The following is a 55,261-nucleotide window of genomic DNA, read 5'->3' on the forward strand; positions in this document are numbered from 1 at the left end:
GGCACACCCTCTGCCGTCACGCCGAGCGGCCCGGCCAGTACGTCAACGTGGCCGAGTGGAAGGACGTCGCCTCCTTCCGGGCGGCCGTCTCGCACCCCGACTTCACCCCGCACGCCGGCGCCCTGCGCGCCCTGAGCGAGAGCCGTCCGGAGCTGTACCTGGCCCGTCTGCGGCGCGACGGCGGGGCGACGGCCCGGGGCGAGGTGGGGATATGACGGGCCGCCGCCGGGTGGTCGTCACCGGGCTCGGCGTGGTCGCCCCGGGCGGCATCGGGACCAAGGCGTTCTGGGAGCGCATCGTCTCCGGCGTGTCCGCGACCCGGACCATCACGGCCTTCGACCCGACGCCGTTCCGCTCGCGGATGGCCGCCGAGTGCGACTTCGACGGGCTCCGCTCGGGACTGTCGGCGCGCGACACCGCACGCCTGGACCGCGCCTCCCAGTTCGCGCTGGTCGCCGCCCGCGAGGCGCTCTCGGACAGCGGCGTCGAGATCGACGAGGGCAACGCGCACCGTACCGGTGTCAGCCTCGGCTCCGCGGTGGGCTGCACCCAGAAACTGGAGGAGGAGTACGTCGCGCGCAGCGACGGCGGGCGGCAGTGGCTCGTCGACCACGCGGCGGGCACCCCGTACCTCTACGACTACTTCGTGCCCAGCTCCATGGCGGCGGAAGTGGCCTGGGAGGCCGGCGCCGAGGGGCCGGTGGCGCTCGTCTCCGCGGGCTGCACCTCCGGCCTCGACTCCCTCGGGCACGCCGTCGAGCTCATCAGGGAGGGCAGCGCCGACATCATGATCGCCGGGGGCAGCGACGCCCCCGTCGCGCCGATCACGGTGGCCTGCTTCGACGCCATCAAGGCGACCTCGCCGCGCAACGACACCCCCACCCACGCCTCCCGGCCCTTCGACCGGACCCGCAGCGGTTTCGTGCTCGGCGAGGGCGCGGCCGTCCTCGTCCTGGAGGAGCGGGAGTCGGCCCTGCGGCGCGGGGCGCAGGTCTACGCCGAGATCGCCGGCTTCGCCGCCCGCGCCAACGCCCACCACATGACCGGCCTGCGCCCCGACGGCATGGAGATGGCCGCCGCGATCACCGGCGCGCTCGACGACGCCCGGCTCGCGGCGGAGGCCGTCGGCTACGTCAACGCGCACGGCACGGCCACCCGGCAGAACGACATCCACGAGACGGCCGCGATCAAGCGCAGCCTGGGCGAGCACGCCCACCGGGTCCCGGTCAGCTCCATCAAGGCGGTCATCGGGCACTCGCTCGGCGCCGTCGGCTCCATCGAGGCCGCCGCCTCCGCCCTGGTGATCCGGCACGGTGTGGTGCCGCCCACGGCCGGCCTGCACGAACCCGACCCTCAACTCGACCTGGACTACGTGCCGTTGACCGCGCGCGACCAGCGCACCGACACGGTCCTCACGGTGGGCAGCGGCTTCGGCGGCTTCCAGAGCGCGATGGTCCTCACCGCGACGGAAGGGAGGCGGCCATGACCGCCCCGGCCCCCACCCCGACGGCCGTCGTCACCGGAGTCGGGGTGCTCGCGCCCAACGGCGTCGGGGCGCGCAACTACTGGTCGGCGACGCTCCGCGGCGAGAGCGGCATCGGCCGCATCACCCGCTTCGATCCCTCCTCCTACCCCTCCCGGCTGGCCGGCGAGGTCACCGACTTCTCCGTGCGCGACCACGTCCCCAGCAGGCTCGTCCCGCAGACCGACCGCACCACGCAGTTCGCCCTGGCGGGCTCCGACTGGGCGCTCGCGGACTCCGGACTGGACGCCGGCAGCCTGCCGGCACAGGAGCGCGGGGTGGTCACCGCCAGTGCCTCCGGCGGATTCGAGTTCGGCCAGCGCGAGCTGGGCCACCTGTGGGGCAAGGACCCCAAGCACGTCAGCGCGTACATGTCCTTCGCCTGGTTCTACGCGGTCAACACCGGCCAGGTCTCCATCCGGCACGACCTGCGCGGTCCGACCGGAGTCCTCGTCACCGACCAGGCGGGCGGCCTCGACGCGGTCGCACAGGCCCGGCGCCGCATCCGCGGGGGCACCCCGGTCATGCTGACCGGCGGCATGGACGCCTCGCTGTGCCCGTACGGCCTCGCGGCGCAGATCTCCGCCGGGATGCTCAGCGGGAGCGACGATCCGGCCCGCGCCTACCGGCCGTTCGCCGCCGCCGCCGACGGCCACGTGCCGGGCGAGGGCGGCGCGATCCTGACCCTGGAGGAGGGGCGGCGGGCCCGGGAACGCGGGGCGCGCGTCTACGGCGAGATCGGCGGCTACGCCGCCACCTTCGACCCGAGGCCCGGCTCGGGCCGGCCCTCCAACCTGGAACGGGCGGTGCGGGACGCGCTGACCGACGCCGGACTGCGCCCCGAGGACATCACCTTCGTCCTCGCGGACGGCGCCGGCGAACCGGAGGCGGACCGCGTCGAGGCGCGGGCCCTGAGCGCGGTCTTCGGGCCCGGCGGGGTGCCGGTCACGGTCCCCAAGACCATGACCGGCCGCCTCTACTCGGGCGCCGCGCCGCTCGACCTCGTCACCGCCCTGCTCGCCCTGCGCGACGGCCTCGTCCCGCCGACCGTCCACGTCGACGCCCCCGCCGCCGACTACGACCTCGACCTCGTGACCGGCCGGCCCCGGCCCGTCGACGGGGACGCCGCCCTCGTCCTGGCCCGGGGCCGCGGAGGCTTCAACAGCGCCATGGTCGTACGGCGCCCGACGGGGGCGTAGGCCGACACCGCGGCGCGGGCCGGCCGTCCCCGCCCCCCACGCGCCGTCACCGAACGACACCTCACACCCATTGGAGACGTCATGTCCGCTTTCACCCTTGAGGACCTGTTCACGATCATGCGGGAGTGCGCGGGCGAGGAGGAGTCCGTCGACCTGGCCGACACCGCCGCGCTTCAGGAGTTCGCCGAGCTGGGCTACGACTCGCTGGCCCTGATGGAGGCGCTCAGCAGGGTGGAGCGCGCCTACGACGTCGAGCTGCCCGAGGAGACGCTGGGCGAGGCGCTGACCCCCGCCGCGTTCGTCGACGCCGTCAACGCCGCACTCGCCGCCCGCACTCCCGCCGTGGAGGCCGCCGGATGACCGAGGCGGTCTGGGCGCCGGACATCCTGATCGCGGGGTGCGCGGCCTGGCTGCCGCCCCGCACCCCGGCCGCGGACGCCGTCGCGGCCGGGAGTTGCGACGAGGCGCTGGTCACGACCACCGGCATGGTGTCCGTGGCCGTCGCGGAGGACGAACCGGCGCCGGAGATGGCGGCCCGCGCCGCCCGCACCGCCCTCCAACGCGCGGGCCTGGACGACGTGTCGCTGATCCTGCACGCCAGCTTCTTCTACCAGGGGCACGACCTCTGGGCGCCCGCCTCGTACGTCCAGCGGGCCGCCGTCGGCAACCAGTGCCCCGCGATCGAGGTCGGCCAGGTGTCCAACGGCGGCATGGCCGCGCTCGGTCTCGCGGTGGACCACCTGCGGGGCGGCCCGGCGGCCGGGGAGGAGGACCGGCGCGTCCTGGTGACGACCGGCGACGCCTTCCGTCCGCCGGGCTTCGACCGCTGGCGCAGCGACTCGGGCACCTTCTACGGGGACGGGGGCACCGCCCTCGTGCTCTCCTCGCGCGAGGGCTTCGCCCGGATCCGCGCCGTCGCCACCGTCTCCGCTCCGGAGCTGGAGGGGATGCACCGCGGCGACGACCCCTTCGGGAGGGCCCCGTTCAGTCACCGGCCCGTGGTCGACCTGGACGCCTGCAAGAAGGACTTCCTGGCCACCCGCCGGGTGACCGGGGTGATCGCGGCGAGCGGGGCCGCGCAGGACGCCGCCGTCGCGAGGGCCCTGGCCGAGGCCGGGGTCACGCTCGCCGACGTCGACCGCTTCGTCCTTCCCCACCTGGGCCGCAAACGGCTGCGGGCCGGGTTCCTGGCCCGCTTCGGCATCGCCGAGGAGCGCACCACCTGGGAGTGGAGCCGCACCGTCGGGCACCTCGGCGCCGGCGACCAGATCGCCGGTTTCGACCACCTGGTCTCCGCCACCGGACTGAACGCCGGAGACCTGGTGGTCTGGATGAGCGTGGGCGCCGGATTCACCTACTCCTGCGCGGTCGTCGAGATCCTGGAGCGGCCCGCCTGGGTGAGCCCCGAGGCCGTGGGGGCCGTCGCATGACCCCCGCCGGGACCCGGACGGGGCAGCCGTTGCCCGTCGCGCTGCTGCTGCCCGGCCAGGGAGCCCAGCACGTGCGGATGGCCGCGGGGCTCTACGGGCACGAGCCGGCCTTCAGCGCGGCGATGGACGAGTTCTTCGACGCGGCGGGCGCCGAAGGCGACGCGCTGCGCCGGGACTGGCTGGCCGAACGCCCCCGCACCGACATGGACCACGTCACCCGGTCCCAGCCGCTGCTCTTCGCCGTCGGCCACGCACTGGGCCGGACGGCACTGGACCGGGGACTGCGTCCGACGGCGCTGCTGGGGCACAGCATCGGGGAGATGGCCGCGGCCACCCTGGCCGGGGTGTTCCGGCTCCCGGACGCGACCGGCCTGGTCCTCGACCGGGTGCGCCGGCTGGCCGGGGCCCCGCCGGGCGGCATGCTGGCGGTGGCCGCCTCCACGGCGGAGGTGGCTCCGTACCTGCGGGGGCAGGTCGTCGTCGGCGCGGTCAACACCCCGCGCCAGACGGTGCTCGCGGGACCCGACGAGCCGCTGGAGGCGGCCGGACGCGCGCTGCGGGAGGCGGGCTTCGTCTGCCGCCGGGTGCCGTCGCTCAGCCCCTTCCACAGCCCCGTGCTCGAACCCGCCTGCCGGGGCGCGGCCGAACGCTTCGCCGCGGTGGAACGGCACCTGCCGTCCGTGCCGGTCCACTCCGCCTACACCGCGGCCCCGCTCACCCGGTCCGACATCGACGATCCCGGCTTCTGGGCGGGGCAGCCCGTGGCCCCGGTGCTCTTCTGGCCCGCGCTGGAGGCGCTGCTGGCGGGCGGCGACCACCTGCTGGTGGACGTCGGGCCGGGGCAGGGACTGTCCGCGGTGGCCCGCCGGCACCCGGCCGTCCGGCGGGGCACCAGTGCCGTGGTCTCGCTGCTGCCGCCCCGGCCGGGGGCGCCGGAGGCGGACCGCGCCGGCCTGGACGCCGCGCTGCGCCGCCTGGAGGCGGCCGGACACCCGGTGGTCCGTGGCCCCGGGCGCACCGGCGCCCCGGAGCACTCCGTCGCCTGACCCGCACGGCGTACGGCTCCGCCCCCCCCCCCGGGCGGGGGCGCGGCCCGCGCCCCGCGCTCGGCCGGCGCCCCCCGCCCCGGCCCGGCGCACGCCGGGGGGTGCCCCCCCCCCGCCAGCAGCGCCTCCAGCGCGGGCCAGAAGAGCACCGGGGCCACGGGCTGCCCCGCCCAGAAGCCGGGATCGTCGAGCGGGCGAGATCGGCCGGGTCGGCGAGCCAGCTGTTGAAACGCTGCTGGAGCGCTTCGGGCCGCCACGCCGGGGGCAGGTCGAGCAGCAGTTCACGGGGGATCAGCTCGGTGAAGACCGGCGGCAGGAAGGGAAAGGTGTCGTCGCTGAAGACCGGGCTGGTGAAGGCGAGGCGGCCGCCGGGCGAGAGCAGCGGGGCGTAACGGGCCAGGGCCGCGGGGGCGTCGGGCAGGAAGATCACGCTGTAGCTGCCCAGCACCACGTCGAAGGAGCCCGGCGCGAAGTCCGGGTGCTCCCCGTCCATCACCCGCAGCTCCACCGTGTCCGCGCGCCGCAGCGCCGCCTCCTTCGCGGCCTCCTCGATCATCGCCTCGGCGACGTCGATGCCCACCACCAGGCCCTTCGGCCCGACGCGTTCGGCGGCCGGGAAGACGCAGGCCCCGCGGCCGCAGCCGACGTCGAGGACCCGCTCGCCCTCACGGGGGGCCGCGTGTTCCACCAGGCGCCGGCCCATCGGGGTGAAGAACTCGACGCCGAGCCGGTCGTAGGACGCCGCGGCGCTGTTGAAGGCAGCCGTCACTTCGGATTTGTACGTGGACGTGTCCACTGGCCCTCCCGCTCTGTCGGTGGATCCCCCACCTTCCACGTCCCGTCTCGGGCTCGGATCGAGGACTCTTGGAGCCCCGCTGGAATGTGGCTGGACAAAACGCAAAGAAATATGCGGACGGCCGGTCGGGTCTTGTGCCCCACGGGGTTCTTTCCTAAGACTTGCTTTCGGCACCGACGCATCAATTCGGAGGGAGAAAAAGGTGAGCGACCAGATAGCCGCCGTCCGGCGCATGGTGGAGGCGTACAACACCGGGAAAACGGACGACGTGGCCGAGTACATCCATCCGGAATACATGAATCCGGGCACCCTTGAATTCACCTCGCTGCTGGGGCCCGAACTTTTCGCGGTCAATGTCGCGTGGGTCAAGAGGACCTTCTCCGAGGACGCGCGCCTGGAGGAGGTGGCCATCGAGGAGAACGGCGACTGGGTGCGGGCCCGGCTGGTGCTCTACGGGCGGCACGTCGGTGAGATGGTCGGCATGCAGCCCACCGGGCGTCTGTTCTCCGGCGAGCAGATCCACCTCCTCCACTTCGTCGACGGCAAGATCCACCACCACCGCGACTGGCCCGACTACCAGGGCACCTACCGGCAGCTCGGCGAGCCGTGGCCGGTGGCGGAGCACCGCCGTCCGTGATCGAGGGTTCCTCGATGCCGCACAAGCCTGGGGGAGGCGCGATGGAGTTCGGTGTACTGGGCTCGCTGTACGTGCGGGTGAACGGGGAGACGAGCGCCCCGAGCGCCCCGAAACTGCGCAACGTGCTGGCGATGCTCCTCGTCCACGCGGGGCAGGTGGTGCCCGTGTCCTCGCTGGTGCGGGACCTGTGGGACGACGACCCGCCGGTCAGCGGGCTGACCACGTTGCAGACCTACATTCTGAACCTGCGCAAGATGTTCTCCGCGGTCACCGGCAGGCCCACCGGCGAGGTGGCCCGCGACGTCCTGGTGACCAGGGCGGGCGGGTACTCGCTGGCGGCCGAGGCGGGCGTGCTCGACCTGCACCGCTACCGGCGCCTGGTGACCTCCGGGCGCGAGGCCCTGGCGCGCGGCGACGACGCGGCCGGGATGCGGGACCTCAACGAGGCACTCCTGCTCTGGCGGGGGCCGGCCCTGGTCGACGTCCCGGCCGGCCGGGTGCTGGAGAGCAGGCGCAGGCAGCTCGAGGAGTCCCGGCTGGCCGCCTTCGAGTACCTGGTCGACGTGGAGCTCAGGCTCGGCATGTACCGGGAGGTGCTCGCCGAGCTGGCCGCCCTCACGGTGGAGAACCCGCTGCACGAGGGCCTGCACGGCCAGTACATGTGGGCCCTGCACCTCAGCGGGCGCAGGGCCCAGGCGCTTCAGGTCTTCCACCGGCTGCGCGGTGCGCTGGTCGCCGGGCTCGGCCTGGAGCCGGGTCCCCAGGTGCAGCGGCTGCACCAGGCGGTGCTCAACGCGGACACCGAGTTCGAGCCGCGCTTCACCGCGGTCCGGGCTCCGGCCGCGGTGCCCGCCACGGCCTTCGGCGGCGGGCGTCCCTACTGACGCGTCGACAATCAAGTTTGATTGCACCCCCGGCCGCCCTGTGACTAGGGTGAGGCTGCTAGACAAATTTGATTAGACCGGGAGGGTCTCATGCCGGACGAGGCTGGACAGCGGGAGCCGGAGCAGCAGGGCGGGCCGGACTGGCGGGAGCAGTCGCCCGTCGACAGCCCGGAGGGCTGGGTCGCGGCGCACATACGCCGGTACGACCGCAGCGGCGGCAAGGAGGGGCAGAAGTGGTACGGGCTCGACACCCTGCTCCTCACCACCCGCGGCCGCACCTCGGGAAAGGCGCGCCGCACCGCTGTGATCTACGGCCGGCACGGTGATCGTGTCATCGTCGTCGGTTCGAACGGGGGAAAACCCGAGCACCCCCTCTGGTATCTCAATCTGGTCGCCTGGCCCGAGGCCCATGTCCAGATCGGTGAGGAGCACCTCGATGTGCGCGCCCGCACGGCGACCCCCGAGGAGAAGCCGGAACTCTGGGAGCTGATGACGGGAATCTTCCCGCAGTACAAGAGTTACCAGAAGAAGACCACCAGGGAAATTCCCGTGGTGATCCTCGAGCCCGTCACGGCTTGAGGAACGACAGGAATTCACGGCAGGGAAAGGGAAGGTGTCTGATTTGAACGAGTACACGCGCCGCAGATTCCTCGGCAGCGCGGCGGCGGTCGGCTCGGTCACCGCGGTGGCCACGGTCGTACCGGACGCCCCGGCCGCCGAGGCGGCCGTTCCGCGGGCGGCGGGAGGCGGCGCGTGCGGCCCCGCGACCGGACTCGTCCAGGTGGACCGGACGGACCGGCGCTACCCGGATCTGGTCGGCCGGGGCTTCAACGGGCGCTTCCGCGGCAAGCCCGACACGGTCTACGTCGTGCACACCGCGGACCAGGTCGTCGACGCCGTCGACCGGGCCCTGAAGGCCGGGCGGCGGATCGCGGTGCGCAGCGGCGGGCACTGCTTCGAGGGCTTCGTCGACGACCCCGCCGTGCAGGCCGTCATCGACATGTCCGAGATGCGCGAGGTCTGCTACGACCCGGCCAAGCGCGCGTTCGCGGTGGAGCCGGGGGCCACCCTCGGGGAGGCCTACCGCACCCTGTACCTCGACTGGGGCGTGACCATCCCGGCCGGCGTCTGCCCCCAGGTCGGCGTCGGAGGCCATGTCCTCGGCGGCGGCTACGGCCCGCTCTCCCGGCGCGACGGAGTGGTCGCCGACCACCTGTACGCGGTCGAGGTCGTCGTCGTGGACGCCTCGCGCCGGGCCCGCAAGGTCGTGGCCACCCGGAACGAGGGCGACCCCAACCGCGAGCTGTGGTGGGCCCACACCGGTGGCGGCGGGGGCAACTTCGGCATCGTCACGCGGTACTGGTTCCGCAGCCCCGGGGCCGGCGGCACGGACCCGTCCGCGCTGCTGCCCAAGGCCCCCGAATCCACCGTGCGGCACATCGTGACCTGGGACTGGTCCGCCCTCACCGAGGAGGCCTTCACCCGGATCATCGACAACCACGGGGCCTGGCACGAGCGCAACAGCGAGGCGGACACGCCCTACGCCAGCCTGCACAGCGTCTTCTACCTCAACAGCCGGGCGGCCGGGAACATCCTCCTGGACACACAGATCGACGGCGGACTCGACGGCGCCGAGGACCTGTTGAACGACTTCGTCGCAGCGATCAACGAGGGCACGGGCGTGGAGCCCGCCGTCCAGCGGAGCACGGAGCCGTGGCTGAAGGGCACGCTGGCCAACAAGTTCGACACGGGGGGCTTCGACCGGACCAAGTCGAAGGGCGCCTACCTGCGCAAGCGGTGGACGGCGGACCAAACGGCCACCCTCTACCGCTATCTGAGCGCCGACTCCCAGGTGTGGGGCGAGGTCTCGCTCTACTCCTACGGCGCCAAGGTCAACTCCGTGCCGGAGACGGCCACCGCCACCGCCCAGCGCGACTCCGTCATCAAGGTGTGGATGTCCGCGACGTGGATGGACCCCGCGCAGGACGACGCCAACGTCGCCTGGATCCGCGAGATCTACCGTGACGTCTTCGCCGGCACCGGAGGCGTCCCCGTGCCCGGCGACCATACCGAGGGCACCTTCATCAACTACCCCGACGTCGACCTGGCCGACCCGGAGTGGAACACCTCCGGCGTGCCCTGGCACACCCTCTACTACAAGGGGAACTACCCCCGCCTGCAGAGGGTCAAGGCCCGCTGGGACCCCCACAACGTCTTCCGGCACGCACTCTCCGTGCGACTGCCCGACTGACGGCAGCGGACCGGGGGCGGTGGCGGCGTCGTGCGGCCACCGCCCCCTTCCCGTGCCCGCGCGGCCCGCCCGCCCTGCCGCACCCGGCCTACCGCGGCCCGCCCGCCCGGCCGCACCCGGCCTACCGGGGCCGGTCCGCGAGGAACAGCCCCCGGCCCGACTGGATCTCCCCGACGTAGGTGACCCGCAGACCGGCGCGTGCGAAGGCCTCCTCGTACTCGGCCCGCGTGAAGAGGGTCAACGCGTGCCGCTCCGCGAAGTGCTCCACCCCGAGGCCCGGTTCGGCGACCACGTAGTGCACGACCATGTGCGAGGTGTTCCCCTCGCGCTCCGTGCAGGAGACCCGGGTCATCGTGCGCCGGCCCACGGTCACCGTGTCCCCGCTCACGTGGTGGTCCAGCGATGTCTCCAGGAACCACCAGGGATCGACCGCCACGACACCGCCCGGTGTCAGGTGGTCCGCGAACGAGCGCAGCGTGGAGGTGAGTTCGGCGACGTCCTTCAGATAGGCGATCGAGCCGAACATGCAGGTGATCACGTCGTAGGAGCGGTTCAGGGCGAGGTCGCGCATGTCCCCGCCGTGCAGGACGGCGGCCGGCACCGCGGTGCGGGCCATGGCCAGCATGGCCTCGGACAGCTCCAGTCCCTCGACCTTGTCGAAGAGGTCGGCGAAGTGACGCAGATGCGCGCCGGTGCCGCAGGCGACGTCCAGCAGGGAGGCCGCCTGCCCGTTGCGTGCCCGCACCAGCCCCGCGACGGTGGCGGCCTCCGTCCGGTAGTCCTTGCCGCGGGCCGCGTGGAGCAACTCGTAGATCTCTGCCATCCCGGGTCCGTACATGACGTGGTCCCTCCCTCAGACGGTGCTGCTGAAAAGGCCGGCGTGCTCCGCGGCCCAGCTCGCGAAGGTCCGCGCCTCACGGCCCGTCACCCGGCGCACCGCGTCGCTCACCGGGCCCGGGGTGACGGCCGACTCGGCGAGGTAGTCGAGCAGCATCTCCACGACCTCGGGCGGCATCGCGGCGCTCATCGCGGCCCGCCCGGCCTCGCGGTCGAGCTCCTCGAAACGGATCTCCCGGCCGATCGCCCGGGACACCGCGCGTACCTGCTCCACCTGCGTCAGCGCCTGCGGCCCCGTCACCAGGTAGCTCTCACCCGCGTGCGCGTCCTCCAGCAGCGCGGCCACCACCACGGCGGCGATGTCGGCCTCGTGGACGACCGCGCGGGCGGCCTGCCCGTAGGGAGCGCGGACCACGCCCTGAGTACGGATGGAGTCCCCCCACTTCCACACCGCGTTGCCGGCGAACTCGTCGGGGCGGACGAAGGTCCACTCCGCGCCGCTGTCCTCGACGGCCCGCTCGACCGCCCGGTGGTGCCGGTGGCTGGGATTGCCCTCGTCCTCCAGCACCGAGCTGGACGACAGGACGACGATCCGCCCGACCCCCGCCTTCCGGGCCAGCGCGGCCACCTCCTGGGCGGTCTCGGGCACCGGGAAGAGGTACATCCGGTCGATGCCCTCCAACGCCGCCTGCACGGTCCCCGGATCCTCCAGGTCACCGCGGACGACCTCGACGCCGGCCGGCAGCGCGGCGTCGCGAGGGGAGCGGGTCAGCGCCCGCACCTGATGGCCCGAGGCCACCAGGCCCTGAGTGACATGACGGCCCACCTTGCCCGTGGCACCGGTCAGCAGGATGTTCAAGGCCCCTCCTCGGAGAACGAAGCGGCGCTCCCCGGCCGACTGCCGGAGGCGATCGCGGAACGCGCCCAGCCTGTCCCGCCGGGCTAGAGGACGCGGTGAGCCCCGCTGGAACCGGAGCCGCTCCAGGCGGAGTCGAGCGATCCTGCACCCGTTCTCCTGCCGGCCGGGGGCAGTCTGGCGGGACATCGTCCGCGAGACTGCGAGGGGTTCGCCATGTCAATGGCCGAGCGCAAGGCGCTGTGTCTGGAAATGGTCGCCGCCTGGAACCGGTGGGACCTGAACGGCATCATCAAACACTGGTCGCCGGACATCGTGCACTACTCCGAGGACAACGAGGTCAGTTCGGCCGACATGATCAAGCTCATGGAGGGCGGGATCAAGGCGTTCCCCGACCTCCAGCTCGAAGTCAAGAGCATCATGGCCGAGGAGGACCGGGTGATCCTGCGGATCACCGTGACCGCCACCCACCAGGCCGAGTTCATGGGGGTGCAGCCCACCGGGAAGCCCGTCAGCTGGCACCTGGTGGAGGAGCTGCGCTTCGCCGACGGCAAGGTCGTCGAGCACTGGGACGTCATCAACATGCGTCCGCTGCTCGTGCAGCTGGGCAAGCTGCCGGACAGGCCCAAGGTGGACCTGGAGGGCGCGAGCGCCTGAGTGCCGCCGGCGCGTCCCGCGTCGGCCGCGCCGGTCCGTCGTCGAAGGCCCGGGGTCCGGGAGCGCCCGGCACCCCGGGCCGGCCTCGCGTGCCCGGTCGTTCGCCGCCGGGCGGGCGGCGGCTCACTATGCTGACGCCCGGGCGAGCGGCGGGCAGGCGCACCGCCGCACGAGACGAACGAGGTGACGATGTCGGCGACGCAGTTGCTGGTCCTCGGAGTGGTACGCGGCTTCGGCAGGACGCACGGATACCGGGTGCGGGCCGAGCTGCTGTCCTGGGGGATCGACGACTGGGCCAACGTCAAGCCCGGGTCCATCTACCACGCGCTGCGGCAGCTGGCGAAGGCCGGGCTGCTGACCGCCAGTGAGATCGGGGACTGGCCGGGGCGGGTGGACTACAGCGTGACCCCCGCGGGGGACGCGGAGTTCTTCCGGCTGCTCGTCGACGCCCTCCAACGCCCCGAGCACCGTGCCGACATGCTCAGCGCCGGCCTCGCTCTGATGCCCGCCCTCTCCCGCGGCCGTGCGGTGGAGGTCCTCTCCGCCCGCCTGGAGGCACTTCAGGCCCAGCGCGCGGCGCTGCGGAAGAACGCGGCCGCCTCGCACGCGGCCGGCCTGCCCCCGCACCTCGGCGAACTGCGGGCGATGCGCACGCGGTACGCGGACCTCGGCGTGGACTGGACCCGTGACCTGCTGGAACGGGTGCGGGCGGGGGAGTACGAGATGGCGGACGAGGGCGCGGAGGGCTTCGGAACGCCGGGTTCCTGGCGCGCGCCGGCCGCTCCGCCCGTGTCCTGACGATCCCCCGGTCCGCCGGCCGGGTGGGAGAACGGCCCATCAGAACGACCTATCAGAACGACCAATCAGAACGACCTACTAATCAAACTTGCATAGTGGGTCGTCCGTGCTCTAGCTTGGTGGAGTGGTCAAGTTTGAATAGTGGCCCGATGCCGTTCTCTCCAGGCCCTCGCACCCTCGGGCCCCTCCCGCGTACCGCTCACGGCGCACCGCTTTCGTGACGCGTCAGGACCAAGGAGTCACAGATTGAGTTCACCATCCACCCCTGCCGTCGAGACGGCCGGTCTTGCCAAGGTCTTCGGTGAGACCCGCGCCGTCGACGGCGTCGACCTGGTCATCCCCCAGGGAGTCGTCTACGGCGTGCTGGGCCCCAACGGCGCGGGCAAGACGACGACGATCCGGATGCTGTCCACCCTGCTCACCCCCGACGGCGGAACGGCCCGGGTACTCGGCCACGACGTGGTCAAGGAGGCCGAGGCGGTGCGCAGCCGGGTGAGCCTCACCGGCCAGTTCGCCTCGGTCGACGAGGACCTCACCGCCGCCGAGAACCTGGAACTGCTCGCGCGGCTCCTGGGCTTCTCCCGCACCCAGGCCGCCGACCGGGCCGAGGAACTCCTCGCCGCCTTCGACCTCGAAAAGGCGGCCGGCCGGCAGTCCAAGACCTTCTCCGGGGGCATGCGCCGTCGGCTCGACATCGCCGCGAGCCTCGTCATCACCCCCGACCTGCTCTTCCTGGACGAGCCCACCACGGGACTCGACCCCCGCAGCCGCAACCAGGTGTGGGACAGCGTGCGGGCCATGGTCGCCCTGGGCACCACCATCCTGCTCACCACGCAGTACCTGGACGAGGCCGACCAACTGGCCGACCGGATCGCCGTCATCGACCACGGCAAGGTCATCGCGGAAGGCACCACGGGCGAGCTGAAGTCGTCGGTCGGCACCGGGGCGCTGCACGTGCGGCTCGTCAAGGCCGAGACCCGCCCCGAGGCCTCCCGGATGCTCACCCGCCTGCTGTCCGCACCGGTCTTCCAGGAGTCCGACCCCTTCGCGCTCTCGGTACGCACCGACGACAGCGAGCGGATCGCGGGGGCACTGGGCGAACTCGCCCGCGCCGGGATCGCCGTGTCCGACTTCGCCTTCGGCCGCCCCAGCCTCGACGAGGTCTTCCTGGCCCTGACCGGCCGCCCCGCCGAAGACACCACCGCAGACCAGGAGGAGGACGCGGCATGACCGTCACATCCGAGGCGACCGCCGCCCAGGGCGCACCGAACGACGCCCTGCGCAAGGCGCTCACCAGTCAGATCCGCCCGTCCCGCCCCAACCCGCTGACCGCAGTGCGGGTCTCCGCCTGGCGGACGATGCGGAAGATGAAGCACTACGGCGTGGCCGTGCTCTTCGACGTCACGCTGATGCCCATCGTCTTCCTGCTGACCTTCACCTACCTCTTCGGCGGCGCGTTCGCCGGATCGACCAAGGAGTACCTCCAGTACTTCCTGCCCGGCGTCCTCGTGCAGACCGTGGTGATGCCGACGGTCTACACCGGCACGGCGCTCAACATGGACATCACCCGGGGTATCTACGACCGCTTCCGGACCCTGCCGTTCTGGCAGCCGGCCACGATCGTGGGAAGCCTCCTCGGTGACATCGTCCGCTACGTGCTGGCGCTGACCACGACGATGGCGGTCGGTCTCGCCCTGGGCTTCCGGCCCGACGGCGGAGTGGGCGGAGTGCTGTCGGCGATGCTGCTGCTCCTGGTCTTCGCGGTGAGCGTCAGCTGGATCTTCGCCGCCCTCGGCGTGGTCGCCAAAGCGCCGGAGACGGTGTCCGGCACCAGCATGCTGGTGATGTTCCCGCTGGTCTTCACGAGCAACATCTTCGTGAAGCCGGACACGATGCCCGGCTGGATGGAGGCGATCGTGAACGTCAACCCGGTCAGCAACGCCGCCACCGCCGCCCGCGGACTGATCCACGGGGACGCCAGCGGCTCGGACATCGGCTGGGTCCTGCTGGCCTGCGCGATCATCACCGTGATCTTCGCTCCGCTGACCATGTACCTCTACCGCGCCAAGAGCCGGAGCTAGCGGACCCCGCCCTGCCCGCCCGGGACGCGGGCAGGGCCCCCCGAACGCCACGGCAGCCAGGACCGGTTGTTCTCCCCCGTCGGCCGCTCCTGCGCTGCCGTGGCTCCCTACGTCACCGCGTGCGCGTCACGCGTCCCCGCCGGCCGGCCCCGGGTCCGCCGCCGTCACGTCGAGCAGCCGGTACCGGTCGATCGCCTGCTTCAGCACCGACCGGTCGACCTTGCCCTCCCGGGCCAGCTCGCTCAGCACGCCCACCACGACCGACTCCGCGTCGATGTGGAAGAACCGCCGCGCCGCCCCGCGCGTGTCCGCGAAGCCCCAGCCGTCCGCGCCCAGCGACTGGTACGTCCCCGGCACCCACCGCGCGATCTGGTCCGGCACCGACCGCATCCAGTCGGACACCGCCACGAACGGCCCCTGGGCGCCCGCCAGCTTCCGGGTCACGTACGGCACCCGCTGCTCCTCCTCGGGGTGCAGCAGGTTGTGCTCCTCGCAGGCCACGGCCTCGCGCCGCAGCTCGTTCCAGGAGGTCGCCGACCAGACGTCGGCGCGCACGTTCCACTCGGCGGCGAGGATGCGCTGCGCCTCGACGGCCCACGGCACGGCCACGCCCGAGGCCATGATCTGCGCCGGGATCGAGCCGCCCGTGCCCTCGCTGAACCGGTACACGCCCTTGAGGATGCCCTCGACGTCCACGTTCTCGGGCTCGGCCGGGTGCCGGATGGGCTCGTTGTAGACGGTGAGGTAGTAGAAGACGTCCTCGCCGTGCGGGTGCTGCTCGTCCCCGCCGTACATCCGGCGCAGCCCGTCCTTGACGATGTGCGCGATCTCGAACCCGAAGGCCGGGTCGTACGCCACGCACGCCGGGTTGGTCGAGGCCAGCAACTGCGAGTGGCCGTCCGCGTGCTGGAGGCCCTCGCCGGTCAGCGTCGTACGGCCCGCGGTCGCGCCCAGGACGAAACCGCGCGCCAGCTGGTCGCCCATCTGCCAGAACTGGTCGCCGGTGCGCTGGAAACCGAACATCGAGTAGAAGACGTAGACCGGGATGAGGGGCTCGCCGTGCGTGGCGTACGCCGAGCCGGCCGCGATCAGCGAGGCCGTGCAGCCGGCCTCCGAGATGCCGTCGTGCAGCATCTGCCCGTTCGGCGCCTCCTTGTAGGCGAGCAGCAGATCGCGGTCCACGGACTCGTACTGCTGCCCGAGCGGGTTGTAGATCTTCGCGCTCGGGAAGAACGAGTCCATGCCGAACGTGCGGTACTCGTCCGGCGCGATCAGCACGAACCGCTTGCCGATCTCCTTGTCCCGCATGAGGTCCTTCAGCAGTCGCACAAAGGCCATCGTCGTCGCGATGGACTGCTGACCGGAGCCCTTCTTCACGGTCGCGTACGTCTTGTCGTCCGGCAGGGGGAGCGGCTTCGAGCGGACGACCCGGGTCGGCACGTACCCGCCGCAGCCCAGGCGCCGGTCGTGCATGTACTGCATCTCCTCGGTGTCCCGGCCCGGGTGGTAGTACGGCGGCGGGCCCGACTCCAGCTCCTTGTCGGAGATCGGCAGGTGCAGCCGGTCGCGGAAGCGCTTGAGGTCGTCGACCGTCAGCTTCTTCATCTGGTGCGTGGCGTTGCGGCCCTCGAAGTTGGGGCCCAGCGTCCAGCCCTTGATGGTCTTCGCCAGGACCACCGTCGGCTGGCCCTTGTGCTCCAGCGCCGCCTTGTACGCCGCGTAGATCTTGCGGTGGTCGTGGCCGCCGCGGCCCAGGTGCAGGATCTGGTCGTCGGTCATGTTCTCGACCATCGCGCGCAGCCGGTGGTCGTCGCCGAAGAAGTGCTCGCGGATGTAGGCACCGGACTCGGTGGCGTAGGTCTGGAACTGGCCGTCCGGGGTGGTGTTCATGCGGTTGACCAGCAAGCCGTCGCGGTCCTGGGCCAGCAGCGGGTCCCAGGTGCGGTCCCACACCAGCTTGATCACGTTCCAGCCGGCGCCCCGGAAGATCGACTCCAGCTCCTGGATGATCTTGCCGTTGCCGCGCACCGGACCGTCCAGGCGCTGGAGGTTGCAGTTCACCACGAAGGTCAGGTTGTCCAGGCCCTCCCGGGCGGCGATGGACAACTGGCCCAGCGACTCCGGCTCGTCCATCTCGCCGTCGCCGAGGAAGGCCCACACGTGCGACTTCGAGGTGTCCGCGATCCCGCGCGCGTGCATGTAGCGGTTCATCCGGGCCTGGAAGATCGCGCCGATCGGGCCGAGGCCCATGGAGACCGTCGGGAACTCCCAGAAGTCCGGCATCGACCGCGGATGGGGGTACGAGGACAGCGCGTGCGGCGCCCTGGACTTCTCCTGGCGGAAGCCGTCGAGGTGCTCCTCGCTGAGCCGGTCCAGCAGGTACGCGCGCGCGTAGATGCCCGGCGAGGCGTGTCCCTGGAAGAAGACCTGGTCGCCGCCGTCGCCCTCGTCCTTGCCCCGGAAGAAGTGGTTGAAGCCCACGTCGTACAGGGAGGCGGAGGAGGCGAAGGTCGCGATGTGGCCGCCGACGCCGATACCGGGCCGCTGCGCGCGCGAGACCATCACCGCCGCGTTCCAGCGGGTGGCGTTGAGGATCTTGCGCTCGATCTCCTCGTTGCCGGGGAAGAACGGCTCGCTCTTGGTCGGGATGGTGTTGACGTAGTCCGTGCTGCGCATCTCGGGCACGGCCACGCGCTTCTCGCGGGCCCGCTCGATCAGCCGCAGCATCAGGTAGCGGGCCCGCTCCCGGCCGCGCTCGTCGACGGCGGCGTCGAGGGAGTCGAGCCACTCCTGGGTTTCCTCGGGATCGAAGTCAGGAACCTGACTCGGAAGGCCGCCAATGATGATCGGACTGCGATCACTGCGATCGGATGCGGAAGCCACGCTGTTCCTTCGCTGTCAGAGGGCCGTTTCTCCGGGTTCATTCCCCGGGGGTCTGCACCGATTCCCCCGCCGGTTCCCCATCGTGTACCTCGCGGGGGCAATCGTCATCTGTACCGTGGGGTAACCGGTCCTCCCACGAGGATCGGGGGCACGTTCATTCGAGTCTCGTACCCACACATGGTTCCCAAATACGCAAACGGGGCAGATAGGTGTGGTGTACGTCACCTTCGGGCCGGACGGCATGGCTGGAGTTGCGGCGACACGGCCGGGATCGTCACCGTTTCGGCGGTCCCAGACGCCGGGTACTTGCGCGATCCGTCCCGCCCGTGTGGACTACGGCCAAGCCTCGCGCACGCGCGTGGCTCGACACATCTACCGAAACATGATCAGGAGGCAACCCGTGAGCGCGACCGCGGACCACGCGGAGGAGCGGACGAACCCTGCCGCCAGGCTGGGTTTCCAGCCCGGGCAGGTGGTCCAGGAGATCGGCTACGACGACGACGTCGACCAGGAGCTCCGCGAGGCCATTGAGGGCGCCGTCGAGGGCGAGCTGGTGGACGAGGACTACGAGGACGTGGCCGATGCCGTCGTGCTGTGGTTCCGTGACGACGACGGCGACCTGACGGATGCGCTGGTGGATGCCACCACGTACATCGAAGAGGGCGGGTCGATCCTCCTTCTCACGCCGAAGACCGGCCGTGACGGGTACGTCGAGGCCAGTGACATCTCGGAAGCCTCGACGACCGCCGGACTGACGGCGTCCAAGAGCGTCAGCGTCGGCAAGGACTGGAGCGGCAGCCGGCTGGCGACGCCCAAGGCCGCCAAGTCCAAGCGGTAGCCCGCCGGGCTCCGTGACACCCCGGACCCCGGACGGGCCGGCAGCCGAGCGCTGCCGGTCCGTCCGGCGGTCCGTGACCGTCCCTGCGTAGGGTGTTTCCAGCGAGACACTCATGGAGCACCTCCTGCGGAAGGGACGACGGGACATGGCGATCCAGGTCGGCGACAAGGCCCCCGACTTCGAGCTGAAGGACAACCACGGCGCGACCGTCCGGCTGTCCGATTTCCGCGGCCGCAAGAACGTCGTGCTGCTCTTCTACCCGTTCGCCTTCACCGGTGTGTGCACCGGCGAGCTGTGCGAGGTGCGCGACAACCTGCCGCAGTTCTCCGACCGGGACACCCAGGTGCTCGCCGTGTCCAACGACTCCATCCACACCCTGCGCGTCTTCGCCGAGCAGGAGGGCCTGGAGTACCCGCTGCTGTCCGACTTCTGGCCGCACGGCAACGTCTCGCGCGCCTACGGCGTCTTCGCCGAGGACAAGGGTTGCGCCGTCCGCGGCACCTTCGTGATCGACCAGGAGGGCGTGGTGCGCTGGACCGTGGTCAACGGTCTGCCGGACGCCCGCGACCTGAGCGAGTACGTGAAGGCGCTCGACGCCCTGTGACCGGTGCCCGCCGAGCCGACACCGCGTGAATTGTCGGTTCCCGGGACTGCGGGGCGCGGGAACCCGTCACTAGGATCGACTCGTTGATCCGATATCCACGCACTACGGGGCACCCCGCCCCTGGACACCAATGGAGGACTCGTGGGAGTCAGCCTCAGCAAGGGCGGCAACGTTTCGCTGACCAAGGAGGCCCCCGGCCTGACCGCGGTCATCGTCGGTCTGGGGTGGGACATCCGCACCACCACCGGGACCGACTTCGACCTCGACGCCAGCGCGCTGCTGCTGAACAGCGGCGGCAAGGTCGCCAGCGACGCGCACTTCATCTTCTTCAACAACCTGAAGAGCCCGGACGGATCGGTCGAGCACACCGGCGACAACATCACCGGTGAGGGTGAGGGCGACGACGAGCAGATCAAGATCAACCTCGCCACGGTCCCCGCCGACATCGAGAAGATCGTCTTCCCGGTCTCGATCTACGACGCCGAGAACCGCCAGCAGTCCTTCGGCCAGGTGCGCAACGCGTTCATCCGCGTCGTCAACCAGGCCGGCGAGGCCGAGATCGCCCGCTACGACCTGAGTGAGGACGCCTCCACGGAGACCGCCATGGTCTTCGGCGAGCTGTACCGCCACGGAGCGGAGTGGAAGTTCCGCGCCATCGGCCAGGGCTATGCCTCCGGCCTGCGCGGGATCGCCCAGGACTTCGGCGTGAACGTCTGAGCGACCGAACGGGCGGGGCGAGGCCCCCGATCGTCCGGCGAGGCCACGGTCTCGATACGTCCGGCGCCGCACGGTTTACGTGCGGCGCCGGACGCGCAGGAAACCAAGAACCGTCACCCGGGGAGGGACCATCACCATGGGCGTCACGCTTGCCAAGGGCGGCAACGTCTCCCTGTCCAAGGCCGCACCGAACCTCACACAGGTACTGGTCGGGCTCGGCTGGGACGCGCGTTCCACCACCGGAGCACCCTTCGACCTCGACGCGAGCGCACTCGTGTGCAGCAGCGGCCGGGTGCTCGGCGACGAGTGGTTCGTCTTCTACAACCAGCTCAAGAGCCCGGACGGCTCGATCGAGCACACCGGCGACAACCTCACCGGTGAGGGCGACGGCGACGACGAGTCGCTGCTGGTCGACCTCGCCAAGGTGCCGGCCCACTGCGACAAGATCGTCTTCCCGGTGTCCATCCATATGGCCGACGAGCGCGGCCAGACCTTCGGCCAGGTCAGCAACGCCTTCATCCGGGTCGTCAACCAGGCCGACGGCCAGGAACTGGCCCGCTACGACCTCAGCGAGGACGCCTCCACCGAGACCGCGATGATCTTCGGCGAGCTCTACCGCTACCAGGGCGAGTGGAAGTTCCGTGCGGTGGGGCAGGGGTACGCGTCGGGGCTTCGGGGCATCGCTCTAGACTTCGGAGTCAACGTTTCGTAAAGCCGAGTACGGCGCGGGGGAGCCCCGTACACACACGATTGGGTAGCCAGTGCTTCTGAAAACCTTCGGCTGGTCGTTCGCGGTCACCGCGCTCGGCCTGGTCGCGGCGGTCTTCTACGGGGGGTGGACCGCCTTCGGCATCGTGGCGATCCTCTCCGTCCTGGAGATCTCGCTGTCCTTCGACAACGCGGTGATCAACGCCGGGATCCTGAAGAAGATGAACGCCTTCTGGCAGAAGATCTTCCTCACCATCGGTGTCCTCATCGCCGTGTTCGGCATGCGCCTGGTGTTCCCTGTCGTGATCGTGGCGATCAGCGCCCAGCTCGGGCCGATCGAGGCGGTCGACCTCGCGCTCACCGACAAGGACCGCTATCAGGAGCTGGTGACGGACGCCCATCCGTCGATCGCCGCGTTCGGTGGCATGTTCCTGCTCATGATCTTCCTCGACTTCATCTTCGAGGACCGGGACATCAAGTGGCTGGCCTGGCTGGAGCGTCCGCTGGCCAAGCTCGGCAAGGTCGACATGCTGTCGGTCTGCATCGCCCTGATCGTGCTGCTGGTCTCCGCGATCACCTTCGGCGCCCACGCCCACCAGCACGGCGGCGCCCATGTCGACAAGGCGCAGACGGTTCTGTTCGCCGGCATCGCCGGTCTGATCACCTACATGATCGTCGGTGGCCTCTCCGGCTTCTTCGAGGACAAGCTCGAAGAGGAGGAGGAGCGCGAGCACGAGGCGGAAGAGGAAGCCGAACGCACCGGCAGGCCCAAGTCGGCCGTCAGGCTGGCCGGCAAGGCCGCGTTCTTCATGTTCCTCTACCTGGAGGTCCTGGACGCCTCCTTCTCCTTCGACGGGGTCATCGGCGCCTTCGCCATCACCAACGACATCGTCCTGATGGCCCTCGGCCTCGGCATCGGCGCCATGTACTTGATCCCCGGGCCGGGGCGCGCCCCCGGTGCGCCCGCACCCCTGGTGTGAACCCGGCCCGTACGAGGAACGCTCTGAGCGGGGCGGCCGACGAGGACGACTCCTCGGGGCCGCCCCGTCGGCGGTGACGCGAAGGTGGGGGCGGGAATGGGCTTCTTGGACGGGCTGTGGCGCGGCCGCGAGTCCGAGTTCGACTCGGGCAGCGCGGCGACCAACTCCATCCAGCTGACCAAACGGCACAGCCAGGTCTCCCTGACCAAGCAGGGCGCGGCGACCGGCAATCTGCGCATCAACCTCTCCTGGCGGATGCGGACCTCCGACATCTCGGGTGTCCAGCGGGAGAGCCTGCTGCGGCACCCCTTCAAGGCGCTCAAGCCCCCCGAGGTCGTCGGCCACAGCCAGAGCATGGTCAACGTCGACCTCGACCTCGGCTGCCTCTACGAACTCAAGGACGGCACCCGCGGGGTGGTCCAGCCCCTCGGCGGCTACCTGGGCGACGTCAACGCCCCGCCCTACGTCAAGCTCAGCGGCGACGACCGCTTCGGCTCGGCCTCCGGCGAGACGATCTACGTCAACCTCGACCACAAGGACGCCATCAAGCGCCTGCTGCTCTTCGCCTACATCTACGACCAGACCCCCGCCTTCGACCGGACCCACGCCGTCGTCACGCTCTACCCGAGCAACGGGCCCCGCATCGAGATAGGCCTCGACGAGCGCCATCCGCAGGCCCGGTCCTGCGCCGTGGTGATGATCGAGAACGTCAAGGACGAGATCCTCGTCCGCCGCGAGGTGAAGTTCGTGTACGGCTTCCAGGGCGAGCTGGACCGGCTGTACGGCTGGGGCCTGCAATGGGGCCGGGGACACAAGAGCAAGGCGGAACGATGAGCCCCGGCCCACCCCGCCGGGCCTCCCGCGGCAGGACTCGCCCCCCTGGCGGTCAGCGGCCGATGAACTGCGGCCCCTGCGGGGGCAGCCGGAAGTCCGGATCGGGGGCCCCGGTGACCGGCTGCGGATAGCCGTAGCCGGACTGCGCCCCGGTGACCCCGGCCGCGGCGGGCGCCTGCGGATACCCCTGCCCGGGGTGGCCGGGGGCCGGCTGGGGATAGCCGTAGGCGGGCTGGGCCGCGGGCGGCTGCTGGGGATAGCCGTACGCGGGCTGCGCCGGTACGCCGGTGGGCTGCTCCGGCGGCAGTGGCCGCGAGACCCCCGGAAGGGGCTGCACGGCGGTCGGATGGTCGGGGTCGACGACCTGCGGAGCGGGCATGGACCGGGCGGCCGTGGGCTGCTCGGGCGTGGCCTGGGAGGGGGCGGACGGGGTGGCCGCGGCGGACGCGGCGGTGGGCGCCGTCGGGGCCGGTTCGGGCCGGGGGGCCGACATGGGGTCGTCCGCGCCCTCCGACTCGTCCACCGAGATGCCGAAGTCGGTCGCCAGGCCCTTGAGCCCGTTGGAGTACCCCTCGCCCAGCGCCCGGAACTTCCAGCCGTCCCCGCGCCGGTACAGCTCGCCGCAGATCAGCGCCGTCTCCTCGCCGGTCTCCGGTGTGACGTCGAAGTACGCCAGCGGCTCCGCGTCGGCCGCCGCGTCGTGCAGCAGGATGCGCAGCGACCGGACGCGGTCGAAGGGCACGCCGTCCGCCGAAGCGATCAGCAGGATCCGGCCGACGGCGGGCTCGACACCGGCCAGATCCGTCTGGATGGTGTCGGTCAGACCCTCGGCGACGCGCTTCTTGCCGAGTCGCCAGACCTGGCCGGAGGGGTGCCGTGGCTGGTTGTAGAAGACGAAGTCCTCGTCGGAACGCACGCGTTCGTCAGGTCCCAGCAGCAGTGCGGACGCGTCGACGTCGGGAACCCCCTGCCCGGGAGTCCAGCGCAGCACGGCGCGTACCGTGGTGGCTTGCAGCGGGACGTTCGACCCCTTCAGCATCGCGTGCGTCATGCCGTCATCCTGCCTTCTCGGTCCTGGTCACGACAACGCGGGGGGCGGGTACCCGGCCTGTGTCCGCCCGCCCCGGGTCGCCGTCGCCGACACGGCCGGGTTACCTGGAATTCATGCCCGGTGGGAACCTCCGACATGGATACCCACGTACTATTACCGGCCACCTTTCGACGATTCCAGGTCGCCCAGACACCACGGGGGAGTTAAAATGCGTCATTTCGGACAGATAGCCCCTGATGTGCGGAAGCGTCTCTTTCATCAGGAGCCCTGCTCCTTCACGGCGGACTCGCCGGCCAGGCTGCTGTCCGCGGCCCTCGGTGCCACGCTCTACAGCCCGGCCACCCGGCCGAGCCTCGCCGAGGGCATCCTGAAGCAGGGCGCGCGCGGAGTGGTGTCGATGGTGCTGTGTCTGGAGGACTCGATCGACGACGCCGACGTACCGGCCGGCGAGGAGAACCTCGTCCGTCAGCTCACGGACCTGGAAGAACGTTCCGACGCCGACGTCCCGCTGCTGTTCGTCCGGGTCCGCACCCCCGAGCAGATCCCCGACCTCGTACGGCGCCTCGGCCCCGCCGTACGGCTGCTGTCCGGGTTCGTGCTGCCGAAGTTCACCGAGGAACGCGGCATGCCCTTCCTGGAGGCGCTCGCCGCCGCCGAGACCTCCAGCGGCCGCAGGCTCTTCGCCATGCCCGTGCTCGAGTCCCCGGACCTGCTGTACCGGGAGTCCCGGGTCCAGACGCTGGAGGGCATCTTCCGCGCGGTCGACAAGTACCGGGACCGCGTGCTCGCCCTGCGGCTCGGCGTGACCGACTTCTGCTCCTCCTACGGGCTGCGCCGGGGCCCCGACATGACGGCCTACGACGTCCAGATCGTCGCCTCCGTGATCGCCGACGTGGTCAACATGCTCGCCCGCGCGGACGGCACCGGATTCACGGTGACCGGGCCCGTGTGGGAGTACTTCCGCGTCCAGGAGAGGATGTTCAAACCGCAACTGCGGCAGAGCCCCTTCCTCGAGGGGCAGGCCGTCGAGCTGCGCCAGAAACTCATCGAGCACGCCATGGACGGCCTGCTGCGCGAGATCTCCCTGGACCAGGCCAACGGACTGCTGGGCAAGACCTGCATCCACCCCTCGCACGTGCTCCCCGTGCACGCGCTGTCCGTGGTCAGCCACGAGGAGTTCAGCGACGCCCAGGACATCCTGCGGCCCGAACGGTGCGGCGGAGGCGTGCTGCGGTCGGCCTACACCAACAAGATGAACGAGGTGAAGCCCCACCGCGCCTGGGCCGAGCGGACCCTGCTGCGCGCCGAGGTCTTCGGGGTGGCGAACGAGGACATCGGCTTCGTGGAACTGCTCGCCGCCGGCCTGTCCGACTGAACGCCGGACGACTGAACGCCGGACGACTGAACGCCGGACGACCAGACGACCGGACGACCGGACGCAAGCGATCCATGACCGACGCCGGGCCCCGGCCGCGGCGGACAACGGAGGCACGAGTACATGACGGACAAGGCGCACGCCGAGGGCCACGCCGAAGAGCGCGCCGGAGCGTGGTCGGGCAGCTGGGTCGCCGAGCGGCTCGGCGTCGAACTCGTCGGCGACGAGGAGCTGAGGGGCCTGCTGGGGCTCGCCCTGCGCCGCAACCCCAAGCGGGCGCACCTGCTCGTCTCCAACGTGCTCGGCAAGCACGTCCCGCAGTCGCCCTCCGTCGTCTACGGCCACGGCCTCGCCCTCGGCCGGCGCGTCCGCGACCTGCTCGGTGCCGAGGCGGCCCGGCGCGCGGTCGTCCTCGGCTACGCGGAGACCGCCACCGGACTCGGCCACAGTGTCGCCGACGGCCTGGGCACCGCCCCCTGCCTGCACTCCACCCGCCGTCCGGTCACCGGAGTCGCCCGGGCGGGCGGCTTCGAGGAGTCCCACTCGCACGCGACCTCCCACCTCCTGCTGCCCGAGGACCCCGCGCTGCTGGCCGGGGACGGGCCGCTGGTCCTCGTCGACGACGAGTTCTCCACCGGCAACACGGTGCTCAACACCGTCCGCGCCCTGCACGAGCGCTATCCCCGCAAGCGGTACGTCGTGGTGGCCCTGGTCGACATGCGCTCGCCCGCGGACGTCGGCCGGCTGGACGACCTCGCCCGGGAGATCGGCGCCCGCGTGGACCTGGTGACCACCGCCTCCGGCACCGTCCGCCTGCCCCCGGGAATACTGGAGAAGGGCCAGGAACTGGTCGCCCGCCACGAGAGGGCGGCCACGGCACCCGCCCCGGAGCCGACCGGCCGGGTCCCGGCGGCGACGACGTCCGCGACCGCGGGGCGCGTCGAGCTGCACTGGCCCCACGACGTGCCCGACGGCGCACGGCACGGCTTCACCCCGGCCCACCGGGCCCGGCTGGAGGCCGCCCTGCCCGCCATGGCGGCGCGGATCGCCGAGGCGCTGCCCCCCGGTGCCCGCCGCGTCCTCGTCCTCGGCTTCGAGGAGCTCATGTACGCCCCCCTCCGCCTGGCCCACGCGCTGGAGCGGACCGTCGGCGACGACGTCGCCGTGCGCTACTCCACCACCACCCGCTCTCCCGTCCTCGCCGTCGACGACCCCGGCTACGCCATCCGCACCCGCCTGGTCTTCCCCGCGCACGACGACCCGGCCGACGGCCCCGGCGAGCGCTACGCCTACAACGTCGCGGGCGCCGGCTTCGACGCCGTCGTCGCCGTCGTCGACTCGGCCGCCGACACCCCCGCGCTGCACGCCCCGGACGGACTGGCGGCCCGGCTCGCCGCCCACGTCCCGCACGTCCTGCTCGCGGTCGTCCCCTCGTACGTCCCGCGTCCCCCGCACGCCCCCGAAAGGCCCTCCATGCTGCCCGAGCCCCTGCGCGGCCCCGACTTCTCCTCCTACGCGCCCGACGAGGTCGGCTGGCTGCTCCAGGACCTCTCGGACGTGACGCTGGAGGCGCCGACCGAGGAGCGCGAGGAGGCGATCCAGAGCGGCGGCGCGCACTACGCGGAGTCGCTGCCCGTGGAGTACCAGCCCAGCGAGCAGTACCAGGAGCTGTTCCACGCGGCGCTCAAGACGTCCGCCGCACGGCTGGCGCGCGCCGTCGGCGCCGTCACCGAGATCGTCCTCGCCGAACGCTCGCCCCGCCCCGTGCTGGTCTCCCTCGCCCGCGCGGGCACCCCCGTCGGCGTGCTGATGCGCCGCTGGGCGCGGTTCCGCCACGGTCTCGACCTCCCGCACTACGCCGTGTCGATCGTCCGGGGCCGCGGCATCGACGCCAACGCGCTGCGCTGGCTGGCCGCCCACCACGACCCCGCCGACGTCGTCTTCGTCGACGGCTGGACCGGCAAGGGCGCCATCACCCGCGAACTCGCCGCCGCCCTGCGCGCGTTCGAGACCTCCGACGGCATCACCGGCTTCGACCCGGAGATCGCCGTACTGGCCGACCCCGGCTCCTGCGTGCGCACCTACGGCACCCGGGACGACTTCCTCATCCCCTCCGCCTGCCTCAACTCCACCGTCTCCGGACTGATATCCCGCACCGTGCTCCGCTCCGACCTGGTCGGCCCGCACGCCTTCCACGGCGCGAAGTTCTACCGCGAACTCGCCGCAGCCGACCTGTCACCGGCCTTCCTCGCCGCCGTCGCCGCCCGCTTCCCCGACGTCACGGAAGCGGTCGACGCCCAGGCGAAGGACCTCCTCTCCGCCGACCGCACCCCCACCTGGGAGGGCTGGGCCGCCGTCGAGCGCATCAGCGAGGAGTACGGCATCCACGACGTGAACCTCGTCAAGCCCGGCGTCGGCGAGACCACGCGGGTGATGCTGCGCCGCGTCCCGTGGAAGGTGCTGGCCCGGGCCGGCGCCGGAGCCGACCTGGACCACGTCCGCCTGCTGGCCGAACAGCGGGGCGTACCCGTGGAGGAGGTCGCCGACCTCCCGTACACCTGCGTCGGGCTGATCCACCCCCAGTACACGCGGGGCGCCACCGGCGCCGACGGCAGGGCGGTGGCGCTCTGATGCCGGTGCTCGTCGCCAGCGACCTCGACCGCACGCTCATCTACTCCGCGGCCGCGCTCGGACTGACCATGCCCGACCTGCGGGCACCCCGCCTGCTGTGCGTGGAGGTCTACGAGAGCAGACCCCTGTCCTACCTGACCGAGACGGCCGCCCGACTGCTGACCGACCTCGGCGACGCGGCGGTCTTCGTGCCCACCACCACCCGGACCCGCAAGCAGTACCAGCGGATCAACCTCCCCGGCCCGCCGCCCCCGTACGCCATCTGCGCCAACGGCGGCCACCTGCTGGTGGACGGTGTCTCCGACCCCGGCTGGCACGCCCGGGTGACCGCCCGGCTGGCCGACGAATGCGCCTCCCTGGCCGAGGTCCGCGACCACCTGATGAACACCGCCGACCCGCTGTGGGTGCGCAAGCACCGGGTCGCCGAGGACCTCTTCGCCTACCTGGTCGTCGAGCGCGACCTGCTGCCCGGGGACTGGGTGAAGGAACTCGCCGTGTGGGCCGAGAACCGGGGCTGGACCGTGTCCCTCCAGGGCCGCAAGATCTACGCCGTCCCCAAGCCGCTCACCAAGAGCGCCGCCGTGCGCGAGGTCGCCCGCCGCACCGGAGCCGAACTCACCCTCGCCGCCGGCGACTCGCTGCTCGACGCCGACCTGCTCCTGGCCGCCGACCGCGGCTGGCGCCCGGGCCACGGCGAACTGGCCGACTCCGGTTGGTCGGCTCCGACGGTCAGCGCCCTGCCCGAGCGCGGCGTGCTGGCCGGTGAGCGGATCCTCCGCGAGTTCCTGCGGGCGGCGGGCCCGGCTCGCTGAATTCGTCGTCGTGCCCGCGGCCCCGCCGCCGGTGACCGGCGCCCGGCCGCAGCAGACGCAGGACGACGAAGACCGCCAGCGCCAGGGCGGCTGCCGCGAGGATGACCTTCGAGTAGGTGGAGGCGATGCCCGAGACCTGGGACCAGTTGTCCCCCAGCGCGTAGCCGGCGAGCACGAACCCGGTGTTCCAGATCGCGCTGCCCAGCGTCGTCAGGGCGAGGAAGACGGGCAGCCGCATCCGCTCCACGCCCGCCGGTACGGAGATCAGGCTGCGGAAGATGGGGATCATCCGGCCGAAGAACACGGCCTTGGTCCCGTGCCGGAGGAACCACGCCTCCGTCTTCTCGATGTCCGACACCTTCACCAGCGGCAGCTTCCCCGCGATCGCCACCGTGCGGTCCCGGCCGAGCAGGGCACCGACCCCGTACAGGGCGAGCGCGCCGATCACCGAACCCGCGGTCGTCCACAGCAGGACGGCGACCAGGCCCATCCGGCCGGAACTCGCCGCGAACCCGGCGAGTGGCAGGATCACCTCGCTCGGCAGGGGAGGAAAAAGGTTCTCCAGAGCGATGGCGAGACCGGCGCCGGGGGCGCCGAGGGCGTCCATGAGGTCGTTGATCCACTGCGGTGCCGCACCGCTGTCCGCGGCCGGCTGCGCTGCGATGGCTGTCATGACGCCCACGCTAGGAAATCTCGGCTGAAGGGACGCTGAGGAGGACCGCGCCACCTGCGCGCCCCCTCGCCCGCCGCCGTCGGCGCTGGGCGCCCCGGGCGCGGGAGCAGGTCGTCCTCAGCCGCAGCAGCCGCCCCCGCAGCAGCCCCCGCCACCGCCGCCGCCCGACGAGGGTGCCGGCGCCGAGGCCGAGCCGCCGACCGCGACCGTCGACAGCAGCTTCACCGTGTCGTCGTGGCCCGCCGGGCAGGCGGCCGGAGCCGAGGACTCGGCCATGGGACGGCTCAGTTCGAAGGTGTCGCCGCAGCTGCGGCAGCGGTACTCGTAGCGAGGCATGCGCACAGATTAACCGGCACGGCCCACCGACGGTCCCGGTCGGCCGGTCTCGCCCTTCAGTGACCGGCCCCGCGCTCCTCGCGGATCCGGGACACCACCTGGGCCACCGTCTGCCGGACCGCCTCGGTCTCCGTCAGGAAGTGCCAGTAGTCGGGGTGCCGGCCCTCCAGCGTGGTGATCGCCCGTTCCAGCCGGGCCACGGCGTCGTCCAGGGGACGGGCGTGACGGGGCTCGGGGGTGTTGCGCCCGGCCATGGCCAGGCGCTGGGCGTCGCGGATCGCGAAGCGGGTGCGCTCGATCTCCTGGTGCGGATCCTTCTGCACGGCGTTCAGCTGCCGCAGCCGGTCGCCCGCCGCCGAGACGGCCTCGTCCGTCGAGTTCAGCAGCGCTCGTACCGTCGACAGCAGGGCGGTGGCGTCGGGCCAGCGCTGGTCGTCGCGGGCGGTCTGCGCCTCGGCCAGTTTCCGCTCGGCCTGCCGGACCGATTCGGCGGCCTGCTCCGGCACGTGCTGGAGGTCCTGCCAGCAGGCGGCGGTGAAGCGCCGCCGCAGCTCGCTCAGCACCGGGTCGACCTGTTCCGTGCGGGTGGTCAGCGCCTGGGCGCGGGTGCGCAGGGAGACCAGGCGGTGGTCGATCTCGGCGGCGCGCTCGGGCAGCCGTTCCGCCTCGGCGCGGACCGCCTCGGCCTCGCGGGTGACCCGTTCGGCCCGCTCCAGGGTCTGGGGCACCCCGTGCTGTCCCGCGCCCTGGTTCAGCCGGGTCAGCTCCGGACCGAGGGCGGCGAGACGGGTGGCGAGGTCGTCCGCCCGCAGACCGGAGCCCCGCGCGGCGTCCAGGGCGTTGGAGGCGGCGAGCAGGGCCTGCCGGGCGCGCTCGACGGCGGGGGCCAGCCGGGCCAGCTGGGTCTCGGCCTTGCCGAGGAGGGGGCCGAGGCCCTCGGCGAAGCGGTCCAGCTCCTGCTTGACCCGGCCCAGCTCGGCCTTGGCGGCGGTCAGTTCGGTGCGGGCGTGGGAGGCGGCTGAGGCCTCCAGGTCGTCCCGGTCCAGGTCGTGGGCGTCGACGGCGTTGATGTACTGGTGGCTGGCCTCGTCGATGCGCCGGCCCAGGGCCTCGAAGTCGGAGACGGCGCGGCGGGCGGCGGGGGAGGAGTCGACGGCCGCGATCGTCTCTATGGAGATCCGCAGGTCCCGCTGCGCGGTGTCCAGCTCGTAGAAGGCGGCGGCCGCGTCGTCCTTCGCGCTCTGGGCCTCGGCCCGCTGGCTCTCGGCCCGCCCGCCGAACCAGCGCCGGGTGCCGCCCCCGGCGAACGCCGCGGGCAGCGCCAGCGCGGCGAGCAGGGGCAGGCCCATCAGGGTGAGCGCGTCACGGACCGGGCCCCGCGGGTACCGGCGGGTGCGGTGCGGCAGGCGCTGGGCGCGCGCCACCATCGGCGAGTACGGCTGCGATGGTGTCGCCGTCACATCCCTCTCCCGTGTCGTCCGTCCTGCCCGGGTTCATTCTCCCACCCGTCAGGGACGAACACACGGGCCGGTCAGTTCGCGGTTCGGACGGTGATTCTGCCGTCACCGGACCGGGCGTCGACCACGTGCGCGCTGGTGTCGTCGGTGGGCACGGACACGTCGACCGAGCCGTCACCGGTGTCGGTGGACACCTTGTACGCGGCCCTGGGCAGCGAGATCGTCACGGAGCCGTCGCCGGAGCGGGACTCCACCCGGTCCGGGACGCCGCCGAGTTCCAGCCGCACCGAGCCGTCGCCGGTGTGCGCCCGCACCCGGCGGGAGGAGACCTCGGCACGTACGGAACCGTCGTCGGTACGCAGCTCCAGCGGCCCGGTGGAGTCGGTGACGTGCACGGAGCCGTCGCCGGTACGGATGTTCAGCGCGTCCTCGAACCCGCTCGCCCGCACGCTGCCGTCCCCGTCCTTCACCTTGACGGCGACGCCGCGCGGCACCTCGACGCGGTGCTTGGCCGCGCAGTCGGCGACCACGCCGGAGCAGTGCATCCGCAGCACCAGCCGGTCGCCGTCCATCTTCCAGGTCACCTCCGGATCCGAGCCGATCGCGACCGAGCCGGAGAACCACCGCGTGACCTCGATCTTCCCCAAGGCGTGGTCGTCCGAGGCGACGATCTCCAGGGCGGAGTCGTCGGAGTCGACGGTGAGCGTGCGGCCCTGGAGGGCGAACGACCGGTGCTCGGGCTCCTTGTCGTCGGACGCGGAGGCGCAGGCGCTCAGGCCCGCGACGAGGACGGCGACGGCAGCGACGGCGGTGAACGCGCGGACGGGAACGGTACGGGCGGGCATGGCGGTCTCCCCCTGGAACGGACGACGAGGTGCCGCACCCGGGGCCGTCCGCGGTGGGCGGAGACCTGCTCGATGAGGCTCTTCGACCGTACGGAGGACGGGACGGCGGCGGGATCCGGACCGCTACCGGATCGGGGGTGGGGTTAACCCCCGCCCGCGGGTCAGCACGGTGCGCACGCGTTTGCCGGGCGGCGCCCCGGGCCATGTAGGCTGTCGACTCGTCCTGGGTGCGTAGCTCAGGGGTAGAGCGCCTGCCTTACAAGCAGGATGTCGGCGGTTCGAAACCGTCCGCGCCCACCAGGACCGGCGCCGTCGTCGGTGCGTGAGGCCCCCGGAGATCTTCCGGGGGCCTCACGCGTGCGGCCCCTCATGGGCGCGCTTCAGCTCCGACCGGGCGCTCACCTGGTCCGGGCCGGTCATCTCCGCCCAGTAGCGATGGGTGCTGACGAACACGGCCAGCTCGCGCTCGCGCCGACGGAGCTTCTCGACCTCGGCCTGCTCGTCCGCCGACCAGCCGGGCGAGGCCGGGCGCTCGACCTTCCGCCAGCCGTTGTCGTCGCTGAATCCGTCGAGCGGCTCGACAGACCAGGGAAGTCTCTTCAGCAGGGCCGACAGCTCGGCCCGGACCTGATGCAGTTCCTCCTGACCGGCGAGGAGATCACTGGGGAAATCATAGGTCGTAGCCACACGCCAATGATACGCCTGTTCGATTTTGAGGCGAGCGTTCCCTTCCGTGGTTCACGCGAACGTGTGGCCCCCGCGGCCCGGCCCGGCTGTCAGTCCCCTGCCCTACGGTGAAAGACATGGACGGTGTGGACGAGTGGACCCGGCGGGCGGGAAGCGGGCGGTATCCGCACGTCCTTCCGGGCGCCGACCGCGCCGCCTCCGGTGCGGTCTGCCGAGGGGCCGGGCTCGGGCGGCTCGGGCAGGTCGATTTCGAGTATCCGCAGGGCCACCGGAGCAGGTCGAACGACTGGCGGGTGGACCCGGAGAGGGGAGACTGACGTCATGTGCCGCAGCATCAAGACCCTGCGTCCGCCCGTGCTGGCCGAGGAGGCCACCGAGGACGAGATCAGGGCCGCCGCCCTTCAGTACGTGCGCAAGGTCTCCGGATTCCGCGCGCCCGCCGCGCACAACCAGGAGGTCTTCGACGAGGCCGTCGAGGCCGTCGCCAAGGCCACGGCCGAGCTGCTCGCGGGCCTGGAGATACGCGGCGGCGCCGGAGCCCGCCGGGCCTCCTGACGCGGGGCACCGACCCTCCACCCGCCCCCGGCGTGCCGCCGGGGGCGGGCAGAACGCGCGCCTGCCCGGGCGGGACCGGCCGCGCCGGGTGCCGAGCTGCCCTCGCCCCGGCTGCCCGCCGCCTCCGCACGGGTCGCCGCCTCCGTCCCGGTGTCCCGCCGACCAGGCACCTTGCCGCTCGGCCGTCCGACCGCCGCCCACCGCCCTCCGCCGCCGGGAGGCTTCCGGCCCCAGGGCACACGGGAGGCCAGGCTCCAGCGCCGGTACGCGGCTCCGTCGCGACGGGACTCGGGGCGCTCCGAGCTCTCCGCGCCGGGGGAGGCCTTGCGCGGCTCGGAGGCTTCCGCCGCTGCGAGGCGCTTTCGCTGCATGAGGCTCCCGCCGCTACCGGGCTTGCGGCGCTACAAGGCTCCCTCGCCGTTCGGCGTCCGCCGCTGCAAGGCGCCCGCGCTTCGCGGCTTACGGAGCAAGAGGGCTTCCGCCGCTACGGGGCTTGTGGTGCGCGGAGGTTTCCGCCGCTGGACCGCCCCGCGCCGCCACGACGCCCCGCCCCGCGCCGCCACGACGCCCCGCCCCGCGCCGCCACGACGCCCCGCGCCGCGCCGCCACGACGCCCCGCGCCGCCACGACGCCCCGCCCCGCGCCGCCACGACGCCCCGCGCCGCGCCGCCACGACGCCCCGCGCCGCGCCGCCACGACGCCCCGCGCCGCGCCGCCACGACGCCCCGCGCCGCTACGACGCTTCCGTCGTCCGGGGCTGGCGGCGCATCAGGTACGCCGCCCCGGCGCCCGCGCCGAACAGCGCCACCAGGGACACGCCCGTAGCCAGCCAGCTCGCGCCCAGCCACTGGCCGCCGAAGTAGCCGAGGGCGACGCTGTACGCGGCCCAGGCCAGTCCCGCCAGCGCCGACCAGGGCAGGAACTCGCGGATACGGCGATGCGCCGCGCCGGCGACGAGCGAGACGACCGAGCGGCCGGCCGGAGCGAAGCGGGCCAGGACGACGAGGGCGCCGCCGCCGCGGGCCAGGGCGCCGCCGAGACGTTCCTGCGCGGTGGTCAGCCGCCGGGAACGGGCGATCGCGCGGTCCAGCCGTGCCCCGCCGCGCCAGGCGAGGCGGTAGACGGCCAGGTCACCGAGGACGGAGGCAGTCGCCGCGCAGAGCGTGAGGACGAGGATGTCGGGAACGTCCTGCGGAACCCGTCCGGCCGCCGCCGCTCCCGAACCCGCGGCGGCCGCCGTCGCCGCCGTGATCACGAGGACCCCGCTGGGCAGCACCGGCAGGAAGATGTCGAGGAGCACCGAAACGGCCACCAGCGCATAGATCCATGGGCTGCTGACCAGCGACCCGATGCTTCCCAGACCTTCGACCACCACAACTCCCCGGTACTCCCCCGTGGGCCGGGCCTTGCCGCGAGACGCGGGGACGGCAGGAGCGGCCGATGACAGCCATACAGCGTACGCCGAGGGTGTGACAGAGGGTTCACAGGGGGCTTGTGTGATCGACGCAAGGCGTTCACACGCGCGACAGCGGTGCCGCCGCGTCCGGACGGGCACCGCTGTCGTGGCTGGCGGGGAAGAGCGAAACTCGGAGGCCCGGGCCCCCGTGGTGGTCCGGTCAGGCCGCGACCGGCGTCTGCCGCTCCGGGGCGGACTGCTCCTGCTCGGAGGTGCGCCGGGCGAGGAGCCGGTCCAGGCCGAAGGCGCCGGAACCGGTGAAGGCGAGCAGCAGGAAGGCCCAGCAGAACATGACGGAGGCCTCGCCGCCGTTCTCCATCGGCCACAGGGCGACCGGCTGGTGCACCTTGAAGTACGCGTAGGCCATGGAGCCGGAGGAGATGACCGCCGCGGGCCGGGTGGCGAGGCCCAGCAGGACGAGTCCGCCGCCGACCAACTGGATCAGGGCCGCGTACCAGCCCGGCCAGGTGCCCGCGTCGATCGTGCCGCCCGATCCCGCGGCGCCGCCGAGGACTCCGAAGAGGGAGGCGGCGCCGTGGCAGGCGAAGAGCAGGCCGACGACCACGCGGAACAGACCGAGTACGTAGGGCTGGGCGTTGCCGCGGTTGAGGCGTCCGAGCATGGGGGGTTGCTCCTTCGGTCGGCCGGCCGGGGTGGGCCGGCGGGGGACGGAACCGAGTGGGCTGCCCACGTTAGGTGTGCCTAATGAGTGCTTGCAAGTTCAACATTCCGCCATAGCCTGACGTGCAGTCACCTGGCCGTCACCGCCGCCCGACCAGGTGGGAGCGCTCCCACATGCGCGGCGCGCCCCGCGAACGTGACTCAATTCATACCCCGCACCACCCTCGTCCCATGCCGGGGCACGCGGCTAGGCCAGCTCCCGCTCCGTGACCGTGCGCAGGACGATCGCCCCGTCCCGGCGCGCCCGGGCCTGTTCCAGGCGCAGCCGCGCCGTCCGCCCGCGCAGGGTCAGCGTCATGATCTGGTTGCCGAACCAGGGCCCGCCCGTCCTGCGCCAGCGCACCGCCGAAGGCGCGCAGCGTCCGTGCCGGGCGATGAGCCGCCCGAGGGCACGCGCAGGGGCGCTCCAGCCGAAGCGGAAGCCGAGGCGGATCGAGAGCGGCACGGAGTTGTGGACGGGGGAGCAGGTCAGCTGGGCCACCCGGGCGCCGGGCGCCCGCCCCGGCCACGACGGCTCGGCCACGTAGGCGTGGTGGACGTCGCCCGAGAGCACGCTCACCGTCGCGGGCGCCCCCGGCCCGGTACCGGCCTCGGCGATCAGGTCGCCGAGGGCGCCGAAGGACGAGGGGAAGGCGGACCAGTGCTCCAGGTCGGCCCCGCGCCGTACCCGCTCCCCGAACCGCGCCCAGCGCGCGCCCCGTTCGCCGCCGCACATCGCGGCGTTCCACGCCTCCACGTCGTGCACCAGGTGGGGCAGCAGCCAGGGCAGGGAGGTGCCGATCAGCAGGTGGTCGTACGCGCCGCGGCCGTCGCCGCCCTCGCCCTGACCGTCGGCCGCGCTCCGCCCGTCAAGGATCTGTTCGCGCAGCCACGTGGCCTCGTCCGGGTCGAGCATCGAACGGCGGTCCTCCTCCAGGACGCGGGCCGCGCGGGAGTCGACCATCAGCAGCCGTATGCGTCCGAAGTCGCGCCGGTAGCTCCAGCGGACGGAGGCCGGATCGGCGTCGGCCCGGGCGGCGAACTCCCGCAGGGCCCCGGTGCCGTCGGATGCGTCCCGGACGGCCGTGTACAACGGGTCGGCGGCCAGTTCGTCCGGGGAGAGGTTGCCCAGCTGCTGGTACACCCAGTACGACATCAGCCCGCTCAGCAGCCGCTCCTGCCACCAGTCGGTGGCCCGCATGTCGGCGAGCCAGGCGGCGGAGGTGTTCCAGTCGTCGATGACGTCGTGGTCGTCGAAGATCATGCAACTGGGCACGGTGGACAGCAGCCAGCGCACCTCGGGGTCGAGCCAGGACTCGTAGTAGAGGTGGGTGTACTCCTCGTAGTCGGCGACTTGGTCTCCGGGCCCCGCCTCCACATCGCGCCGGCCGGCGATCCAGTGGCGCGTGTCGTCGGAGATCTCGTCGGCGTACACCTGGTCGCCGAGCAGCAGCAGCACGTCCGGGCGCGCGCCGTCGGGGTCGGCCGCGACACGGGCGGAGAGGGTGTCCAGCGCGTCCGGGCCCACCGGGTCCTTGCCGCCGGCCGGTGGCGCGGCCCAGCGGCAGGAGCCGAAGGCGACGCGCATGCCGTCGTCGCCGGTGGGCGTGGCGATCACCGAGGGCGGGAAGCGGGAGTCCGGCAGCGGCCACACGGGCGTGTCGTCGAGGAGCACCTCGTACTCCGTCGCCGTACCGGGGGTCAGGCCGCCGACCGGCACCAGGGCGTAGTGGTGGCCCGCGATCCGGAAGCTGCGGGCCGTCCCCCGGGCGCCGTCGGCGCAGCGCACCTCGGCCGTGCACGGGCCGTCCGTCTCGACCCAGACGGTGGCGCGGGAGCCGTCGGTGTACCTCAGCACTGGGCCCAGGCGCAGTTCCGCCATGATGATCCTCTCCTCCGTCGCCCCGTACGGTACGGGGCGACGGAGGCCGGTGGGGAGGGTCCGCGCCGACCCGGCGGCGGGCGGGAGGTCAGCAGCTCGCGAGGTATCCCTGGAGGGCGGACTTCTCCGCGGAGTCGACCGAGAGGTCGTAGTAGTACTTCACCTGCACCCAGGCGCGCACGTACGTGCAGCGGTAGGCGGTGCGCGAGGGCATCCAGGTGGCCGGGTCCTGGTCGCCCTTGGCCTGGTTGACGTTGTCGGTGACCGCGAGGAGCTGGGGCCGGGTCAGGTCGTTGGCGAAGGACTGCCGCCGCGAGGTGGTCCAGGAGTCGGCGCCGGAGTCCCAGGCCTCGGCGAGCGGCACGAGGTGGTCGATGTCGACGTCGGAGGCGGCGGACCAGGTGGCGCCGTCGTAGGGGGAGTACCAGCTCCCGCTGGTGGCGGCGCAGGAGGAGTCGGTGACGACGTTCGTGCCGTCGCGCTTGAGGATGGTCTCGCGGGTGTTGCAGGTGCCCGACTGCGTGATCCAGTGCGGGAAGAGGTCCCGGTCGTAGCCGGTGCGGTCCTCGGTGGCCACCGTGAGGGAGGCGAGGTAGGTGCGGGCGGTGGCCGCGCTGACCGGGGTGGGGAGGGCGGCGGAGGCGGCCGGGCCGTTGAGGAGCCCGGCGGAGGCTATGAGCCCGGTGAACGCGGCGAGGAAACCCAGTCGTCGACGCGCGTAGAACTTCGGCATGCGAACTCCCTTTGAGTGTGGGGGCGTTGGGACGCGGGCAGGGGAATGCTCGCGACGCCGCATGGCGCACAGGTGTGCGGCCGGTAAGAAGTTAGTGACGTGTGCATGGCACGTCTAGAAGCGTGACGGGACTCGTGACGAGAGGGGCGGCGTGCGCCGGGGCGGAGCCGCGGCGGGACCTTCGGCCCTCGGTGCCGCCCGGGGGGTCGCGTACTATGGACGGCGCAGAAGGGGAGTAGCTCTTCGCCGGACCGTCGACATACTGCTCAGCTCGTCTGAGCCGGCGCCCGGAGGCAGGCCTCGTACGCGGGGCAGGCCAGCGAGACCTTCGGCAAGCAGTGCACGCCCGTGCCGTACGGCAGGGGTGGATCCGTGTGCTGCCGTGCCGAGGTGTCTTGCGTCGCGGACGTCGTGAAATCCGCGCAATCAGCACTCTCGGTGGGGCGGCCCCGACCGATTGAGGAATCTTGATCAGCCTGACCGTGACGGCGCTCGTCTTCGGTGTCGTCTTCCTCGCCGAACTGCCCGACAAGACCGCGCTCGCCGGCCTCGTCCTCGGCACCCGCTACCGCGCCTCGTACGTCTTCGCGGGCGTGGCCGCCGCCTTCCTGCTGCATGTCGTGCTCGCGGTCGCGGCCGGCAGTGTGCTGACCCTGCTGCCCCAGCAGATCGTGCATGCCGTGACCGGCGTGCTGTTCCTGGGCGGCGCCGCCGTGCTGCTGATGAAGAAGGACGACGAGGACGAGGAGATCCGCAAGCCGGAGGACCAGTCCTTCTGGAAGGTCGCCGGGGCGGGGTTCATGCTCATCCTGGTCGCCGAGTTCGGTGACCTGACGCAGATCATGACGGCCAACCTCGCGGCCCGCTACGACGACCCGCTCTCCGTGGGCCTCGGCGCGGTGCTCGCGCTGTGGGCGGTGGCCGGGCTCGGCATCGTCGGGGGGAAGGCCCTGATGAAGCGGGTGCCGCTGGGGCTGATTACGAAGATCGCGGCCGTGCTCATGCTGGGTCTCGGCGTGTGGAGCCTGTGGGAGGCGATCGCCGGCTGAGCGGCGAGCGCCGAGCGCCGGGTTCCGCGGCGGGTGCCGGTGGCGCGTACCCGGGTCTTTTTTGTACCGTGCATGAACAAAGTGGTTCCCGCCCGTTCTCCCTGACCGGCGGGCGGGGCCGCCTTGTTTCCTCCCCGCGCTTTGGAGACTGCCGATGACGGCCACCGCCACCACCGTTCTGCCCGCCCGTGCCCTGCTGCTCGACATGGACGGCACCCTGGTCAACTCGGACGCCGCCGTGGAGCGCGTCTGGCGGCGCTGGGCCGACCGGCAGGGGCTGGACGGCGACGAGGTCATGAAGGTGGTCCACGGGCGGCAGGGCTACGCCACCATGGCCCTGCTGCTGCCGGAGCGGCCGATGGAGCAGAACCACGCCGACAACGCCCGCATGCTCGCCGAGGAGACCGCCGACACCGAGGGCGTCGTCGCGATCCCCGGCGCGCCGGACTTCCTCGCCTCGCTGCGCGGCCTGCCGCACGCCCTGGTGACCTCGGCCGACGTGGCCCTGTCCACCGCGCGGATGGCCGCCGCCGGGCTCGCCCAGCCGGACGTCCGGGTCACCGCCGAGTCCGTCGGCGCGAGCAAGCCCGACCCGGAGGGCTTCCTCAAGGGCGCCGCCGAACTGGGCGTCGCCCCCGCCGACTGCGTCGCCTTCGAGGACTCCGGCGCCGGCATCGCGGCCGCGCGCGCCGCGGGGATGCGGGTCGTGGGGGTCGGGCCGCGCGCCGGGTCGTACGGGCCGGACGTGGTCGTGGAGGACCTGACGCGGGTACGGGTCGAGGCCGACGCGGACGGCACCCTGCGCCTGCACATCGGCTGACGGGGCCGGCCCCGTCTTCGCGCACCGGCCGACGGCGCCATGGGCCCGCACAGCGGCCGGCGGGGCCGGGCGACCGCACGTTGCCTCGTTGCCCTACGGCGTCCTGGGCTCGCGCGTCGGCCGACGGCTCCCGCGCCCGCGCATCGGCCGACGTCTCCCCGAGCCCGCGCAGCGGCCGACTCCGTCCGTCGAGGGCCTGGCCGCCGCTACGGCTCCCGGGTCTCCGACTCCAGCCTGCGGCGGGTGTCCGGGCCGTAGACGCCGACCCCGTCGGAGTAGATGCCGCGGGACCACTGGTAGTGGCGGACCGCGTCCTCGACCTGGCGGTTGTAGTTGCCGTTGAGGTCGCCCCGGTAGAGCTCCACCTCGGCCAGGCGCTGCTGCAACTCGACCACCTCCGGGCCCTGGTCACCGCGCTGCAGCGGGCCGCCGTCCGTGCCGGGGTCGTCCTCCCCGGGCTCCTGCGGGGCCTCCTCCGCCGGCGCGGTCGTGCTCTGCGTCGGCTCGGCCGACCTGGACGGTGTGGGCGAGGCGCTCGACGCCGAGGGGGACGGCGAGGCCGACGTGCTCGCGTCGGCCGACGGCGAGGCGGACGCGGAGGCGGAGGGGGACGCGGAGGACGACGGCGCGGCGGACGACGTGCTCGGTTCCGCGCTCGGCGAGGCCTCGTCGGTCGACGGGTCCGGCACGCTCGCCCGGACCTCCTCCGGCAGCGCCCCGTCCCGTGACGGGGTGTCGTACGAGAACAGCCCGCCAGCGAATCCCGCCGCGCCGATCACGACCACGACCGCTCCGGCGGCACTCAGCAGCACGCCCTTGCGCCGCCTGCGCGGTGGGCTTCCGCCGCCGTCCGTGCCGTCTGTGCCGTCCGTGCCCGGGTCCGCCCGGGGGAGGCGTGCGGTGGCGGAGGTCTCGAACAGGCGCAGGTCGTGGGCGTTGGGCGAGTCGGCCGAGGGGGCCAGGGGCGTCGGCAGTGCGGAGGTCGCCGCCGTGTCCCCGTCGCCGCCGGGCGAGCCGGTCGCGGACCCCGCGGCGGCTCCGGCGTCGACCGCGCGCAGCGTCATGGTGGCGTCCGGGTCGGACACGGGCGGTGCGGGCGACGTGGGCGTGTCACCGTGCTGGCCGGACGCGTCGGGCGCGCCCGGGGGCTCCCCGGCCCCGTCCAGCTCGACGTACGGCCGTATGCGCAGCGGGTCGAAGTCCTCCGCCGCTGCCGCCTGGGCCGTGCGTCGGTCGCGCAGGGCGTCGGAGGCCCTGGTGCCGCAGGCGCAGGACGGCGTGTTGTCCGCCGCCCTGGGCGTGCCGCACTCCGGGCACGAGGCCCTCGCGGGCCGCTCCCGCGACGGGTCCTTCTGCTGTTCCACGCGTTCGTCCCTCCCCTCGCGACTCCCCTCGCGAACTCCAGAGATTATGCAGATCTCCTCCACACTTCGGTGCGCACGCCCCCGGAATATCGGCTTCCATGAGGACTGAAACGGCCATAACTGGTCACACCGACCGGGATGGGCTGTGTGCGTCGACACCGTGGAGGTCGGGATGGCCGAAGATGTGCGCGAGGCGACGGAGCCGGACCCGGCGCGGCCGACGGCACCGGACGAACGGGAGCAGGTCTCCAGCGGCGTACTCGTCTCCATCGGAGCCCTGCTCCTCGGCATGCTGCTCGCCGCACTCGACCAGACCATCGTGTCGACGGCCCTGCCGACCATCGTGAGCGACCTGGGCGGCCTCGAACACCTCTCCTGGGTGGTGACCGCCTATCTGCTGGCGGCCACCGCCGCGACCCCGCTGTGGGGCAAGCTCGGCGACCAGTACGGACGCAAGAAGCTGTTCCAGCTGGCGATCGGGATCTTCCTGGTCGGTTCCGCGCTGTGCGGCATCGCGCAGGGCATGTCCCAGCTGATCATCTTCCGGGCCCTCCAGGGCCTGGGCGGCGGCGGGCTGATGGTGCTGTCGATGGCGATCGTCGGCGACCTGGTCCCGCCCCGCGAGCGGGGCCGCTACCAGGGGCTGTTCGGCGCGGTCTTCGGCGCGACCAGCGTGCTCGGGCCGCTGCTCGGCGGGGTCTTCACCGAGCACCTCAGCTGGCGCTGGGTCTTCTACATCAACCTGCCCGTCGGCATCGTCGCGCTCGCGGTGATCGCGGCGGTCCTGCACATCCCGCGCCGCGCCACCCGGCACGTCATCGACTACCTCGGCACCCTCCTCATCGCCTCCGTCGCCACCTGCCTGGTCCTGGTGGCCTCGCTCGGCGGCACGACCTGGGCCTGGGGATCCCCGCAGATCATCGGGCTCGCGGTCCTCGCGGTCGTCCTCGCCGTCCTCTTCGTGGCCGTGGAACGCCGGGCGGCCGAGCCCGTGCTGCCGCTCAAGCTCTTCCGCGTCCGCACCTTCACGCTGTCCGCCGTCATCAGCTTCGTGATCGGCTTCGCGATGTTCGGCGCGATGACCTACCTGCCGACGTTCTTGCAGGTCGTGCGCGGGGTCTCCCCGACGGTGTCCGGTGTGTACATGCTGCCGATGGTGTTCGGCCTGCTGCTGTCCTCGACCGTCTCCGGGCAGATCGTCAGCCGCACCGGCCGCTGGAAGGTGTTCCCCGTCGCGGGCACCGCCATCACCACCCTCGGACTGCTCCTGCTGCACCAGCTCGACGAGCACAGCGCCACCGCCGAGGTGAGCGCCTACTTCTTCGTCTTCGGCCTGGGCCTCGGCCTGGTGATGCAGGTCCTCGTCCTCATCGTGCAGAACGCCGTCCCCTACGAGGACCTGGGCGTCGCCACCTCCGGCGCGACCTTCTTCCGGTCCATCGGCGCGTCGTTCGGCGTGGCGATCTTCGGCACGATCTTCGCGAGCCGCCTCGCCGACCAGCTCACCGACGCCTTCCGGGGCACCGCCCTGCCGCCCGGCGTCTCCGTGGACACCCTCGAGGCCGACCCGCGCGGCATCGGCGCCCTGCCGCCCGCGCTGCGCCCCGAGGCGATCCACGCCTACGCCTCCTCCATCACCGACGTCTTCCTGTACGCCGCGCCCGTCGCCCTGCTCGCCTTCCTGCTGGCCTGGTTCCTCAAGGAGGACCGGCTGCGCGGTTCGGTCACGGCGCCGGACGCCACCCAGACCCTTGCCAGCAACCCGGTGGAACGCTCCTCGCACGACGAGGTGTGCCGCGCCCTGTCGGTCCTCGGCACCCGGGAGGGCCGCCGGGAGATCTACCGCAGGATCACCGCACGGGCGGGCTACGACCTGCTGCCCGCGTCGAGCTGGATGCTGCTGCGGGTCAGGAAGTACGGCCGGGTCGAGCCCGCCCAGCTCGCGGAGCGCAGCCCGGTCCCGCTGGCCACCGTGATGGCGGCCGCCCGTCAGGTGGAGGAGCGGCACCTCGCCGTCCGCGAGGGACCCGACCTCGTTCTCACCGTCCGGGGCCGCGAGGTCGCCGAACGGCTGGCGCTGGCCCGGGAGGACTCGCTCGCCGAACTGCTGGGCGACTGGTGGGGCCCGGACCGTCCGACCGACCTGGTGCAGCTGGTGCGGGAGCTGACCGGCGAACTGTGCGGCTCCGACCGCGAGCGCCCGCACGAGGGGCGTACACCCGCGCGGGCGGGCTGAGCAGGCAGGATCAGGAGCCGCCGTCGCCGCACAGCCGCTTGGTGAACCAGTGCTCGGCGTACGGACTCTCGTTGTACGCCTCGGTCTCGGTGTAGCCGAGGCGCGCGTACAGGGCGCGGGCCTCCACGAGGTCGCCCCGCGTGTCGAGGACCATGCGCCGGGCCCCGAGCGCCCGTGCCGCGTCCTCGGCGGCCCGCACGAGCAGCGCGGCGCCGCCCCGGCCGCGCATCGGGCGGTACAGGAACACCCGGGTCAGCTCGGCGGTGGCGTCATCCAGCAGCCGTACGCCCGAGGTGCCGGCCGGTTCACCGCCGTGGCGGGCGACCAGCAACTGCCCCCGGGGAGGCGCGAGGTCGGCGCCGGGGTACGCGGCGATCTCCCGCTCCAGCTCGGCCGGGTCGGTGGAGCGCCCCTCGTACCGCTGGTACCAGCGGTCGCTCACCTCCGTGTAGTACGCGCGCCAGAGGGCGGCGGCCACGGGGGAGTCGTACGGTTCCGGGGCGACGGTCCAGGTCATGAGGGGCATTGTCGCCAGGGGACCGGCGCACCGGACAAGCGCATTTTCCCACCCGTGCGCCGTCGGCGCACGCCGTGCGCCGTTTGAGCGCGGAGTCCGGGGCAACACGAACCGCGAACCGGCCCGCTCGGAGAGCCGACGGGCCGCATACCCGGAAGGCACTCATGTCCACAGGCGTGATCATCACCTTGATCGTGATCGTGGCGGTCGTGCTCGTCGTCGCGGCCGTCCTCGCCCTGCGCGCACGGGGCTCCCAGCACGGCGGAAGCCTCAAGCGGCGCTTCGGGCCCGAGTACGACCTGGCCGTGGCCCGGCACGACGGCGACACCAAGGCCGCGGAACGGGAACTGGCCGAACGGGTGCGGCGGCACGGGTCGCTGCGCACCCGGCCCCTGGAGCCCGCCGAGCGGGAACGCTTCGAGGCGCGTTGGGCCGCGGCCCAGGAGCGCTTCGTCGACTCCCCGCGTGAGGCGGTCGGCGAGGCGGACCGGCTGCTCGCGGAACTCGCCGGCGCGCGGGGCTTCCCGGACGGCGGACAGTACGAGGAGCAGCTCACGGCGCTGTCCGTGCACCACGCCCACCATGTCGAGGGGTACCGCCGGGTGCACCGTGTGACGCACGCGCGCGCGGACGACGCGCAGGGCGGCGGCGCGGGCACGGAGGAGATGCGCGCGTCCATGGTCGAGGCCCGCGCGCTGTTCGAGACACTGGTCCGCCCGGACCGCCACGACGCCCGGCGGCAGCGGACCGGCACCGAAGCGGGCGAACCGGCATCCGCCGCCCACGAGTCCCGGGCGCCCCACGCGTGGTCGCTCGGCAAGCGCCGACCGAAGGAGAGCTGAGGCATGCCCGACATGACAGGCAAAACCGGCGCCGACCCGACGGTCGAGCCCGGCACCACCGCCGGACCCAGGCCCGGCCCCACCGCCGCGGAGCACGAGCCCGGCCCCACCGCCGAGTCCAGGCCCGGCACCGCCGCCGAGCATGAGCCCGGCACCACCGCCGAGCACGAGCCCGGTGTCATCGCCGAGTCCAGGCCCGCCACCACCGCCGAGCACGAGCCCGGTGTCACCGTCGGGTCCGGGGCCGGGTCCGGGCCCGGACCCGGGACCACCGCCGCAGTCTCCGCGGCGGACGCTTCGGCCGGTGCGTCGCTCCTGCCGCCCGGTGAGTCCGACCGGCTCGGCCGGCGGCTGCACCACGCGGTGGCCGGGTTCGTCGACGCGCCCCGTGCCTCCGTCGAGGAGGCCGACCGCGTCCTGGAGGAGATCGCGGCGCGCTTCACCGACGCCGTGACCCACCGCCGCCGCACCCTGCGCACCTCCTGGCGGGAGGCCGGGGCGGACAGCGGAGCGCCGAGCACGGACACCGAGCAACTCCGCCTGGCCCTGCGGGACTACCGCGAGTTGGCGGACCGGCTGATGCGCCTGTGAGCCACGGGCGTCACTCCGCCGCCCGGCCCTCCCGCCACCGCCGTACGACCTCTTCGACGTCGTAGGGCTTCAGACCCAGCGGGGGGCCGGGCGGCGGCTTGAACATGACGTCGCGGATCTTGACGTTGATCTCCTCGACGATGCGGCGGACCACCCGCTCCGACGGTGCCTTCGCCGCCGCCTCCAGGGCGTCCTCCGCCTCCTTGCGCAGGGCCAGCGTGGGCGGCAGCACGGAGAAGCCCTCGCGGGCCATCTTCCGCTTGACCCACCACAGTTCGTCGTAGGTGCTGTCCACCTCGCTGGGCAGGGGCTTGCCCGCGCCGGGCAACCCGGCGAACTCACCGCGGGCGTCCGCGTCCCGGATCTGCTTGTCGACCCAGAACTCGAAGTCGACGCCTGGTGGCTTTCGCTCGGTCATGACCCCATTGTGCCGGACGCCGGACACCGCTCCACGGGGCGATCTATCATGCGGCGGCGACAAGCCGACGGACCTCGAAGGAGCGCACGTGCTCGAACTCACCATGGCCGCCGTCACCGCGGCGGACGCGGGCGCCACGGCCGGCATGCAGATGGCCGACGCGCCCAGCGAGCCGGACGCGGTGCTGCGGGTGGGCAGGGACAGGTCCGTGTGCCGGCTGTCGACGCCGGAGGACTGGCTGTTCGTCTCCCGGGTCCACCTGGAGTTCCGCTGCGGACCGGACGGCGTCTGGCGGCTGACCTGGCTGCGCGGCTCCCAGCCCGACCCCTCCTGCGAGGTCCGGCTGACCGTCGGCGGCCACGCGCAGGCGCAGCCCATGACGTACGGCGGCACCGTGCCGCTGCCCAGGGGCGGCAGCGGCGAGGTGGTGGTCCAGGACCGCGCGGAGCCGCGCAGCGTCAACGTCGGCTTCTACCACGAGGTGTAGGACCGGCCCGCGGTCAGGCCAGCACGCGCGCCAGCGCGAACCCGTCGTACCCCTTGGCGCCGACCGTCTGGACCGCGGTGCCGCTGAGCCGGGGGTGGGCGCCGATCAGCTCGATCGCGGCGCGGGTGCCGCGGACGTCGTCGCCCGTGTCGTCGGCGTCGGCCACCCGGCCGCCGCGGACCACGTTGTCGACGACGATCAGGCTGCCGGTGCTGGTGAGTCTGAGGGCCCACTCGAGGTAGCGCGGGTTGTTGCCCTTGTCGGCGTCGATGAAGACCAGGTCGAAGGGCGGCGGGTTCTCGTCGGCGAGCTTCGGCAGGGACTCCAGCGCGGGACCCACGCGCACGTCGACGAGGGCGTCGAGGCCGGCGCGGGCGATGTTGCGGGTGGCGACCTCCGCGTGCCGGGCGCTGTACTCCAGCGTGACCAGGCGGCCGTCGGCGGGCAGGGCGCGGGCCAGCCAGATGGTGCTGTAGCCGCCGAGGGTGCCGATCTCCAGGACGGTGCGGGCGCCCTGGATCCGGGCGAGGAGCTGGAGGAGCTTGCCCTGGGTGGCGGTGACGCTCACCGGCGGCAGCCCGGCGGCGTCGCTTTCCCTGCGGGCGGCCGCCAGGGCGTCGTCGTCGGGTGCGAGGTGGGTGGCGAAGTAGGCGTCGACGTCGTCCCAGAGCCGCGACTCGCTCATGCGGGAGCCTTCCGTGTGCGTCGTTGACCTGTCTCAGCAGGTGCGTTCAGCAGGTGCACCAAGGAGGTTAGCCACGCGGACGACCTGGGTGGGCGATCAGGACCGGGTGTTCCGCGCTCACGGCGCGGCGGCGGAGTGGACCGGGCCGCGGGGCCGCTGTCCCTCCACCGCCGGTGCCGAGCCCGGCAGCGGGCGTCCCGCCGACTCCGTCATGAACCACACCGCCACGCCGCCGACCACGGCCGCGGCCATCATGTAGTACGCGGGCATCATCATGTCGCCCGTCGCCCCGATCAGCGCCGTCACCACCAGCGGCGTCGTCCCGCCGAACAGGGACACCGAGACGTTGAAGCCGATCGACAGCGAGCCGTACCGCACCCGCGTCGGGAACAGCGCCGGCAGCGCCGACGGCATCGAGGCCGTGAAGCAGACCAGCAGCAGGCCCAGCGCGGCCATGCCCAGCGCCACCGCGAGCAGGCTGCCCTCGCGGATCAGCAGCAGCGCCGGGACGGACAGCAGCAGGAAGCCCGCGCAGCCCGCCGCGATCACCGGCCGCCGCCCGACCCGGTCGGTCAGCGCGCCCGCGAACGGCTGGACGACCATCATCAGCACCATCACGCCCAGCACCACGAGCAGCCCGTGCGTCTCGTCGTACTTCAGCTCGCTGGTCAGATAGCTCGGCATGTACGACAGCAGCATGTAGTCGGTGACGTTGAAGACCAGCACGAGTCCGACGCAGAGCAGCAGGGCACGCCACTGACCGGTGACCATCTCCCGCAGCGGCACCTTCGGCCGCTCGGTCTCCGCCTTCGCCACCTCGGCCGCGAACGCCGGGGTCTCCTCCAGGCGCATCCGCAGGTACAGCCCGACGATGCCCATCGGCCCGGCGACCAGGAACGGGATGCGCCAGCCCCACGACATCAGGTCGCCGTCCGACAGCAGCGCCGTCATCAGCGTCACCAGCCCGGCGCCGCCGATGTACCCGGCGAGCGTGCCGAACTCCAGCCAGCTGCCGAGGAACCCGCGCCGCCGGTCCGGCGCGTACTCGGCGATGAAGGTGGACGCGCCCGCGTACTCACCGCCGGTGGAGAAGCCCTGCACCAGCCGCGCGGCCAGCAGCAGCACCGGCGCCCAGACGCCGATCGTCGCGTACGACGGGATCAGGCCGATGGCGAACGTGCCCGCCGCCATCATGATCATCGTCACGGCGAGCACCTTCTGCCGCCCGACCCGGTCCCCGAGCGGACCGAAGACCATGCCGCCCAGCGGCCGGACCAGGAAGGCCGCCGCGAAGGCGCCGAAGGTGGAGAGCAACTGCGCGGTCGGGTTGCCCGACGGGAAGAAGACCTTGCCCAGCGTCACGGCGATGTAGCTGTAGACGCCGAAGTCGAACCACTCCATCGCGTTGCCCAGCGCCGCGGCCTTGACGGCGCGGCGGACGAGCGCGGGATCGGTTGCGGTGGGCGCGCCGGCGGCACGCGGGACGGGGGCCGGGTTCGTACGGGACCCAGGAGCAGCGGCGACGGCCGACAAAACTACGCTCGCCTACTTTCGACGGGGACAGGAACACAGGCGCGGAACGCCACGACCCGCACGGCGGCGCTGTCGCCGGGCCGGAAGGAGCCCGCGGCACTCGGCCACGGGCGGAAAAGCGACCATAGGCGGTGATGCGCCGCTTACGCCCGGTATGCTTTTCGTTGCACTGTGCACCAAAATGGCGTCCACGCAGGGGACATGCGCGCGCCGCGCGCCGCCCGGCCACCCGCGCGCTGTGATCCTTCTCGCTCCCCGGGACGAAAAGCGCGCGGCTGTCAGGCGGAGTGGGGGGCGCTCGCGTCTTCCTCCGGGGGTGGTGCGAGCCTCGTAGGGTTCGCAAGGACGACACACCGCGTACACGAGCGCGGGACGTGCGGTACGAGCGGGGCGGGAGGCCGACGAGGCGTGGCGAATGCGGAGCACAGTGGGCGACCGGTGGAGACCTTCGGAGCCTCGGCCGCCGACGCGACCAGAGCACGGCTGCGCGTCGCGCGCCTCGGCCTGTGGCTGATCGCCGCCGTCCTGGCCGTACGACAGGTGGCCGCGGTCCTCGGCACCCCGCGCGGGGAGCGCCTGACGGACCTGGAGACCTGGGTCGGCGAGCACGGCGTCCTGCACGTGGAGGGGTCCCTGTACGACTCCACGCAGTTCACCGGCACGCCGTTCGTCGGCCTCGTCCTCAAACCCTTCACCCGCGCCGCCGAGCAGGCTCTCGGCTGGGGCTGGACCTTCGGCTCGCTGCTGCTGGTCGTGGCCCTCGGCCTGGTCGCCGCCCGCGCCCTGCCCCAGCCGGTCGGACGCCGCACGGCGCTGCTGGCGGCGCCGGTCGCCATCAGCCTGCTGATGCTCTCCCTCCCGGTGCGCAACGCGTTCTGGCTCGGCCAGACCAGCATCATCCCGGTCCTCCTCGTCCTGCTGGGCTGCTTCGCCGTGCGCGGGACGCGGGGCGACCGGGTGAGCGGCGTGCTGATCGGCGTCGCCGCGGCCTTCCAGCCGACCGTCCTCCTCTTCGTCCCGCTGCTGTGGTTCACCGACCGCAGACGCGCCGCCGCGGCGACCGGGATCACCTTCGTCGTCTGCACGGCCGTCGCCTGGGCGGCCATGGCACAGGACTCCTACACGTACTGGGTGCACCACCTGGCCGGAGTCGGACTGGGCGGCGAGGCCGACGACCTGGCCAACCAGTCGCTGCACGGCGCCCTGCTGCGCCTCGGCGTGAGCGGCCCGCTGGAGATCGCCCTCTTCCTCGTCCTCGGTGCCGCCGTCGCCGTCCTCGCGCTGCGCCGGGCCGTGCGCTACGCCCGCGACGGCCAGCTGCTGCTCGCGGTCGCCGTCACCGGCTGCGCGGCCGTCGCCGTCTCCCCGGCCACCTGGCAGCACCAGCTGCTGTGGGTGCTGCCCGCCGTCGTCGGCCGGGTCGGCAAGCGGGCCTCCGACCGGTACGTGTGGCCGGTCGCCGTCGTCCTGGTGATGACGCTGCCCGCGAAGATGATGCTGCCGGACATGGCGGCCCTGTACCCGCTGCGGGACAACGTCGTGCTGCTCGCCGCGCTGGCCGCCGCCGTCGCCGTGCCGTTCCTCGCGCGCACCTCGCCCTACTTCGGGACACCGGTCCCGACGGCCTACGCGCCGCCGGTCCCCACCCGCTTCAAGCACGTCCCGCTGCTGCCGTTCCTGCGCCGGGTCCTCACCCGGCCCAACCTCCTCCTGGAGCTGCTCCTCATCCGGGTCACCTACGCCGCCTACTCCCAGGTCCGCCTCGCGGCGACCGGGGGCAGCAACTCGGCGGGCCGGGCGCGGGCCGAGGAGCACGGGAGGCAGATCCTCGACGTCGAGCGCTTCCTGCACCTCGACATCGAGCACGCGATCAACCACGCGGTCGTGAAGGTCGGCTGGCTGCGGGACTTCTTCGACTTCTACTACACGTCGTTCCACTTCGTCGTCCCGCTGACCGTCCTCGGCGTCCTGTACTGGCGCCGCCCGGTCGACTACCGCTGGGCCCGCGCCTCCCTGGGCTTCGCCACGCTGCTGGCCCTGGTCGGCTTCTGGCTCTACCCGCTCGCCCCGCCGCGGCTGATGCCGGGCCTCGGGATCATCGACACCGTGCACGGCGTGCAGGACTTCACGAAGCCGGACTACGGCACGCTGACGCACCTGACCAACCAGTACGCGGCGATGCCGTCGCTGCACTTCGGCTGGTCGCTGTGGTGCGGGGTGGCGATCGCGGTCATCGCGCCGAGGATGTGGATGAAGGCCCTGGGCCTGCTGCACCCGCTCTTCACCGTCTCGGCGATCGTGGCGACCGGCAACCACTGGGTCCTGGACGCGGTGGGCGGCGCGGCCGTGGTCGCGGCGGGCTTCGGGCTGACGTACTGGTTCCAGGGGCCGAGGGCCCGGACGGCGGCGGCGAAGGAGGTCGCGGTGCCCGCGCCCGGCGTCAGCAGCGATCCGCCGGTCCCGGCGAGGGACCGTACCGGGAGCTGATCCGGTACTCGCCCGGCGCCCCGACGGTCAGCCGGGTGAACTCGCCGTCCCGCGTGAGGCACCCGCCGTCGCTGCGCAGCCACGGCGACCAGGCCACCCGCACGGTCACCGCGCCGGGCCTCGCCACGCGCAGCACCAGGTCGGCGGGGGTGGTGGTCAGGACGGTGCCGGGCGCGGAGACGAGCGGTACGGCGTCCCGCACCCGGTACACCCGCCAGTGCGCGTCCCGCCAGACGGGCTCCAGCCACTCGGGCCGCAGCCCCGGGTCCCCCACGAGCGCCGCCTCGGCCTCGGCGGGGCCGTCCGGCCTGCCGCCCGGGAGGACGACGAAGCCCACCGCCCAGCGGTCCAGCCACGCCCGGTAGGTGGCCGCGGAGAAGGTGCCGTCGTAGAAGAGGCGTCCGCGTTCCACGTCCAGCTGCCGGTTCCAGCCGCGGGCCAGGTTGACGTGCGGGGCGAGCAGGGTGGCCTCGCGGTGGTTGCGGGCGGGCACCACCTCCACCCGCGTCCGGTCGGCGCCGAGCCCCTTCAGGGCGTCCACGACACCGTCGGTCCCGGCGGCCCAGGCCGGCACGGCGGTGGACACCTTCAGGTCGTCGGCGGTCTTCCTGCCCACCCACCCGACGGAGTAGACGAGGGCCCCGGCCAGCAGCCCCGACAGCAACCGCCGCGACCGGGCCGCGGTGAGCGCGGGAGGCGCGGAGAGCAGCGCGGCCAGCAGCGCGGCGGGCGCGAACAGCTCGGCGAACCGCTCGACGTTCGTGCCGACCGGCGAGGCGATCAGATGCGTCAGCACGGTCCCGAGCGCGTAGACGGCCCCGCTCCACCGGGCGACCCGCCAGGTGCGCGGGGCCAGCGCGGTGACGGCGAGGCCGAGCACGAGCGGCGGCCAGATGCGCGCCGCCGGCATCGGCTGCTCCCCCGTGAAGGGGAAGAAGAGCGTGGTCGCCCCGACCACGGCGGCCGGGGGTATGAGGAGCACCAGGGCGCGCCCCCAGTCCCGTACGAGCAGGAACGCGGCCCCCACGACGGCCAGGAACAGCCCGGCCACCGGCGAGGCGGTCGTCGCCAGCGCCGCGTACCCGGCGGCGAGCCACAGCCGCCGCTCGCGCACCAGCGGCACGCAGGCCGCCAGCGCGAGGGCGACGCCGAGCGCGAAGGTGGTGCGGCCCGAGGCGACGTCGCACCACAGCGCGAGGGAAGCGAGCAGCGCGGGCCACACGGGCCGGCGCACCCCGCACCGCACGATCAGCACGGCCGCGAGCCAGGAGGCGGCGAGACCGGACACGACCGTGACGGTGCGCACCCCGGCCAGCGCCATCAAGTACGGCGAGACGACGCTGTAGTTGACGGTGTGCATCCCGCCGTACCAGAACAGCCCGTACGCCGAACCCCCGTGCCGTGACGCGAAGTCGGCCCACGCCTCCTGCGCGGCGAGGTCACCGCCCCCGGTGGCGAGAACCGCCCACCACACCGCGTACAGCGGAAGGGTGGGCAGGGTCGCCAGCAGCGGCACGCGGTGCCGGCGCCCGAAGGCGCGCAGGACGTCGCCGGGACGTCTGTCCCGACGCCGTTCGGGCCGGGGGACGGTGAGTTCGGCAGGGGCCACGGTCGGGGGGTTCCGTTCGGCGTCGTCGGGGGTGCCCGGCGTGGACACATGTGCGAAGACGATAAATCGAACAGAAACGTTGACCTGGACCGGGGCCGAGGAGAGCCCCCTGGCGCTCCTAGCCGAGGGAGTCCTGCGACGGTACGACGACGCCGTACATGTCGGCGACGGTGGCGAGGGCGCCGTGGTGCACCTGGCGGGCGTCGAGTTCGGTGTCCGTGACCGGGAGGGCGCGGGTGGCGCAGGCGTCGGCGACGACCGTGGGGCGGTTGCCGCGCAGGAAGGCGCCCTGGGCGGTGAAGGCCACGCACATGTGCGTCATGAAGCCGACGACGACGAGGTCGGCGTGTCCGGCCGCGTGGACGTGCTCGCCCAGGTCGGTGCCGAAGAAGGAGTCCGGCGCCTTCTTGGTGACGACGGGCTCGCCGTCGACGGGGGCGACGCTCGGGTGGATCTGCCCGATCTCCGCCCCGAGGTCGTACGGGCTGCCCTCGCCGCCGTCGTGGACGACGTGGATGACCTTGGCGCCCTCCCGCCGGGCGCGGGCCAGCAGCCGGGCCCCGGCGTCGAGCGCGGCCTGCCAGCCGTCGAGTTCCATCACACCCGTCGTGTACGTGTTCTGGTAGTCGACGAGGACCAGTGTGGAGTCGGCGAGCTTCGCGGGGGTGTCGTCGAGACCGCTGAGGCGGCGCAGCGTGGTTCTGGGCATGGGGGCTCCCTCGGATTCGGGGTGTGGGCGGCAGCCGTTGCGTCGGCCTGCTCCTACGACGCTAGGGCGCGCCCGGCGATGTCGGCAATGTCGTCTAACCTGCAGATACCGACATGACCCTGTGCGCCGCGGGAGGAACCGTGAACTCCGTCGGACGACTGATCGTCGTCGTGCTCTTCGAGGGCGTCGACCTGCTCGACGTCACCGGGCCGCCGGAGGTGTTCTCCCTCGCTCGGCGGGAGACGGAGGACGCGGCGGGCTACGAAGTGGTCCTCGCCGCCGGGTCCATGGACCCCGTCACCACCGCCGCCGGAGTCCGCGTGCTGCCCGACGCCACCTTCGAGGACCTGTCCGCGCGGCGCATCGACACCCTGATCGTGCCCGGCGCGGTCGAGATCGACGGCCCGAGCCGGGTGCGGGCGCTCACCGACCCCGTCGTGGTCGAGTGGGTGCGGCGACTCGCGGCACGGACCCGGCGCGTCACGTCCGTCTGCGTCGGGGCGCACGTCCTGGCCGCCGCCGGGCTGCTCGACGGCAAGCGGGCCACCACGCACTGGTCGACCGCGCGTCAACTCGCCTACGAGCACCCGGCCGTCGAGGTCGACGCCGACCCGATCTTCATCCGCGAGGGCGACGTGTGGACCGGCGCCGGCATCAGCTCCTGCCTCGACCTCTCCCTCGCGCTCGTCGCCGACGACCTCGGCGAGGAGGTCGCGCTCAGGGTGGCCCGGCAGCTCGTGATGTACCTGAAACGGCCCAGCGGGCAGAGCCAGTTCAGCGTGCCGCTGGAGCAGGTCTCCACGACCCGGCGCGTCGAGGACCTCCGGCACCACATCATGCGCAACCTCGCCACACCGCTCACCGTCGCCGACCTCGCGGCCCACGCCCACGTCAGCGACCGGCAGCTCACCCGCATCTTCAAGACCGAACTCGGCACGACCCCGTACGCCTACGTCGAGTCGGCGCGCGTGGAAGCGGCACGCCAGCAGCTCGAATCCACCGACGCGACCCTGGAACGCGTCGCGTCGGCCTGCGGTTTCGGCACCGTCGACACCCTGGTCAGAGCCTTCCGCCGCAGGCTGGACACGACCCCGACGGAGTACCGGCGCCGGTTCCGGACGGGTGCGAGGGCCGGCGCCCAGGCGGTCCAGCACGGACCGACGGGGCCCGGACCGGTGCACCGCTGCCAGCGGCTGCCGGCGGCATCACCGCCATGAACGCCCTCCGTACCACCCCGCCCCGTCCGGTCGACGTGACCGCACTCTTCCCCCGACCGGCGCCGCCGGCGCGCACGACGACCCGGCTGCACCCGCGCCCCGGGTCCCCGGCCGTGCGCGACAGCTCCCGCTCCGCCGCCGTATCCCCGCGCCGCATCGGCCGAGCGGCTGCACCTCGACCCCGAGGCGCCCGAGCTCACCCCCGAGGAACGGGAGACCCTGGGCGCCACCACAGGAAGGTGGGAAGGGCACTCGGCGTCATACCGGCCGCGCCGATCCACAGGGTCGCGGTCGCACCGAACGCGGCCCCGGACGCCCCGCCCAGGAGCCGGTCCGGGGGTGAGTGGCTGCCGGAGGCCCGACCGGGCCACCACGCGGACGACGCCGGCCCGGTGGAGCAGCAAGCCCGTCAAGCGGTCTCCGTCGGCGTATACGTCGACGTATACTCCGCTGCATGGGTGATGCGATGATCCGGGTCCCGGCCGAGGTGCGGGACCGGTTGGCGGTGATCGCGGAGGCGCAGGGGACGTCTATTCGATCGCTGGTGCAGGAGTTCGCGGAGTCGACGCTGACGCAGGAGGAGCGTCGGGAGCGCGCCGAGCGGACGCGCGCCTACCTGGCCGAGAACTTCGGGGTCGAGGTGGACGACGAGGAGAGCGCGACGATGGGACGCAGGCTCCGGGAGGCATTCGCCCGGCAGCAGAGTGATGCCGCGTGATCCTGCACCACCTGGTCCTCGACGCGCCCACGCTCGTGGCGCTGTCGGGCAGTCGGCAGGTGTCCGCTCTCGTCCACCGCGCGAACTTCGAGACGGAGACCCGTTTGTGGGTGCCGGCCCTTTCCGTGCTGGAGGCGGAGAGTGAGCTGCTCGGCATCACCGAACACGTCGGGCAGTTGGACGTGATGCACACCGTCGACCTCGACTACCCGGCAGTGCTCGCGATCGCACAGCTGAGCCGCGACGGCGTACCGCCAGGGGTCGGCGC

Annotated in this window: 54 protein-coding genes, 1 tRNA gene and 2 pseudogenes (2 of these 57 only partly in view); 36 read left to right on the plus strand and 21 right to left on the minus strand. The window is 72.7% G+C overall.

The annotated features are described in order from the left end of the window. From IE94_RS0110210 to IE94_RS0110235, 6 genes are all read left to right on the plus strand, one after another. A protein-coding gene (locus IE94_RS0110210) for an antibiotic biosynthesis monooxygenase family protein (protein ID WP_030181357.1) crosses the window boundary here: on the plus strand, positions 1-215 show its 3' portion. It extends 142 nt beyond the left edge of the window; 215 of the gene's 357 nt are visible here — the last part of the coding sequence; its start codon lies off the left edge, out of view; it ends in the stop codon at positions 213-215. After that, positions 212-1,486 (plus strand): beta-ketoacyl-[acyl-carrier-protein] synthase family protein, encoded by a 1,275-nt coding sequence (locus IE94_RS0110215; protein ID WP_030181358.1) that lies wholly within the window; start codon positions 212-214, stop codon positions 1,484-1,486. Before IE94_RS0110210 ends, IE94_RS0110215 begins: the two co-directional genes overlap by 4 nt. After that, on the plus strand, positions 1,483-2,721 hold the full coding sequence (locus tag IE94_RS0110220; protein ID WP_030181360.1) for a ketosynthase chain-length factor: 1,239 nt from the start codon (positions 1,483-1,485) through the stop codon (positions 2,719-2,721). Before IE94_RS0110215 ends, IE94_RS0110220 begins: the two co-directional genes overlap by 4 nt. An 81-nt stretch (positions 2,722-2,802) precedes the next feature. Continuing rightward, positions 2,803-3,081 carry an acyl carrier protein gene (locus IE94_RS0110225; protein WP_030181363.1) on the plus strand — a complete coding sequence of 93 codons (279 nt, stop codon included), beginning with the start codon at positions 2,803-2,805 and terminating at the stop codon, positions 3,079-3,081. After that, on the plus strand, positions 3,078-4,151 hold the full coding sequence (locus IE94_RS0110230; protein WP_051777400.1) for a ketoacyl-ACP synthase III family protein: 1,074 nt from the start codon (positions 3,078-3,080) through the stop codon (positions 4,149-4,151). Before IE94_RS0110225 ends, IE94_RS0110230 begins: the two co-directional genes overlap by 4 nt. Continuing rightward, the gene (locus tag IE94_RS0110235) at positions 4,148-5,197 is read left to right on the plus strand and encodes an acyltransferase domain-containing protein (RefSeq protein ID WP_051777403.1); all 1,050 of its coding nucleotides are present in this window, start codon (positions 4,148-4,150) and stop codon (positions 5,195-5,197) included. Before IE94_RS0110230 ends, IE94_RS0110235 begins: the two co-directional genes overlap by 4 nt. 175 nt (positions 5,198-5,372) lie before the next feature. On the opposite strand, the pseudogene IE94_RS37860 reads toward IE94_RS0110235, so the two are convergent. Continuing rightward, a pseudogene (locus IE94_RS37860) lies at positions 5,373-5,993 on the minus strand (class I SAM-dependent methyltransferase); the annotation flags it as partial. A 202-nt stretch (positions 5,994-6,195) separates the two neighbouring features. Here IE94_RS37860 and IE94_RS0110240 point away from each other — a divergent pair. The 4 genes from IE94_RS0110240 to IE94_RS0110255 all read left to right on the plus strand — a co-directional run bounded on the left by IE94_RS0110240 (position 6,196) and on the right by IE94_RS0110255 (position 9,765). Further along, a complete protein-coding gene (locus IE94_RS0110240) occupies positions 6,196-6,630 on the plus strand; it encodes an ester cyclase (protein ID WP_030181370.1) in 435 nt (144 codons plus the stop codon). 41 nt (positions 6,631-6,671) lie between these two features. Further along, the gene (locus IE94_RS0110245) at positions 6,672-7,514 is read left to right on the plus strand and encodes an AfsR/SARP family transcriptional regulator (RefSeq protein ID WP_030181376.1); all 843 of its coding nucleotides are present in this window, start codon (positions 6,672-6,674) and stop codon (positions 7,512-7,514) included. 90 nt (positions 7,515-7,604) lie between these two features. Continuing rightward, positions 7,605-8,093: a nitroreductase family deazaflavin-dependent oxidoreductase gene (locus IE94_RS0110250; RefSeq protein ID WP_030181378.1), complete on the plus strand. Its 489-nt coding sequence runs from the start codon at positions 7,605-7,607 to the stop codon at positions 8,091-8,093. Positions 8,094-8,136: 43 nt separating this feature from the next. Beyond that, positions 8,137-9,765 carry an FAD-binding oxidoreductase gene (locus tag IE94_RS0110255; protein ID WP_030181381.1) on the plus strand — a complete coding sequence of 543 codons (1,629 nt, stop codon included), beginning with the start codon at positions 8,137-8,139 and terminating at the stop codon, positions 9,763-9,765. 121 nt (positions 9,766-9,886) lie between these two features. Here IE94_RS0110255 and IE94_RS0110260 read toward each other — a convergent pair whose 3' ends face one another. Both IE94_RS0110260 and IE94_RS0110265 read right to left on the minus strand, forming a co-directional pair. Next, a complete protein-coding gene (locus tag IE94_RS0110260) occupies positions 9,887-10,588 on the minus strand; it encodes a class I SAM-dependent DNA methyltransferase (RefSeq protein WP_245235213.1) in 702 nt (233 codons plus the stop codon). 30 nt (positions 10,589-10,618) lie between these two features. Beyond that, positions 10,619-11,461, minus strand: coding sequence for an NAD(P)H-binding protein (locus tag IE94_RS0110265; protein ID WP_030181387.1), 843 nt, complete (start codon positions 11,459-11,461; stop codon positions 10,619-10,621). A gap of 213 nt (positions 11,462-11,674) precedes the next feature. Between IE94_RS0110265 and IE94_RS0110270 the strand changes: the two genes are divergently transcribed. From IE94_RS0110270 to IE94_RS0110285, 4 genes are all read left to right on the plus strand, one after another. After that, positions 11,675-12,115 carry an ester cyclase gene (locus IE94_RS0110270; protein WP_051777406.1) on the plus strand — a complete coding sequence of 147 codons (441 nt, stop codon included), beginning with the start codon at positions 11,675-11,677 and terminating at the stop codon, positions 12,113-12,115. Positions 12,116-12,304: 189 nt separating this feature from the next. Continuing rightward, positions 12,305-12,913 (plus strand): PadR family transcriptional regulator, encoded by a 609-nt coding sequence (locus IE94_RS0110275; protein ID WP_037922232.1) that lies wholly within the window; start codon positions 12,305-12,307, stop codon positions 12,911-12,913. Between the two features lie 246 nt (positions 12,914-13,159). Further along, positions 13,160-14,143: a daunorubicin resistance protein DrrA family ABC transporter ATP-binding protein gene (locus IE94_RS0110280; protein WP_030181394.1), complete on the plus strand. Its 984-nt coding sequence runs from the start codon at positions 13,160-13,162 to the stop codon at positions 14,141-14,143. Continuing rightward, on the plus strand, positions 14,140-14,994 hold the full coding sequence (locus IE94_RS0110285) for an ABC transporter permease (RefSeq protein ID WP_030181397.1): 855 nt from the start codon (positions 14,140-14,142) through the stop codon (positions 14,992-14,994). Before IE94_RS0110280 ends, IE94_RS0110285 begins: the two co-directional genes overlap by 4 nt. A gap of 126 nt (positions 14,995-15,120) precedes the next feature. Here IE94_RS0110285 and aceE read toward each other — a convergent pair whose 3' ends face one another. Then, on the minus strand, positions 15,121-17,877 hold the full coding sequence (gene aceE / locus IE94_RS0110290; RefSeq protein ID WP_030181400.1) for a pyruvate dehydrogenase (acetyl-transferring), homodimeric type: 2,757 nt from the start codon (positions 17,875-17,877) through the stop codon (positions 15,121-15,123). Positions 17,878-18,277: 400 nt separating this feature from the next. Here aceE and IE94_RS0110295 point away from each other — a divergent pair, with 400 nt between their 5' ends. The 6 genes and pseudogenes from IE94_RS0110295 (at position 18,278) to IE94_RS0110320 (ending at position 22,558) form a co-directional block, all read left to right on the plus strand. Further along, the gene (locus tag IE94_RS0110295) at positions 18,278-18,715 is read left to right on the plus strand and encodes a DUF3052 domain-containing protein (RefSeq protein WP_007449195.1); all 438 of its coding nucleotides are present in this window, start codon (positions 18,278-18,280) and stop codon (positions 18,713-18,715) included. Between the two features lie 145 nt (positions 18,716-18,860). After that, on the plus strand, positions 18,861-19,319 hold the full coding sequence (locus tag IE94_RS0110300; RefSeq protein WP_030181406.1) for a peroxiredoxin: 459 nt from the start codon (positions 18,861-18,863) through the stop codon (positions 19,317-19,319). Between the two features lie 141 nt (positions 19,320-19,460). Further along, positions 19,461-20,036 (plus strand): calcium homeostasis/redox stress adaptation protein, encoded by a 576-nt coding sequence (locus IE94_RS0110305; RefSeq protein WP_003976436.1) that lies wholly within the window; start codon positions 19,461-19,463, stop codon positions 20,034-20,036. A gap of 136 nt (positions 20,037-20,172) precedes the next feature. After that, positions 20,173-20,748 carry a TerD family protein gene (locus IE94_RS0110310; protein WP_030181409.1) on the plus strand — a complete coding sequence of 192 codons (576 nt, stop codon included), beginning with the start codon at positions 20,173-20,175 and terminating at the stop codon, positions 20,746-20,748. 49 nt (positions 20,749-20,797) lie between these two features. Continuing rightward, positions 20,798-21,676, plus strand: a pseudogene (locus tag IE94_RS0110315) (DUF475 domain-containing protein); the annotation flags it as partial. Between the two features lie 144 nt (positions 21,677-21,820). Next, positions 21,821-22,558 carry a TerD family protein gene (locus IE94_RS0110320; protein WP_030181412.1) on the plus strand — a complete coding sequence of 246 codons (738 nt, stop codon included), beginning with the start codon at positions 21,821-21,823 and terminating at the stop codon, positions 22,556-22,558. Positions 22,559-22,610: 52 nt separating this feature from the next. On the opposite strand, the gene IE94_RS0110325 is transcribed toward IE94_RS0110320, so the two are convergent. Then, complete coding sequence (locus IE94_RS0110325; RefSeq protein WP_030181415.1) at positions 22,611-23,609, minus strand: TerD family protein; 999 nt, start codon at positions 23,607-23,609, stop codon at positions 22,611-22,613. A 208-nt stretch (positions 23,610-23,817) separates the two neighbouring features. Here IE94_RS0110325 and IE94_RS0110330 point away from each other — a divergent pair, with 208 nt between their 5' ends. From IE94_RS0110330 to IE94_RS0110340, 3 genes are all read left to right on the plus strand, one after another. Next, the gene (locus IE94_RS0110330) at positions 23,818-24,984 is read left to right on the plus strand and encodes an HpcH/HpaI aldolase/citrate lyase family protein (RefSeq protein ID WP_030181426.1); all 1,167 of its coding nucleotides are present in this window, start codon (positions 23,818-23,820) and stop codon (positions 24,982-24,984) included. 123 nt (positions 24,985-25,107) lie between these two features. Beyond that, positions 25,108-27,615 carry a phosphoribosyltransferase gene (locus IE94_RS0110335; RefSeq protein WP_030181430.1) on the plus strand — a complete coding sequence of 836 codons (2,508 nt, stop codon included), beginning with the start codon at positions 25,108-25,110 and terminating at the stop codon, positions 27,613-27,615. After that, positions 27,615-28,427, plus strand: a complete 813-nt coding sequence (locus IE94_RS0110340; RefSeq protein WP_030181433.1) for an HAD family hydrolase — start codon at positions 27,615-27,617, stop codon at positions 28,425-28,427. The genes IE94_RS0110335 and IE94_RS0110340 overlap by 1 nt, the downstream gene beginning before the upstream one ends. On the opposite strand, the gene IE94_RS0110345 is transcribed toward IE94_RS0110340, so the two are convergent. From IE94_RS0110345 to IE94_RS0110360, 4 genes are all read right to left on the minus strand, one after another. Then, complete coding sequence (locus IE94_RS0110345; RefSeq protein ID WP_037922279.1) at positions 28,345-29,100, minus strand: DedA family protein; 756 nt, start codon at positions 29,098-29,100, stop codon at positions 28,345-28,347. The genes IE94_RS0110340 and IE94_RS0110345 overlap by 83 nt on opposite strands. Positions 29,101-29,217: 117 nt before the next feature. Then, the gene (locus tag IE94_RS0110350) at positions 29,218-29,436 is read right to left on the minus strand and encodes an FmdB family zinc ribbon protein (protein WP_011028303.1); all 219 of its coding nucleotides are present in this window, start codon (positions 29,434-29,436) and stop codon (positions 29,218-29,220) included. Positions 29,437-29,492: 56 nt separating this feature from the next. Beyond that, positions 29,493-30,896 (minus strand): coiled-coil domain-containing protein, encoded by a 1,404-nt coding sequence (locus tag IE94_RS0110355; protein ID WP_030181439.1) that lies wholly within the window; start codon positions 30,894-30,896, stop codon positions 29,493-29,495. Between the two features lie 71 nt (positions 30,897-30,967). Next, positions 30,968-31,738 (minus strand): DUF4097 family beta strand repeat-containing protein, encoded by a 771-nt coding sequence (locus IE94_RS0110360; RefSeq protein WP_030181441.1) that lies wholly within the window; start codon positions 31,736-31,738, stop codon positions 30,968-30,970. 225 nt (positions 31,739-31,963) lie between these two features. Here IE94_RS0110360 and IE94_RS0110365 point away from each other — a divergent pair. Beyond that, positions 31,964-32,038: transfer RNA gene (locus IE94_RS0110365), tRNA-Val, on the plus strand. 51 nt (positions 32,039-32,089) lie between these two features. Here IE94_RS0110365 and IE94_RS0110370 read toward each other — a convergent pair. Further along, a complete protein-coding gene (locus tag IE94_RS0110370) occupies positions 32,090-32,425 on the minus strand; it encodes a hypothetical protein (protein WP_030181443.1) in 336 nt (111 codons plus the stop codon). A gap of 116 nt (positions 32,426-32,541) precedes the next feature. On the opposite strand from IE94_RS0110370, the gene IE94_RS40955 reads away from it, so the two are divergent. Then, positions 32,542-32,742, plus strand: a complete 201-nt coding sequence (locus IE94_RS40955; RefSeq protein WP_030181444.1) for a hypothetical protein — start codon at positions 32,542-32,544, stop codon at positions 32,740-32,742. A gap of 4 nt (positions 32,743-32,746) precedes the next feature. After that, the gene (locus IE94_RS0110380; RefSeq protein ID WP_030181446.1) at positions 32,747-32,980 is read left to right on the plus strand and encodes a DUF2277 domain-containing protein; all 234 of its coding nucleotides are present in this window, start codon (positions 32,747-32,749) and stop codon (positions 32,978-32,980) included. 733 nt (positions 32,981-33,713) lie between these two features. Here IE94_RS0110380 and IE94_RS0110385 read toward each other — a convergent pair. The 4 genes from IE94_RS0110385 to IE94_RS0110400 form a co-directional block, all read right to left on the minus strand. Then, positions 33,714-34,352, minus strand: coding sequence for a DedA family protein (locus IE94_RS0110385; protein ID WP_030181448.1), 639 nt, complete (start codon positions 34,350-34,352; stop codon positions 33,714-33,716). A 244-nt stretch (positions 34,353-34,596) separates the two neighbouring features. After that, positions 34,597-35,058, minus strand: coding sequence for a DoxX family protein (locus IE94_RS0110390; protein WP_030181451.1), 462 nt, complete (start codon positions 35,056-35,058; stop codon positions 34,597-34,599). 246 nt (positions 35,059-35,304) lie between these two features. Then, positions 35,305-36,978, minus strand: a complete 1,674-nt coding sequence (locus tag IE94_RS0110395) for an alkaline phosphatase D family protein (protein ID WP_030181459.1) — start codon at positions 36,976-36,978, stop codon at positions 35,305-35,307. An 88-nt stretch (positions 36,979-37,066) separates the two neighbouring features. Continuing rightward, the gene (locus tag IE94_RS0110400) at positions 37,067-37,711 is read right to left on the minus strand and encodes an HNH endonuclease family protein (RefSeq protein ID WP_030181460.1); all 645 of its coding nucleotides are present in this window, start codon (positions 37,709-37,711) and stop codon (positions 37,067-37,069) included. 467 nt (positions 37,712-38,178) lie between these two features. On the opposite strand from IE94_RS0110400, the gene IE94_RS0110405 reads away from it, so the two are divergent. After that, positions 38,179-38,760 carry a TMEM165/GDT1 family protein gene (locus tag IE94_RS0110405; RefSeq protein ID WP_030181461.1) on the plus strand — a complete coding sequence of 194 codons (582 nt, stop codon included), beginning with the start codon at positions 38,179-38,181 and terminating at the stop codon, positions 38,758-38,760. 154 nt (positions 38,761-38,914) lie between these two features. Next, positions 38,915-39,580 (plus strand): HAD-IA family hydrolase, encoded by a 666-nt coding sequence (locus IE94_RS0110410; RefSeq protein ID WP_030181463.1) that lies wholly within the window; start codon positions 38,915-38,917, stop codon positions 39,578-39,580. 206 nt (positions 39,581-39,786) lie between these two features. Here the strand turns inward: IE94_RS0110410 and IE94_RS0110415 are convergent, their stop codons facing one another. Then, positions 39,787-40,944, minus strand: coding sequence for a peptidoglycan-binding domain-containing protein (locus IE94_RS0110415; protein ID WP_030181465.1), 1,158 nt, complete (start codon positions 40,942-40,944; stop codon positions 39,787-39,789). A 172-nt stretch (positions 40,945-41,116) separates the two neighbouring features. On the opposite strand from IE94_RS0110415, the gene IE94_RS0110420 reads away from it, so the two are divergent. Further along, positions 41,117-43,180, plus strand: a complete 2,064-nt coding sequence (locus IE94_RS0110420; protein ID WP_030181468.1) for an MDR family MFS transporter — start codon at positions 41,117-41,119, stop codon at positions 43,178-43,180. Positions 43,181-43,190: 10 nt separating this feature from the next. Here IE94_RS0110420 and IE94_RS0110425 read toward each other — a convergent pair whose 3' ends face one another. After that, positions 43,191-43,697, minus strand: a complete 507-nt coding sequence (locus IE94_RS0110425) for a GNAT family N-acetyltransferase (protein ID WP_030181470.1) — start codon at positions 43,695-43,697, stop codon at positions 43,191-43,193. A gap of 164 nt (positions 43,698-43,861) precedes the next feature. Here IE94_RS0110425 and IE94_RS0110430 point away from each other — a divergent pair, with 164 nt between their 5' ends. Both IE94_RS0110430 and IE94_RS37875 read left to right on the plus strand, forming a co-directional pair. After that, the gene (locus IE94_RS0110430; protein ID WP_030181472.1) at positions 43,862-44,539 is read left to right on the plus strand and encodes a hypothetical protein; all 678 of its coding nucleotides are present in this window, start codon (positions 43,862-43,864) and stop codon (positions 44,537-44,539) included. A 3-nt stretch (positions 44,540-44,542) separates the two neighbouring features. Then, positions 44,543-45,130, plus strand: coding sequence for a hypothetical protein (locus IE94_RS37875; RefSeq protein WP_078606447.1), 588 nt, complete (start codon positions 44,543-44,545; stop codon positions 45,128-45,130). 10 nt (positions 45,131-45,140) lie between these two features. On the opposite strand, the gene IE94_RS0110440 is transcribed toward IE94_RS37875, so the two are convergent. Next, positions 45,141-45,548, minus strand: a complete 408-nt coding sequence (locus IE94_RS0110440; protein ID WP_030181478.1) for a DnaJ family domain-containing protein — start codon at positions 45,546-45,548, stop codon at positions 45,141-45,143. Between the two features lie 88 nt (positions 45,549-45,636). Here IE94_RS0110440 and IE94_RS0110445 point away from each other — a divergent pair, with 88 nt between their 5' ends. Next, a complete protein-coding gene (locus tag IE94_RS0110445) occupies positions 45,637-46,035 on the plus strand; it encodes a hypothetical protein (protein ID WP_030181480.1) in 399 nt (132 codons plus the stop codon). A gap of 13 nt (positions 46,036-46,048) precedes the next feature. Here IE94_RS0110445 and IE94_RS0110450 read toward each other — a convergent pair whose 3' ends face one another. Together IE94_RS0110450 and proP are read right to left on the minus strand one after the other, a co-directional pair. Then, the gene (locus tag IE94_RS0110450; protein ID WP_030181484.1) at positions 46,049-46,720 is read right to left on the minus strand and encodes an O-methyltransferase; all 672 of its coding nucleotides are present in this window, start codon (positions 46,718-46,720) and stop codon (positions 46,049-46,051) included. A 117-nt stretch (positions 46,721-46,837) separates the two neighbouring features. After that, positions 46,838-48,253: a glycine betaine/L-proline transporter ProP gene (proP, locus tag IE94_RS0110455; RefSeq protein ID WP_051777409.1), complete on the minus strand. Its 1,416-nt coding sequence runs from the start codon at positions 48,251-48,253 to the stop codon at positions 46,838-46,840. A 408-nt stretch (positions 48,254-48,661) separates the two neighbouring features. Between proP and IE94_RS0110460 the strand changes: the two genes are divergently transcribed. Continuing rightward, positions 48,662-50,740, plus strand: coding sequence for a bifunctional glycosyltransferase 87/phosphatase PAP2 family protein (locus IE94_RS0110460; RefSeq protein ID WP_030181489.1), 2,079 nt, complete (start codon positions 48,662-48,664; stop codon positions 50,738-50,740). Here IE94_RS0110460 and IE94_RS0110465 read toward each other — a convergent pair. Both IE94_RS0110465 and IE94_RS0110470 read right to left on the minus strand, forming a co-directional pair. Beyond that, positions 50,694-52,349: a hypothetical protein gene (locus IE94_RS0110465; protein WP_030181493.1), complete on the minus strand. Its 1,656-nt coding sequence runs from the start codon at positions 52,347-52,349 to the stop codon at positions 50,694-50,696. The genes IE94_RS0110460 and IE94_RS0110465 overlap by 47 nt on opposite strands. Positions 52,350-52,467: 118 nt before the next feature. After that, positions 52,468-53,058 carry a cysteine hydrolase family protein gene (locus IE94_RS0110470; protein WP_030181497.1) on the minus strand — a complete coding sequence of 197 codons (591 nt, stop codon included), beginning with the start codon at positions 53,056-53,058 and terminating at the stop codon, positions 52,468-52,470. A 140-nt stretch (positions 53,059-53,198) separates the two neighbouring features. On the opposite strand from IE94_RS0110470, the gene IE94_RS0110475 reads away from it, so the two are divergent. The 3 genes from IE94_RS0110475 to IE94_RS0110485 form a co-directional block, all read left to right on the plus strand. Continuing rightward, positions 53,199-54,275 (plus strand): GlxA family transcriptional regulator, encoded by a 1,077-nt coding sequence (locus IE94_RS0110475; RefSeq protein WP_245235214.1) that lies wholly within the window; start codon positions 53,199-53,201, stop codon positions 54,273-54,275. 454 nt (positions 54,276-54,729) lie between these two features. Then, a complete protein-coding gene (locus IE94_RS0110480) occupies positions 54,730-54,993 on the plus strand; it encodes an Arc family DNA-binding protein (RefSeq protein ID WP_030181499.1) in 264 nt (87 codons plus the stop codon). Continuing rightward, positions 54,990-55,261, plus strand: partial view of a PIN domain-containing protein gene (locus IE94_RS0110485; protein ID WP_030181500.1) — the 5' portion only. 115 nt of this gene lie beyond the right edge of the window; the window shows 272 of its 387 coding nt (coding positions 1-272); the start codon lies at positions 54,990-54,992; its stop codon lies off the right edge, out of view. The genes IE94_RS0110480 and IE94_RS0110485 overlap by 4 nt, the downstream gene beginning before the upstream one ends.

Origin of the sequence: Streptomyces violaceorubidus, assembly GCF_000717995.1 — a bacterium.
GTDB lineage: Bacteria > Actinomycetota > Actinomycetes > Streptomycetales > Streptomycetaceae > Streptomyces > Streptomyces violaceorubidus.

Coding starts and splice junctions, on each gene's coding strand:
- IE94_RS0110400 (WP_030181460.1), bottom strand. CDS start 37,711: ATGCCGAAGTTCTACGCGCGTCGACGACTGGGTTTCCTCGCCGCGTTC.
- IE94_RS0110410 (WP_030181463.1), top strand. CDS start 38,915: ATGACGGCCACCGCCACCACCGTTCTGCCCGCCCGTGCCCTGCTGCTC.
- IE94_RS40955 (WP_030181444.1), top strand. CDS start 32,542: ATGGACGGTGTGGACGAGTGGACCCGGCGGGCGGGAAGCGGGCGGTAT.
- IE94_RS0110220 (WP_030181360.1), top strand. CDS start 1,483: ATGACCGCCCCGGCCCCCACCCCGACGGCCGTCGTCACCGGAGTCGGG.
- IE94_RS0110230 (WP_051777400.1), top strand. CDS start 3,078: ATGACCGAGGCGGTCTGGGCGCCGGACATCCTGATCGCGGGGTGCGCG.
- IE94_RS0110235 (WP_051777403.1), top strand. CDS start 4,148: ATGACCCCCGCCGGGACCCGGACGGGGCAGCCGTTGCCCGTCGCGCTG.
- IE94_RS0110420 (WP_030181468.1), top strand. CDS start 41,117: ATGGCCGAAGATGTGCGCGAGGCGACGGAGCCGGACCCGGCGCGGCCG.
- IE94_RS0110250 (WP_030181378.1), top strand. CDS start 7,605: ATGCCGGACGAGGCTGGACAGCGGGAGCCGGAGCAGCAGGGCGGGCCG.
- IE94_RS0110430 (WP_030181472.1), top strand. CDS start 43,862: ATGTCCACAGGCGTGATCATCACCTTGATCGTGATCGTGGCGGTCGTG.
- IE94_RS0110390 (WP_030181451.1), bottom strand. CDS start 35,058: ATGCTCGGACGCCTCAACCGCGGCAACGCCCAGCCCTACGTACTCGGT.
- IE94_RS0110325 (WP_030181415.1), bottom strand. CDS start 23,609: ATGACGCACGCGATGCTGAAGGGGTCGAACGTCCCGCTGCAAGCCACC.
- IE94_RS0110380 (WP_030181446.1), top strand. CDS start 32,747: ATGTGCCGCAGCATCAAGACCCTGCGTCCGCCCGTGCTGGCCGAGGAG.
- IE94_RS37875 (WP_078606447.1), top strand. CDS start 44,543: ATGCCCGACATGACAGGCAAAACCGGCGCCGACCCGACGGTCGAGCCC.
- IE94_RS0110260 (WP_245235213.1), bottom strand. CDS start 10,588: ATGGCAGAGATCTACGAGTTGCTCCACGCGGCCCGCGGCAAGGACTAC.
- IE94_RS0110225 (WP_030181363.1), top strand. CDS start 2,803: ATGTCCGCTTTCACCCTTGAGGACCTGTTCACGATCATGCGGGAGTGC.
- IE94_RS0110275 (WP_037922232.1), top strand. CDS start 12,305: ATGTCGGCGACGCAGTTGCTGGTCCTCGGAGTGGTACGCGGCTTCGGC.
- IE94_RS0110345 (WP_037922279.1), bottom strand. CDS start 29,100: ATGACAGCCATCGCAGCGCAGCCGGCCGCGGACAGCGGTGCGGCACCG.
- IE94_RS0110350 (WP_011028303.1), bottom strand. CDS start 29,436: ATGCCTCGCTACGAGTACCGCTGCCGCAGCTGCGGCGACACCTTCGAA.
- IE94_RS0110215 (WP_030181358.1), top strand. CDS start 212: ATGACGGGCCGCCGCCGGGTGGTCGTCACCGGGCTCGGCGTGGTCGCC.
- IE94_RS0110395 (WP_030181459.1), bottom strand. CDS start 36,978: ATGGCGGAACTGCGCCTGGGCCCAGTGCTGAGGTACACCGACGGCTCC.
- IE94_RS0110310 (WP_030181409.1), top strand. CDS start 20,173: ATGGGCGTCACGCTTGCCAAGGGCGGCAACGTCTCCCTGTCCAAGGCC.
- IE94_RS0110470 (WP_030181497.1), bottom strand. CDS start 53,058: ATGCCCAGAACCACGCTGCGCCGCCTCAGCGGTCTCGACGACACCCCC.
- IE94_RS0110285 (WP_030181397.1), top strand. CDS start 14,140: ATGACCGTCACATCCGAGGCGACCGCCGCCCAGGGCGCACCGAACGAC.
- IE94_RS0110335 (WP_030181430.1), top strand. CDS start 25,108: ATGACGGACAAGGCGCACGCCGAGGGCCACGCCGAAGAGCGCGCCGGA.
- IE94_RS0110320 (WP_030181412.1), top strand. CDS start 21,821: ATGGGCTTCTTGGACGGGCTGTGGCGCGGCCGCGAGTCCGAGTTCGAC.
- IE94_RS0110360 (WP_030181441.1), bottom strand. CDS start 31,738: ATGCCCGCCCGTACCGTTCCCGTCCGCGCGTTCACCGCCGTCGCTGCC.
- IE94_RS0110440 (WP_030181478.1), bottom strand. CDS start 45,548: ATGACCGAGCGAAAGCCACCAGGCGTCGACTTCGAGTTCTGGGTCGAC.
- IE94_RS0110300 (WP_030181406.1), top strand. CDS start 18,861: ATGGCGATCCAGGTCGGCGACAAGGCCCCCGACTTCGAGCTGAAGGAC.
- IE94_RS0110270 (WP_051777406.1), top strand. CDS start 11,675: ATGTCAATGGCCGAGCGCAAGGCGCTGTGTCTGGAAATGGTCGCCGCC.
- IE94_RS0110425 (WP_030181470.1), bottom strand. CDS start 43,697: ATGACCTGGACCGTCGCCCCGGAACCGTACGACTCCCCCGTGGCCGCC.
- IE94_RS0110245 (WP_030181376.1), top strand. CDS start 6,672: ATGGAGTTCGGTGTACTGGGCTCGCTGTACGTGCGGGTGAACGGGGAG.
- IE94_RS0110450 (WP_030181484.1), bottom strand. CDS start 46,720: ATGAGCGAGTCGCGGCTCTGGGACGACGTCGACGCCTACTTCGCCACC.
- IE94_RS0110340 (WP_030181433.1), top strand. CDS start 27,615: ATGCCGGTGCTCGTCGCCAGCGACCTCGACCGCACGCTCATCTACTCC.
- IE94_RS0110330 (WP_030181426.1), top strand. CDS start 23,818: ATGCGTCATTTCGGACAGATAGCCCCTGATGTGCGGAAGCGTCTCTTT.
- IE94_RS0110480 (WP_030181499.1), top strand. CDS start 54,730: ATGGGTGATGCGATGATCCGGGTCCCGGCCGAGGTGCGGGACCGGTTG.